The sequence below is a fragment of the Candidimonas humi genome, from assembly GCF_019166065.1.
Classification (GTDB): Bacteria; Pseudomonadota; Gammaproteobacteria; order Burkholderiales; family Burkholderiaceae_B; genus Candidimonas; species Candidimonas humi.
The window spans coordinates 1-55,620 of sequence record NZ_JAHTBN010000002.1 but is presented as its reverse complement, the minus strand read 5'-3'; the positions used below and the strand labels follow the sequence as shown (position 1 = coordinate 55,620).

Annotated in this window: 55 protein-coding genes (1 of these 55 only partly in view); 36 read left to right on the top strand and 19 right to left on the bottom strand. The window is 63.7% G+C overall.

Annotated elements, in window-relative coordinates:
* The 4 genes from KVP10_RS03715 to KVP10_RS03700 form a co-directional block, all read left to right on the top strand.
* Positions 1–111: the final stretch of an NAD(P)/FAD-dependent oxidoreductase gene (locus tag KVP10_RS03715; protein WP_217963136.1), read on the top strand. It extends 1,107 nt beyond the left edge of the window; only the last 111 of its 1,218 coding nucleotides appear in the window; its start codon lies off the left edge, out of view; the stop codon is at positions 109–111.
* Positions 112–282: 171 nt separating this feature from the next.
* Complete coding sequence (locus tag KVP10_RS03710) at positions 283–1,272, top strand: Bug family tripartite tricarboxylate transporter substrate binding protein (RefSeq protein WP_217963135.1); 990 nt, start codon at positions 283–285, stop codon at positions 1,270–1,272.
* Between the two features lie 23 nt (positions 1,273–1,295).
* On the top strand, positions 1,296–2,180 hold the full coding sequence (locus KVP10_RS03705; protein WP_217963134.1) for an HTD2 family dehydratase: 885 nt from the start codon (positions 1,296–1,298) through the stop codon (positions 2,178–2,180).
* Between the two features lie 76 nt (positions 2,181–2,256).
* Positions 2,257–3,486: a CaiB/BaiF CoA transferase family protein gene (locus KVP10_RS03700; RefSeq protein WP_217963133.1), complete on the top strand. Its 1,230-nt coding sequence runs from the start codon at positions 2,257–2,259 to the stop codon at positions 3,484–3,486.
* A gap of 84 nt (positions 3,487–3,570) precedes the next feature.
* On the opposite strand, the gene KVP10_RS03695 is transcribed toward KVP10_RS03700, so the two are convergent.
* The 9 genes from KVP10_RS03695 to KVP10_RS03655 form a co-directional block, all read right to left on the bottom strand.
* Positions 3,571–4,374: an aspartate dehydrogenase gene (locus KVP10_RS03695; protein ID WP_217963132.1), complete on the bottom strand. Its 804-nt coding sequence runs from the start codon at positions 4,372–4,374 to the stop codon at positions 3,571–3,573.
* Between the two features lie 121 nt (positions 4,375–4,495).
* Positions 4,496–5,458: a LysR substrate-binding domain-containing protein gene (locus KVP10_RS03690; protein WP_217963131.1), complete on the bottom strand. Its 963-nt coding sequence runs from the start codon at positions 5,456–5,458 to the stop codon at positions 4,496–4,498.
* A 33-nt stretch (positions 5,459–5,491) separates the two neighbouring features.
* A complete protein-coding gene (locus KVP10_RS03685; protein ID WP_217963130.1) occupies positions 5,492–6,478 on the bottom strand; it encodes a Bug family tripartite tricarboxylate transporter substrate binding protein in 987 nt (328 codons plus the stop codon).
* A 305-nt stretch (positions 6,479–6,783) separates the two neighbouring features.
* Positions 6,784–7,716, bottom strand: a complete 933-nt coding sequence (locus KVP10_RS03680; RefSeq protein WP_217963129.1) for a dihydrodipicolinate synthase family protein — start codon at positions 7,714–7,716, stop codon at positions 6,784–6,786.
* A 190-nt stretch (positions 7,717–7,906) separates the two neighbouring features.
* Positions 7,907–8,824 carry a LysR family transcriptional regulator gene (locus KVP10_RS03675; RefSeq protein WP_217963128.1) on the bottom strand — a complete coding sequence of 306 codons (918 nt, stop codon included), beginning with the start codon at positions 8,822–8,824 and terminating at the stop codon, positions 7,907–7,909.
* A gap of 78 nt (positions 8,825–8,902) precedes the next feature.
* Complete coding sequence (locus KVP10_RS03670) at positions 8,903–9,886, bottom strand: Bug family tripartite tricarboxylate transporter substrate binding protein (protein WP_217963127.1); 984 nt, start codon at positions 9,884–9,886, stop codon at positions 8,903–8,905.
* Positions 9,887–9,999: 113 nt separating this feature from the next.
* Positions 10,000–11,184, bottom strand: a complete 1,185-nt coding sequence (locus tag KVP10_RS03665) for a CaiB/BaiF CoA transferase family protein (RefSeq protein ID WP_217963126.1) — start codon at positions 11,182–11,184, stop codon at positions 10,000–10,002.
* Between the two features lie 133 nt (positions 11,185–11,317).
* Entirely contained in the window at positions 11,318–12,328 is a 1,011-nt protein-coding gene (locus KVP10_RS03660) for a Bug family tripartite tricarboxylate transporter substrate binding protein (RefSeq protein ID WP_217963125.1), read from the bottom strand.
* A gap of 142 nt (positions 12,329–12,470) precedes the next feature.
* Positions 12,471–13,331, bottom strand: a complete 861-nt coding sequence (locus KVP10_RS03655) for an HpcH/HpaI aldolase/citrate lyase family protein (RefSeq protein WP_217963124.1) — start codon at positions 13,329–13,331, stop codon at positions 12,471–12,473.
* A gap of 197 nt (positions 13,332–13,528) precedes the next feature.
* On the opposite strand from KVP10_RS03655, the gene KVP10_RS03650 reads away from it, so the two are divergent.
* Positions 13,529–14,455, top strand: coding sequence for a LysR family transcriptional regulator (locus KVP10_RS03650; RefSeq protein WP_217963123.1), 927 nt, complete (start codon positions 13,529–13,531; stop codon positions 14,453–14,455).
* On the opposite strand, the gene KVP10_RS03645 is transcribed toward KVP10_RS03650, so the two are convergent.
* Together KVP10_RS03645 and KVP10_RS03640 are read right to left on the bottom strand one after the other, a co-directional pair.
* Positions 14,446–15,102 carry a flavin reductase family protein gene (locus KVP10_RS03645; protein ID WP_217963122.1) on the bottom strand — a complete coding sequence of 219 codons (657 nt, stop codon included), beginning with the start codon at positions 15,100–15,102 and terminating at the stop codon, positions 14,446–14,448. The genes KVP10_RS03650 and KVP10_RS03645 overlap by 10 nt on opposite strands.
* 58 nt (positions 15,103–15,160) lie before the next feature.
* Positions 15,161–16,138, bottom strand: a complete 978-nt coding sequence (locus KVP10_RS03640) for a Bug family tripartite tricarboxylate transporter substrate binding protein (RefSeq protein ID WP_246600319.1) — start codon at positions 16,136–16,138, stop codon at positions 15,161–15,163.
* Positions 16,139–16,328: 190 nt separating this feature from the next.
* Between KVP10_RS03640 and KVP10_RS03635 the strand changes: the two genes are divergently transcribed.
* The 8 genes from KVP10_RS03635 (at position 16,329) to KVP10_RS03600 (ending at position 24,928) form a co-directional block, all read left to right on the top strand.
* Positions 16,329–17,204, top strand: coding sequence for a fumarate hydratase (locus tag KVP10_RS03635; RefSeq protein ID WP_246600318.1), 876 nt, complete (start codon positions 16,329–16,331; stop codon positions 17,202–17,204).
* Between the two features lie 34 nt (positions 17,205–17,238).
* Complete coding sequence (locus tag KVP10_RS03630) at positions 17,239–17,922, top strand: fumarate hydratase C-terminal domain-containing protein (RefSeq protein ID WP_246600317.1); 684 nt, start codon at positions 17,239–17,241, stop codon at positions 17,920–17,922.
* Positions 17,923–18,006: 84 nt separating this feature from the next.
* Entirely contained in the window at positions 18,007–18,624 is a 618-nt protein-coding gene (locus tag KVP10_RS03625; RefSeq protein ID WP_217963120.1) for a glutathione S-transferase, read from the top strand.
* A 22-nt stretch (positions 18,625–18,646) separates the two neighbouring features.
* A complete protein-coding gene (locus KVP10_RS03620; protein ID WP_217963119.1) occupies positions 18,647–19,264 on the top strand; it encodes a carboxymuconolactone decarboxylase family protein in 618 nt (205 codons plus the stop codon).
* Positions 19,261–20,184, top strand: coding sequence for an amidohydrolase family protein (locus KVP10_RS03615; RefSeq protein WP_217963118.1), 924 nt, complete (start codon positions 19,261–19,263; stop codon positions 20,182–20,184). Before KVP10_RS03620 ends, KVP10_RS03615 begins: the two co-directional genes overlap by 4 nt.
* Positions 20,174–22,513 carry an acyl-CoA dehydrogenase family protein gene (locus KVP10_RS03610; protein ID WP_217963117.1) on the top strand — a complete coding sequence of 780 codons (2,340 nt, stop codon included), beginning with the start codon at positions 20,174–20,176 and terminating at the stop codon, positions 22,511–22,513. The genes KVP10_RS03615 and KVP10_RS03610 overlap by 11 nt, the downstream gene beginning before the upstream one ends.
* Before the next feature lie 21 nt (positions 22,514–22,534).
* The gene (locus KVP10_RS03605) at positions 22,535–23,755 is read left to right on the top strand and encodes a CaiB/BaiF CoA transferase family protein (RefSeq protein WP_217963116.1); all 1,221 of its coding nucleotides are present in this window, start codon (positions 22,535–22,537) and stop codon (positions 23,753–23,755) included.
* 144 nt (positions 23,756–23,899) lie between these two features.
* Complete coding sequence (locus KVP10_RS03600; RefSeq protein ID WP_246600316.1) at positions 23,900–24,928, top strand: Bug family tripartite tricarboxylate transporter substrate binding protein; 1,029 nt, start codon at positions 23,900–23,902, stop codon at positions 24,926–24,928.
* 9 nt (positions 24,929–24,937) lie between these two features.
* Here KVP10_RS03600 and KVP10_RS21380 read toward each other — a convergent pair whose 3' ends face one another.
* Positions 24,938–25,063: a hypothetical protein gene (locus KVP10_RS21380; protein WP_281421950.1), complete on the bottom strand. Its 126-nt coding sequence runs from the start codon at positions 25,061–25,063 to the stop codon at positions 24,938–24,940.
* On the bottom strand, positions 25,060–26,091 hold the full coding sequence (locus KVP10_RS03595) for a Bug family tripartite tricarboxylate transporter substrate binding protein (protein WP_217963115.1): 1,032 nt from the start codon (positions 26,089–26,091) through the stop codon (positions 25,060–25,062). The genes KVP10_RS21380 and KVP10_RS03595 overlap by 4 nt, the downstream gene beginning before the upstream one ends.
* Positions 26,092–26,320: 229 nt before the next feature.
* Here KVP10_RS03595 and KVP10_RS03590 point away from each other — a divergent pair, with 229 nt between their 5' ends.
* The 3 genes from KVP10_RS03590 (at position 26,321) to KVP10_RS03580 (ending at position 29,232) form a co-directional block, all read left to right on the top strand.
* Positions 26,321–27,550, top strand: a complete 1,230-nt coding sequence (locus tag KVP10_RS03590; RefSeq protein WP_217963114.1) for a CaiB/BaiF CoA transferase family protein — start codon at positions 26,321–26,323, stop codon at positions 27,548–27,550.
* Between the two features lie 17 nt (positions 27,551–27,567).
* Positions 27,568–28,332, top strand: coding sequence for an enoyl-CoA hydratase-related protein (locus KVP10_RS03585; protein WP_217963113.1), 765 nt, complete (start codon positions 27,568–27,570; stop codon positions 28,330–28,332).
* A gap of 147 nt (positions 28,333–28,479) precedes the next feature.
* Positions 28,480–29,232: a GntR family transcriptional regulator gene (locus tag KVP10_RS03580; RefSeq protein WP_217963112.1), complete on the top strand. Its 753-nt coding sequence runs from the start codon at positions 28,480–28,482 to the stop codon at positions 29,230–29,232.
* A 33-nt stretch (positions 29,233–29,265) separates the two neighbouring features.
* Here KVP10_RS03580 and KVP10_RS03575 read toward each other — a convergent pair whose 3' ends face one another.
* Positions 29,266–30,162 carry a LysR substrate-binding domain-containing protein gene (locus tag KVP10_RS03575; RefSeq protein ID WP_217963111.1) on the bottom strand — a complete coding sequence of 299 codons (897 nt, stop codon included), beginning with the start codon at positions 30,160–30,162 and terminating at the stop codon, positions 29,266–29,268.
* Positions 30,163–30,248: 86 nt separating this feature from the next.
* Between KVP10_RS03575 and KVP10_RS03570 the strand changes: the two genes are divergently transcribed.
* Complete coding sequence (locus KVP10_RS03570; RefSeq protein ID WP_217963110.1) at positions 30,249–30,998, top strand: sulfite exporter TauE/SafE family protein; 750 nt, start codon at positions 30,249–30,251, stop codon at positions 30,996–30,998.
* A 156-nt stretch (positions 30,999–31,154) separates the two neighbouring features.
* On the opposite strand, the gene KVP10_RS03565 is transcribed toward KVP10_RS03570, so the two are convergent.
* Positions 31,155–32,153: a bile acid:sodium symporter family protein gene (locus KVP10_RS03565; RefSeq protein WP_217963109.1), complete on the bottom strand. Its 999-nt coding sequence runs from the start codon at positions 32,151–32,153 to the stop codon at positions 31,155–31,157.
* 146 nt (positions 32,154–32,299) lie between these two features.
* Here KVP10_RS03565 and KVP10_RS03560 point away from each other — a divergent pair, with 146 nt between their 5' ends.
* Positions 32,300–33,049 (top strand): AraC family transcriptional regulator, encoded by a 750-nt coding sequence (locus KVP10_RS03560; RefSeq protein WP_246600315.1) that lies wholly within the window; start codon positions 32,300–32,302, stop codon positions 33,047–33,049.
* Between the two features lie 157 nt (positions 33,050–33,206).
* On the opposite strand, the gene KVP10_RS03555 is transcribed toward KVP10_RS03560, so the two are convergent.
* Complete coding sequence (locus KVP10_RS03555; RefSeq protein WP_217963107.1) at positions 33,207–34,076, bottom strand: isocitrate lyase/PEP mutase family protein; 870 nt, start codon at positions 34,074–34,076, stop codon at positions 33,207–33,209.
* 303 nt (positions 34,077–34,379) lie between these two features.
* Here KVP10_RS03555 and KVP10_RS03550 point away from each other — a divergent pair, with 303 nt between their 5' ends.
* From KVP10_RS03550 to KVP10_RS03525, 6 genes are all read left to right on the top strand, one after another.
* Positions 34,380–35,369 (top strand): Bug family tripartite tricarboxylate transporter substrate binding protein, encoded by a 990-nt coding sequence (locus KVP10_RS03550; RefSeq protein WP_217963106.1) that lies wholly within the window; start codon positions 34,380–34,382, stop codon positions 35,367–35,369.
* A 69-nt stretch (positions 35,370–35,438) separates the two neighbouring features.
* Positions 35,439–35,942 (top strand): (2Fe-2S)-binding protein, encoded by a 504-nt coding sequence (locus KVP10_RS03545; RefSeq protein ID WP_217963105.1) that lies wholly within the window; start codon positions 35,439–35,441, stop codon positions 35,940–35,942.
* Entirely contained in the window at positions 35,935–38,175 is a 2,241-nt protein-coding gene (locus KVP10_RS03540) for a xanthine dehydrogenase family protein molybdopterin-binding subunit (protein WP_217963104.1), read from the top strand. The genes KVP10_RS03545 and KVP10_RS03540 overlap by 8 nt, the downstream gene beginning before the upstream one ends.
* Before the next feature lie 70 nt (positions 38,176–38,245).
* Positions 38,246–38,950: a molybdate ABC transporter substrate-binding protein gene (locus KVP10_RS03535; RefSeq protein ID WP_217963103.1), complete on the top strand. Its 705-nt coding sequence runs from the start codon at positions 38,246–38,248 to the stop codon at positions 38,948–38,950.
* A gap of 76 nt (positions 38,951–39,026) precedes the next feature.
* Entirely contained in the window at positions 39,027–39,896 is an 870-nt protein-coding gene (locus KVP10_RS03530; protein ID WP_217963102.1) for a fumarylacetoacetate hydrolase family protein, read from the top strand.
* An 81-nt stretch (positions 39,897–39,977) separates the two neighbouring features.
* Positions 39,978–40,637, top strand: a complete 660-nt coding sequence (locus tag KVP10_RS03525) for a FadR/GntR family transcriptional regulator (RefSeq protein WP_217963101.1) — start codon at positions 39,978–39,980, stop codon at positions 40,635–40,637.
* Positions 40,638–40,908: 271 nt separating this feature from the next.
* On the opposite strand, the gene KVP10_RS03520 is transcribed toward KVP10_RS03525, so the two are convergent.
* Positions 40,909–41,877 carry a Bug family tripartite tricarboxylate transporter substrate binding protein gene (locus KVP10_RS03520; protein WP_217963100.1) on the bottom strand — a complete coding sequence of 323 codons (969 nt, stop codon included), beginning with the start codon at positions 41,875–41,877 and terminating at the stop codon, positions 40,909–40,911.
* A 111-nt stretch (positions 41,878–41,988) separates the two neighbouring features.
* Entirely contained in the window at positions 41,989–42,660 is a 672-nt protein-coding gene (locus KVP10_RS03515) for a TetR/AcrR family transcriptional regulator (RefSeq protein ID WP_217963099.1), read from the bottom strand.
* A 93-nt stretch (positions 42,661–42,753) separates the two neighbouring features.
* On the opposite strand from KVP10_RS03515, the gene KVP10_RS03510 reads away from it, so the two are divergent.
* The gene (locus tag KVP10_RS03510; protein WP_217963098.1) at positions 42,754–44,388 is read left to right on the top strand and encodes a 4-hydroxyphenylacetate 3-hydroxylase family protein; all 1,635 of its coding nucleotides are present in this window, start codon (positions 42,754–42,756) and stop codon (positions 44,386–44,388) included.
* Positions 44,389–44,539: 151 nt separating this feature from the next.
* Here the strand turns inward: KVP10_RS03510 and KVP10_RS03505 are convergent, their stop codons facing one another.
* The gene (locus tag KVP10_RS03505) at positions 44,540–45,292 is read right to left on the bottom strand and encodes a carbonic anhydrase (protein WP_217963097.1); all 753 of its coding nucleotides are present in this window, start codon (positions 45,290–45,292) and stop codon (positions 44,540–44,542) included.
* 323 nt (positions 45,293–45,615) lie between these two features.
* Here KVP10_RS03505 and KVP10_RS03500 point away from each other — a divergent pair, with 323 nt between their 5' ends.
* The 11 genes from KVP10_RS03500 to KVP10_RS03450 are packed head-to-tail and all read left to right on the top strand — an operon-like array spanning position 45,616 to position 55,349.
* Complete coding sequence (locus KVP10_RS03500) at positions 45,616–46,032, top strand: hypothetical protein (protein WP_217963096.1); 417 nt, start codon at positions 45,616–45,618, stop codon at positions 46,030–46,032.
* Positions 46,029–46,898 carry an alpha/beta fold hydrolase gene (locus tag KVP10_RS03495; protein WP_217963095.1) on the top strand — a complete coding sequence of 290 codons (870 nt, stop codon included), beginning with the start codon at positions 46,029–46,031 and terminating at the stop codon, positions 46,896–46,898. Before KVP10_RS03500 ends, KVP10_RS03495 begins: the two co-directional genes overlap by 4 nt.
* On the top strand, positions 46,895–48,064 hold the full coding sequence (locus tag KVP10_RS03490; RefSeq protein ID WP_343218683.1) for an ABC transporter substrate-binding protein: 1,170 nt from the start codon (positions 46,895–46,897) through the stop codon (positions 48,062–48,064). Before KVP10_RS03495 ends, KVP10_RS03490 begins: the two co-directional genes overlap by 4 nt.
* 18 nt (positions 48,065–48,082) lie before the next feature.
* Positions 48,083–48,952: a branched-chain amino acid ABC transporter permease gene (locus KVP10_RS03485; protein WP_217963094.1), complete on the top strand. Its 870-nt coding sequence runs from the start codon at positions 48,083–48,085 to the stop codon at positions 48,950–48,952.
* 55 nt (positions 48,953–49,007) lie between these two features.
* The gene (locus KVP10_RS03480; RefSeq protein WP_246600314.1) at positions 49,008–49,928 is read left to right on the top strand and encodes a branched-chain amino acid ABC transporter permease; all 921 of its coding nucleotides are present in this window, start codon (positions 49,008–49,010) and stop codon (positions 49,926–49,928) included.
* Positions 49,925–50,707, top strand: coding sequence for an ABC transporter ATP-binding protein (locus KVP10_RS03475; RefSeq protein ID WP_217963092.1), 783 nt, complete (start codon positions 49,925–49,927; stop codon positions 50,705–50,707). The genes KVP10_RS03480 and KVP10_RS03475 overlap by 4 nt, the downstream gene beginning before the upstream one ends.
* Positions 50,694–51,407 (top strand): ABC transporter ATP-binding protein, encoded by a 714-nt coding sequence (locus KVP10_RS03470; RefSeq protein ID WP_217963091.1) that lies wholly within the window; start codon positions 50,694–50,696, stop codon positions 51,405–51,407. Before KVP10_RS03475 ends, KVP10_RS03470 begins: the two co-directional genes overlap by 14 nt.
* A 2-nt stretch (positions 51,408–51,409) precedes the next feature.
* A complete protein-coding gene (locus KVP10_RS03465) occupies positions 51,410–52,216 on the top strand; it encodes an N-acyl homoserine lactonase family protein (protein WP_217963090.1) in 807 nt (268 codons plus the stop codon).
* Between the two features lie 21 nt (positions 52,217–52,237).
* Positions 52,238–53,698, top strand: coding sequence for an aldehyde dehydrogenase (locus KVP10_RS03460; RefSeq protein ID WP_217963089.1), 1,461 nt, complete (start codon positions 52,238–52,240; stop codon positions 53,696–53,698).
* A 41-nt stretch (positions 53,699–53,739) separates the two neighbouring features.
* A complete protein-coding gene (locus tag KVP10_RS03455; protein ID WP_246600313.1) occupies positions 53,740–54,627 on the top strand; it encodes an NAD(P)-dependent oxidoreductase in 888 nt (295 codons plus the stop codon).
* An 11-nt stretch (positions 54,628–54,638) separates the two neighbouring features.
* The gene (locus KVP10_RS03450) at positions 54,639–55,349 is read left to right on the top strand and encodes an IclR family transcriptional regulator (RefSeq protein WP_217963771.1); all 711 of its coding nucleotides are present in this window, start codon (positions 54,639–54,641) and stop codon (positions 55,347–55,349) included.
* Positions 55,350–55,620: the final 271 nt, after the last annotated feature.

Genomic DNA, 55,620 nt, shown 5'->3' with positions numbered 1-55,620 from the left:
CGGCCCGGCCTTTGGCTGGCGGTGGGCCATGGCCATCTGGGCCTGACCGACTCGGCCGGCACGGCCCGCAGCATTGCCGAGGGCATGCTTTCGGGCACGCCGCTCAATTAATGCAAAATAATCATTAATCTTCAATTTATTCGCAATTTACAGATGAGCCGTGCCGGGGCATAGTATCCAACTCGGCCCATGCATCCCCGCGCGGCCGCTGCACCGGGCCTATGTCGCCCAATCCGGGCTTCCCGTTACGGGCAAGCCCCGCACATCACAAGGAAGAGACACATGAAATTGCGAGCCTACTTGATCGCGGCGGCGAGCGTGGCCTGCGTGGCCGGCGCGCCGGCTACGGCCCTGGCCAAGTATCCCGACCGGCCCATCACGCTGATCGTGCCCTTCACGCCGGGCGGGTCCACCGACATCCTGGCCCGCGCCGTGGGCGACAAGCTCGGCAAGGCCTGGGGGCAGACCGTCATCATCGAGAACGTGCCCGGCGCGGGCGGGGTGATAGGTACCCAGAAGGCCGCGCAGGCCAAGCCGGACGGCTATACGCTGATGATGGGCCATATCGGTACGCTGGGGGTCAATCCCAGTCTGTACGCCAAGAAGCACATCGAACCCCTGAAGATGTTCGACCCCGTGGCCTGGGTGGCTCGGGTGCCGAACGTGCTGGTCGTCAATCCGAAGAAATTGCCGACAGTGCACAATCTGGCCGATCTCATCGCCTATGCCAAGCAGCATCCCGGGCAGATCGATTTCGGCTCGGGCGGCAACGGCAGCGCCGCGCACACGGCCACCGAATACCTGATGCTCAAGGCCGGCATCAACATGACGCACGTACCGTATCGCGGCACCGGGCCGGCCGTCACCGACCTGATCGCCGGGCAGAACCAGCTGATGTTCACGGGGGTGCCGGCGGTGATCGGCTTCATCAAGAGCGGGCAATTGCTGGCGCTGGGGGTGTCCAGCACGAAACGCGTGGATGCGCTGCCCAATGTGCCCACCGTGGCCGAGAGCGGCCTGCCCGGGCTTGCCGGCTTCCAGGCCGACCAGTGGTATGGCATCGTGGCTCCGGCCGGCACGCCGCGCGCCATCGTCGACCAGTTGAATACCGAGATCAACCGCATCATCAGCGCGCCCGAGCTGAAAAAACGCTTCGAAGGCGAGGGCGCCATTCCCAACCCGACGACGCCGGAAGCCTTCAAGTCCTTGATCCGCAGCGAGATGGCGCGCTGGAAAGAGGTCGTCGAAAAGGCCCACATGGCCATCAACTGAAACCGCAGCAAGCAGGACCGCCCATGAATCCGGAGCAAACCCCGAAAACCCCGATCGACATAGACCATCTGCGCACCTGGATCGGCAGGCAGCAGATGCGCGCGGACTATGTGTGTTCGTCCGGCGCCGCGCGCATTGCCGCGCTGCTGGATCGGGACGAACAGGAATACGCTCCGGGCCAGCGCGTCAGCGCCGCCTGGTATGTGATGCTCTTTACCCCCACTGAGCGCCAGTCGCGGCTCGGGCCGGACGGCCATCCGCCCAAGGGCGATTTCCTGCCGCCGGTGCCGCTGGCCCGCCGCATGTTCGCGGGCCGGCGCAATGAGTTCCACGACGACCTCGAAATCGGCCGGCGCGTCGTGCGCCGTTCCGAGATCCGTGATGTGCAGCTCAAAGAGGGCGCCAGCGGCCTCATGTGCTTCGTGACACTGCGCCACGAGTTCCTTGACGATGAACGCCTGTTGCTGGTCGAGGAGCAGGACGTCGTGTATCGCGGCCCGGCCCAGCCCGGCGGCGCGAAATCGCCCCGCAAGCCGGCGGCGCTGCCGACCGCCACGGCGCACAAGGAATTGGTGTTCGATCCCACCATGTTGCTGCGCTATTCGGCCATCACATTCAATGCGCATCGGATTCACTACGATGCGGAATATGCCCGCGAGGTCGAGCGCTATCCCGCGCTGGTGGTGAACGGCGGCCTCACGACCTTGTTCCTGTGGGATTTCGCGACACAGCAGGCGGGCGGGCGCATACGCGCCTCGCGCTCGCGCAACCTGCGACCTTTGTTTGTCGGCCGGCCGGTCGGCCTGAACCTGGCGCTGGACGCGCAGACCGGCCGCGGCCACGCCTGGGCCGTCAACGACCAAGGGGAAACGGCCGTCCTGATCGAACTTGAAATGGAACGGCCCTGAGCCTGGGCGCGGTTCCGAATCGGAATAGCCGCGAGCGGCCCCGGACCGGGGGAAGCGCGGCACGCGGTGGAAAGCAATGAACGACACGCAGCAACAAAAGACGCAGCAGCACGATAAAAACATACCCCTGAAGGGGATCAAGGTGCTGGACCTGACTTCGGTGGTGGTCGGCCCGGTGGCCACGCAGTTCCTGGCCGACTACGGCGCCGAAGTCATCAAGGTGGAAATGCCGGGCGGCGACCTGTTGCGCAAGCTGGGCGGGGCTTCGGTGAGCGGCTCGATGTCCGCCAAGTTCCTGCACCTGAACCGCAACAAGCGCTCGGTGGTGCTGGACCTGAAGATGGACGCGGCGCGCAAGGCCTTGCGGCATCTGTGCGCGCAGGTCGACATCGTGGTGGTGAACATGCGGCCGCGCGCGCTGGAACGCGCCGGGCTGAGCTACGACGCGCTGCAGGCGGTGAATCCGTGCCTGATCTATTGCAGCTTGCTGGGCTTCGGACGCAAGGGACGCTACGCCAACCGGCCGGCCTACGACAGCATCATCCAGGGCGCCAGCGGCATCGCCTCGGTGGTGGACAAAATGCATGGCCAGCCCGGCTACGTGCCCATGGTCATGGCCGACCACACCGTGGGCCTGATCGCCGTGCAGATGATACTCATGGCGCTGTACCAGCGCGAGCGCACCGGCATGGGCGAATGCATCGAAGTGCCCATGCTCGAGAACATGGCGGCCTACGTCATGGCCGAGCACATGTACCTGCGCACCTTCGATCCGCCGCTGGGCGGCAATTTCGACCCGCGCGTGTCCGACCCGCAGACCCGCCCCATCAAGACCGGCGACGGCTACATATGCCTGTCGGCCAATACCGACCAGCAGGCCTTCGCCTTCTTCGAGGCCATAGGCCGCCCCGAACTCAAGGACGACCCGCGTTTTTGTTCCGTGGCCGCGCGCTTTCGCAATACGCGCGACTACTTCGACCTGCGCTCCAAGTCGCTGCTGCAGAAGACTACGGCGCAGTGGCTGGAAATCTTCGACCGGCTCAACGTGCCGGCCATGCCTTACAACACCCTGGAGCATCTGCCCGATGACCCGCACATCCGCGACGTCGGGCTGTTCCAGAAGGTGTTGCATCCCACCGAGGGCCCCATCTGGAACATAGGCCTGCCCAATACCTTGCGCAACGGCGCGCCCGTCGATTATTCGCCGCCGCCGCCGCTGGGTGCCGACACTGTCGCGGTGCTGCGCGAATACGGGCTGGACGATTCCGCCATAGCCGCCATCACGCAGCCCACGGCGGCGCCATGACTTCGGCGAGTTCTGTCCGCTGCTTGGGAACCACTGCACGAGCAGTTTCGCGCCGAAATGGGCTTTTCGTTCGGGGAGTCGGGCTCAAGTACCGACGCTGACGGGGGCGGCGAACTTGCGCAGCAGCGCGATGACGCTCAGCGCGGTGATGCGCCCGGTCTTGGGGTTTTCGGACGGGATGTTCTGGATTTCCATCGAGAACGAGGCGCTGTCCGATTCGACCTCGACCCTGTGCTTGTTCCTGTCCAGCGCGGGGTCGGCCCAGATTTCGAGCTGGGTCTTGTCCGGGCCTATGCCGGCAAGCCCCAGGCTGACCGACACGTTCAGATTGGCGGGGAAACCGATGGCCGCCTCGCGCGGCGTGCCGCGGAATATCAAGGTGGGCTCGGTTATTTTCGCCAGGTCGATATGGTGCGTTTCGAAGTAGGGCGCGCCCAGGAGCCCGCGCACGGGCTTGCGGGTAACCATCTTGACCGAATGTATGGTGCCCTGCGCGGCGGCGACCAGCGCGTCCAGGCCGAGTATCGCGCCCGAGGGGATCAGTATCTGGCCGCCATGGCGGGCGGCCAGGTCGAAGAGCTCGGGGTGCTGCAGCAGCGCGCCCGAACTGAGCACCACGACCTTTTTCCCAGCGTGCAGCATGGGTTCGGCAATCGCCGGCAGCAGCTTGGCCGGCGCGCATTCGATCGCGATGTCGCAGTGAGGCTCCAGGCCTGCTATGTCGGTGATGAGGGGCGGCTGGGCGAGCGCCGCCAGGTCGGGAGGACGGGACGGATCGCGCACGGCGATGGCCGTCAGGCGCATTCCGTCTATGCCGCGGTCCAGGGCCTGCGCCAAGGCCTTGCCGATTGCCCCGAATCCGGCGATTCCCACCCGGTAAGTCTTCATCTAACTGCGTGCTCCGTTCATGCGATATGTGCGGCACGCCCGCTGGCATGCCCAGGCCGATAGTAGCGGCACCGCTGCGCGGCCCGCAAACCATTTAATCTGGCAGCATGCATGAACGGGATTAATGAATGGCCTGTCTGGCGATATCCAGAATCCACTTCCTGAAAAACGGCACGGCCGGATGCCGGGTTTCCGCTTCTGAGGTCAGCAGGTAATAGGCGCCCGCGCTCTTGACCGGCTCGAGATCGGCCAGCGGCATGGCGAGCTCGTTGCGGCCGGGATACGAATCGAGCAGCACCTTGGGAATGATGGCAATGCCCTTGCCGTCCTGCGCGGCTTGCAGGGATATGTAGAAGTGGCCGTATTCCGCCGCGGTGCATGTGGGCGGCGACGACACGTCGTGCGCGCGCAGCCAGTCGCGCCAGGCGTTGGGGCGGCTCGCGGTGTGTATCAGCGGATGGTCCAGCAGGTCTTGCGCCCGCTTGATCGGGCCGCTTTGTTCCAGCAGCGTCCTGGACATGACGGGCACCAGTATGTCGTCGAACAGGAAGTCGGCGCGGATGCCGTCCCAGTTGGACACCATGATGAGGTCGACCGCGGGCTGTATGGCCCGGTAGTGCTGGCCGGGCAGCCTGCCGACGCGGATCGCGGCATCGATGCAGTCGCGCTGCATGTCTATGGGGCGGATGTCGGACACCACCCTGACGTCGATATTGCTGTGCTCGGTGGTAAACGACGCCAGGCGCGGCATGAGCCACAGCATGCTGATGGTCGGGATGGTGCCGACGGTCAGTGTGCTGTGGGAGTCTTGCTGGGCGATGCGCTGCGTGACCCTTTCGAGGTCTTCGAGCATTTGCCTGCAGGCTTCGTAATACTGGGCCCCCGTCTCGGTGAGAGCCACTTTGCGGGTCATGCGCACGAAGAGCTTCTTGCCGAGATATTCTTCGAGCTTATGCACCTGGACGCTGACCGCGCCTTGCGTCACACATAATTCTTCGGCCGCCAGTGTGAACGATCGGTAGCGGGCCGCCGCCTCAAACGATCGAATGGCGGAAAGCGGCGGCAATTTTCTTCTTGTTGCCATGATTCCGACAGGAGTATGTGATCGGAAATCATTTTATCGCACCTTCAAATGGCCCTGATCGATAACCTTCTTCCACAAGACGTTTTCGCTCGCGACGAATTTCGCGAAGGCCTTGTGGTCCATGGGCATGGGTTCGATCCCGCGCTCCCGCAAGCGGGATTTCAGCGCCGGCCCGTCCAGGGTCTTGATCAGCGCGTTGCCCAGCTTGCGGACCAGGCCGGCGGGCGTATGCACCGGCACGAACACGCCGAACCAGGTGGTGGCGCTGTAGTTCTTGACACCTGCCTGCATGAATGTGGGTATCGTGGGCAAGAGCGGCGATCTCGCTTTCGACGTCACGCCCAGCGCCCTTACGTCTCCCGCCTTGACGTGGGGCACGGCCGTCGGCAAGGGCTCCAGCAATAGCTGGATCTGGCCGCCGATCAGGTCGGTCATGGCCGGCGCGCCGCCTTTGTAGGGCACGTGCGTCATGTGAATGCCGGTGAGCTGCTCGAGCAGCACGGTCTGCATGTGGTGGCTGGTGCCTATGCCCGCCGAGCCGTAGTTCAGGGCATAGGGCTTGGCCTTGGCCGCGGCGATCAGGCCGCCCAGGCTCTTGAAGGGAGACTTGGCCGGCACGCACATGACGCTGGGCACCGAGCCTATGCCGCCTACCGGTATCAGGTCTTTTTCGGTGTGGTAGGTGGCCTTGGAATACATATTGGGGGCCACCACCATGGAACTCGCGGCTCCCAGCAGGATGGTGTAGCCGTCGGGCGGGCTGTCCACCGCGAACTTGCTGCCGATCATGCCGCCTGCCCCGGGCCTGTTGTCGATGATGATCTGGCCGTGCAGGGTTTTCGCCAACTGGTCGAAAACCATGCGCGCCACCAGGTCATTGATGCCGCCGGCGGGAAACGGCACGATGGCGTGTATCGGGCGGTCCGGATAGGCATTGGCCGCCGAAGCCCGGGTCCAAGGCGCCGCTAGCGCGCCCAAGGCCAGCGCAGCTACGCCGGCTACATAAGCAAGCCCCTTCATTTGTCTACTCCTTCAGGCATGTCAAAACTGTTTGACAGGGCTGGACTGCCGGAGCATGTGCGGGGAGTTCCGGGCAGGCTGCCCGCGCCGCCGCAATCCCGTCGGGGGTTGCGGCGCCGTATCGGTGCGCCTGTGCGGGACCGCCTTTCTTTATAGGCTCTCTTGCCGTCCTTCCTTTTTCAGTTTAGGGATGTCCCGATCGAGTAACAATGGATTAAAAATCCGCCATCATATGAATTAGATTAATGCATGGCCGTGCGGCACAGGAACGCCGGTGCTACAAGAACGGCCATGCGACGCAGGCTTCAGGAAACCTGGGCCCGCCGGTCGTGCTTTGCCAGCCGCGACAGCAGGTAGTCCACTTCTTCGCGTGTTTGCGGCGTGAGCGGCGCCGCCGGTTGCCTGAGCGCCGCGCTGCTCAGCAGGCCGCGCCGCATCAGCACGTATTTGCGTACGGCCAGGCCGACTCCAGGCTGCTGCTCGTAGCGTATCAGCGGCAGGTGTGCATCGAACAAGTCGTGCGCCGCGTCGCGCTTGCCTTCGCCGTACAGCCGCACCACATCGCACAACATGTCGGGAAAGCAATAGCCCGTGTTGGCGCCGTCGGCGCCGCGCGACATTTCGAAATCCAGGAACAGCCCGTTGTTGCCGCACAGTATCGAAATGTGCCGCATCGACCCGTCGCGCTCGAAGCCGCGCAGCGTCGATATTTTCTCCAGGCCGGGCCAGTCTTCGTGCTTGAGCATCACGCAGGCGGGGTTGTCGTTGACGATGCGGCGTATCACCCCGGGCGTCATCTGCACGGAGAAGGTCAGCGGATAGTCCTGGATGATGAATGGGGTGTCCTCGCCGATCGCGCGCGAGGCCTGGCGGTAGTAGTTGACGATCTGGTCGTCGGTGCGCAGGGTGTTGGGCGGCGCGATCATCACGCCGGCGGCGCCCAGGTCCATGACCTGCTTGCTCAGCGCCGCCATGGCGGCGAAGCCCGGCGACGATACCCCGACCACTACCGGCAGCCCTTGCGCCTTGCGGATGAAGTGCGCCACCACGCCGGCGGCCTCGTCGAAAGCCAGCTTGGGCGCCTCGCCGAGCTGGCCCAGCACCGTGATGCCCGTGACGCCCGTCTCGACATAGAAATCGGCGAGGCGGTCTATGGACTGTTCGTCTATGGTGCCGTCGTCGAGAAAAGGCGTGGGGGCGATCACTACGACACCCTTTTGTTGGCTTGTGAGTTTCATTGCTGGCTTCCAGGAATTGGCGCGGGCCCGAATCCGGCTCGCAAAAATATGGGCGGAACCTGCACTGTAAGACAGTCCGCCCTTGTGCTTCTATTGCAAATATTGCAGGAATTCATGCGATATGTACATCAATGCGGCGCGGGAGCGGGCTGCAGGGCCGGGCAGTCGTGCGCGGCAAGGGCCCCGTGCTTCATCGCGGGGCCGGCGGCTGGCCGCCCTGCGCGAGATGCTGCAAGGCCAGATCATAGAGCGGGCGCGACAGCGGGGATAGCGGCCGGTCCGTCCGCCTGAAGATCTGGACCGAGCGCACCACCCGCGGCGCATGCAGCGGCAGCACCTTGAGCTCGCCGGCCGTCAGCATGCGCACGGCGGTCAGGGGCAGCACGGCAAGGCCCGCGCCGCCCAGCACCATGCCGGTGATCGTGGCCAGGTGCGAGACCTCGTAGGCAAAGAACAAGTCCAGCTTGTGTTCGTGCACCACCTGTTCGAGCTGCATGCGCAGCCCGCTGAGCGCGCTGGCGCCGACCAGGGGAATGCCTTCCAGTTCCTTCCAGGCCAGCCTGCGGCGCCGGCCCAGCGGATGGCCATTGGGGCACACCGCCACCACGGGGTCGTCGAACAGCGGCTGGTATTCCAGGTCGGAGTGCAGGGCGCCCGGCACGGAAATGCCGAAGTCGGCCTCGCCTTCCAGCACGGCCTCGCGGATCTCATAGGCCGAGCGGTCCAGGATATGGATGCGGTTGCGGGGATAGCGGCGCCCGTATTCGGCCAGCACGGGCGGCAGCAGCGCCGCGGCGATGGTCGGCAGGCAGGCCACCACGAAGCGGCCGTAGCCCTTGGCGGCGTTGTCCTTCATGTCGTCCAGCGCGGCCGCCAGTTCGCGCACGATGCGGCGCGCCCGCGGCAGGAAGTCGCGCCCCGCCTGGCTCAGGCTGACCGAGCGCGTGGTGCGCACGAACAGTTCTACCCCTATGCTTTCTTCCAGCTTGGATATGCGCCGGCTCAGCGCCGTCTGCGACAGGTGCAGGTGCGCCGCGGCGCTGCTGAAGCTGCCCAGTTCGGCAATGAAGACGAAGGCCTGAACGCCGAGTATGTCCAGTCGCAGCATGGGATGAGCAAGTAAAAGGGGGCCGGTATCGATGTCGGGGATTATATGCAGCCGGCCCGCCAGCTTGTGTCGTGGGCGCTATTCCAGCGAAATGTGATTCGCCTGGACCACGTCGCGCCAGCGTGCCGTCTCGGACTTGATGAAGGCAGTGAATTCGGCGGACGTGCTGCCCACTGCGGTCAGGCCGAGTTTATGCAGCTTTTCCTGCACGGCCGGATTTTTCAGCGTGGCCTGGATGGCCTGCTGCAGGCGCGCCACGACTTCCGGCGGCGTGCCGGCCGGTGCGAAGAAGCCGTTCCATTCCAGCACGCTGAAGTTCTTCAGGCCGGATTCGGACATGGTGGGCACATCGGGCAGTTCCTTCATGCGCGTGGCGGAGGTCACCGCCAGCGCCTTGAGCTTGTGGCTGGTGATGTAGCTCAGGCTGGATGCCGCATTGGCGAAATACACATTGACCTGCCCGCTCATGATGTCGACGATGGCGGGGGCGCCGCCCTTGTAGGGCACATGCACGATGTCGATGCCGGTTTCTTTCTTGAGCAGCTCGCCGATCATCTGCGCCAGGCTGCCCGGTCCGTACGAGGCGAAGGTGTATTTGCCGGGCGCTTTGCGAGCCGCGTCCACGAAGGACTGCAGCGAGGTGAAGGGAGAATTCTCGGCGGCCACCATGATGTTGGGCACGCTTACCGCCTGCGACACGGGGATGAAGTCTTTTTGCGCGTCATAGGGCAGCTTGCGCAGCACCGGATTGATGGCGAACGACGATGCATCGTACAGCAGCGTATAGCCATTGGGCGTGGCGCGCGCCACATAGGCCGCGCCGATCGAGCCGCTGGCGCCGCCCTTGTTCTCGATGACCACGCTTTGCTTCAGTTCCTGGCCCAGGCCCTGCGCGATGATGCGCGCCGCATTGTCGGCGCCGCCGCCGGCCGAGTAGGGGACCACCAGCGTGATCGGCTTGTCGGGAAAAGACGCGGCAGCCGCGCTGCCCGGGACAGCCATGCAGGCCAGCGCGCTGGCTAGCAGCGGGATTGCGTACAGCCGATTGAAGGTCGTGATCATATGAGTTTCCTTGGTGTCATTGACATGCTGCGTGGGGGCGCGCAGTCGTTTATTGCATTCGGGTGATGCGCACGGGCGGCACGCGCGGGATTGCCGGGCTGCGCCGCCGTGTTTCAGGCAACCGCCTTTTGCGCGTAGAGCGCATCGATTTCTTCGCTGCCGTAGCCCGCCTGGTCGAGGATTTCGCGGGTATGCTGGCCCAGCACCGGCCCGGAAACCGGGGGTACCGGGTCGCAGCCCTGGAACTTGACGAGATTGGCCACGCCCTTGTAGCGGCCCGCCACGGGATGCTCGAAGTCGGCCAGGAATTGCTGTTCCTGCACCTGCGGGTTGTCGAGGATGTCTTCGGGACGGCGCACGGCTGCGCAGGGCACGGCCGAACCGAAGAGCTGTTCCCATTCCAGCGCCGTGCGCTGCAGCAGCGCTGCGCGCAGCACCGGCACGATTTCGTCGGCATGTTCGGCGCGCTTGCGCACGCTGTCGTAGCGTTCGCCTTCGGCCAGTTGCGGCACGCCCGCCAGCGTGCACAGGGACTTCCAGAAGTGCGGCGTATTGGCCGACAAGTACAGGAAGCCCTGGCGCGTGGGGTGTATGCCGGTGATGCCGCCCGAGCGCATGTCGCGTTCGATGTCGCGCGGCTCGTTCTCGGCAAAGACCATGCGCGCCGCCTGCATCGCCAGGGCGCTGCCCAGCAGCGATACGGATATCTCGCGGCCGTACTTGGTGCGCTCGCGCTGGAACAGCGCCGCCGAGACGGCGTTCGACACCATCGAGGCGGCGTAGAAATCGACTGCCGACCCATAGACGATCTGCGGGTGTTCGGCGCTGCCCTGCGAGGAGCAAATACCGCTCATGGCCTGCAGCACCTGGTCATAGCCCGCCTTGTCGGCCATCGGCCCCGAGGTGCCGTAGCCCGTCATGGAGCAGTAGATCAGCCGCGGATTGAGTTTTTCCAGCGTTTCGTAGTCGATCTTCAGGCGCTTGGGAACCGCGGGGCGGAAATTGTGCACAAGCACGTCGGCGGATTGCGCCAGACGCTGGAACACAGCCAGGCCTGCTGCGCTCTTGAGATCGATGACCATGCCCTTCTTGCCCCGGTTCACCCCCAGGAATGCGCGGCTTTCAGCCTTCAGGGTAGAGGGGTAGCGGCGCAGGTTGTCGCCCTCGGGCGATTCGATCTTGATGACCTCCGCGCCCATGTCGGCGAGCAGCGCGCAGCCGTAAGGGCCGGCGATGTAGGCGCTGAGATCCAGTACCCGCACCCCGCCCAGGGGCGCATTGTCGTGTAGCGTAGCCATGGATGTTTTCCTGTTGCCTTGTGCTTGCTTGGTGGAGCCGGGCCGCGCGCCGCCTTGCCGCCCCTTGCCTGCCACGATCGCGCGGCAGTTGCCGGGGAAGCTCGGTGCAAAGAGCGTGCGCGGCCTCTTTTTCCTACTGTTGTACCGTTATATTGCTTTGCTGTGCGACTTTTTTCCAGAGGACGATGTCGTCCTGCACCCGCTGCTTGTATTGCGCGGGGCTCAGCGTTGCCGATTCGGCGCCTTCGCGCAGGAAGAATTTCTTCATCTCCGGCTCGTCGACGATCTGCTTGATTGCCTGGTTCAGCCGGTCGACGATGGGCTGCGGCGTGTTCGCGGGGGCCAGCACGCCCCACCACAGGCTGAAGCTGTAGCCCGGCACTGTGTCGGCCACGGGCTTGAGGCGCGGGGCGATCGCGCTGGGCTTGGCGCTGGTGATGCCCAGCGACCGGACTTTGCCGCTATTGACGGCGGGCAGCAGCGACGGGCCGCTGGCTACCAGCACGTCCACCTGTCCGGCCATCAGTGCCGTGGTGGCGGGCCCCATGCCGCGGAAAGGCACGTGGGTCATCTTGATGCCTGCTGCGGTGTCCAGCATCTCGGTGGCGAATTGATTGCTGCTGCCGGGGCCGGACGAGGCATAGTTCAGTTCGGTGGGGTGCTGCTTGGCGTACGCCACCAGGTCTGCGATCGAGTGGATCGAAGAGTCTTTCTTCACTGCCACTACGAAGGGCCCTTCGGCCATGATGCCGACTGGCGTGAAATCCTTGACCGCGTCGAACGGCAGATGGGGCTGAATGGCGGCATTGGTGGTGAAGCTGGACGACACCGCCACGAGCGTGTAGCCATCGGGCTTGGCGCGCGCCACATAGCCGGCGCCGATCGACCCGCCCGCGCCCGGCTTGTTCTCGACCACCACCGAGGTGTGCAGCATGGGTCCGAGCTTGGCGCTGACCGCGCGGGCGAACAGATCGTTGGAGCCGCCCGGCGGATAGGGCACGACCATGGTGATGGGCTTGCCCGCGGGGTAGTCGTTGGATGCCGCAGCCTGTGCCGTGGCGCAGGTCATGGACAGGCCTGCCGCCGCAGCGCAGGCGGCCGCGATATTCAGGAGTCGGCCGGGGGAAACAGGAGATGTGTACATGCGTGTGTCTCTGATGTAGGTACGCTGGGGATGGTGGGTATGTTGAATTACTTGCGGGCGCTGCCGCCTCCGCGAGGCGGGAAAATACGCCTTCGCGCCTGGCCGCCGCCGTGTGCCCGGCCTGGCGGCCTGCCGTGCGCCGCTACGGCGCAGGCGCGTATTTGTCGGCCTGGCGCAATACTTCCCGTGCCCTGAGCACGAAAGGCACGTCGATCATCTTGCCCTCGAGCAGGAACGCGCCGTTTTGCTCGTTGGCCTCGGCGGCGTCGGCCACTTTGCGCGCCCACTCGATCTCTTGCTGCGTGGGGCAGAACACTTCATTGGCGATCGCCACCTGGCGCGGATGGATGCAGGTCTTGCCCAGGAAGCCCAGGCCGCGCGCCATCTGCGCTTCGGCGCGGTAGCCGTCGACGTTGGCCGCGTCCGCGTAGGCGGAATCGTAGGCATAGACCCCGCCCGCGGCCGCAGCCATGCGCAGCTCGTACATCACTGCATGCACATTGGCGGCATCGTAGCGGCGAATACCCAACGGCTCGAACAGGTCGCCCAGGCCCAGTTGCAGGCCGCATACGCGTTCGTGGCTCGCGGCGATGGCGGCCGCGTCGTGCAGGCTGCGAGGCGTCTCGATATTGGCCAGCAGCGAAATGGCGCCGGGCAGCGAGCGCGCGTGTTCCAGTTGCTGCAACTGGCCCAGGAAGTCGAGCACATGCTGGGGAGATTCGATCTTCGGCACATTGATCACTTGCACGGCGCCATGGCAGCACGCCTGCAGGTCGGCGGCGAAATGCGGGGTGTCCATGGCATTGATGCGCACGATGAGCGTCTTGCCGGTTGCGGCCGCGGCCGCGCCGTCCAGGAATTTCGCCAGCTCGTCGCGGGCATAGTCCTTGCGGCTTTCCAGCACCGAATCTTCCAGGTCGAAGCTGATGGCATCGGCCTGCGAGGCCAGGGCCTTTTCGAACAGTTCCGGGCGCGACGCCGGAACGAACAGCTTGCTGCGCATGATGGGTTCTCCTTCGCGGAATGCGTGGCGTATCGTCGTGAATGCGTGAAGTCGCGGCCGGCCGGCGGCCTCGCTGCCCGTATTGTGCTTGTGAAAAGATAAAAAAGTAGCTGTAATTCTCTTATCAAAAGATACATTACCTATCTTTGTGCATGGCTTGCCCCGGGCGGGCCATGTCTTTTCACCTGGCGATCCCGATGAACACCAAGTTTCTCAATACATTGCTGCTGGTCCACAAGCATGGCTCCATGGCCGAGGCAGGACGGCGCCTGAACCTGACGCATGGCGCCGTGGCCCAGCAGATCCGCGCACTCGAGAGCGAGCTGAAAGTGGCCCTGGTGAGCCGCGCCGGCCATACCGTGCACCTGACCGAGGCCGGCATGCGCATCCTGGACAAGGCGCGCGATATCCAGTCCAGTATCGACGAGTTGACCGCGCTCGCCAAGTCCGACGAGGTGCGCGGCGAGCTGCGGCTGGGCGCCGGCAACACTTCCTTGCACAGTGTCGTGCCATATGTGCTGGCGCGGCTGATCAACAAGCACCCGCAGGTCAATGTCACGATCAACCCGGGGTATTCGGCCGATTTCTATCCGGCCGTCGAGAACAAGGAGCTGGACGCGGCGATCGCCACCCAGGCGCCCTATGCGCTGCCCAAGAGCTTGAACTGGCGCCTGCTGCGCGAAGAGCCCTTCGTATTGCTCGTCTCGCAACGGCATGCGGGGCGCGCGCCGCTGGACCTGCTGCAGCGCCAGCCTTTCATCCGCTACGAACGCAATAGCTGGACCGGGCAGATGATAGGCCGCTACCTGAAGGGGCTCGGCCTGCAGCCGCGCGAGCGCTTCGAGCTGGACAGCCTGGAATCGATCGCGCTGATGGTGCATCTGGACCTGGGCGTGGCCATCGTGCCGCTGGCCGCCAACTTGATGGGGCCCCAGTTGCGCATCGTCGCCCTGCCTTTGGGCGACTACGGCGAGCCGCGGCGCTTCGGCCTGATATGGTCGAGGTCTTCGCCCAAGGCCGGGCTGATACGGGCGTTCCTGGACGCCGCGCAGGTGGAATACCAGGCCTATGCGGCGGCGCTGGCCGAGCGCGGCCGCGGCCGGCCGGGGCGTATTCAGGATTGATCGATACTGCCTTCCCCGCCAGGCGGGCGCTGCAGCATGGGCTTGCGAATAATTTCGCCCAGCGTCGAATAGAATGGCCCGCCCAGGCGGGCCACGGGCCTGATGCGGCTGCTGTCGACACGATGGCCGTCATAGACTTGGTCGGACAAGTGAAAGGCTATTACTTCGCCGATATACAGGGTATTGACTCCACGGCCCAGTACGACCTTCTGGTCGAGCCGGCATTCCATCTGCACCGGTGTGCCGGCGATGCGCGGGGGCGCGACGGCCCGGCTGGGCAGCAGGGGTATGTCCAGCGCCGTGGCTTCGCTCGTGCCGCGCGGATAGTTGGCTGCCGACTTGTGCATGGCCTCCATCGAGGCTTCGTCGACTACATTGACCACGAACTCCCCATTGGCCGAGATGTTGATGGCCGTGTCTTTGTTCTCGCCTTCTCGTGTAGCGATATTGACGGCCAGCATCGGCGGGCTGGTGGCCACATAGTTGTAAGAGCTGAACGGCGCCAGGTTGACCGAGCCGTCGGGGTTCAAGGTGCTGATCCAGGCGATGGGGCGTGGCACAACGCAGCCGACCAGCAGGCGATAACTGGTTTCCGTGTCGAGGCTTTCCCGGCCCAAATATGTATAGCTGTGTTCGGATGAGGACATGGTGGCGATCCTTGCGGGAGTCCGAAGCCCTGTGCTGCGCCTGGCTCCGGGGCTCGGTTTACTTGGCCAAGCCGATCGAGCGCAGCAGTTTGGCCATGCTGTCACGGTCATGCTCGACGAATTCCGTGGTCTGGGCCGGAGATAGCGAGAGCAGGTCGGCATCCAGGCTCTCCATGAATGCCGCGTATTCGCGCCGGGCGTTCAGCGCCTGCAGGGCTGCATTGAGCCGGTCGAGGATCTGTGAGGGCGTTCCTTTCGGAGCCGCCAGACTGTACCACGTGGGCACGTCCGCGCCGTGGATGCCGGATTCCTCCAGGGTGGGGACCTGCGGCAGCAGCCTGGAGCGATGTGCGGACGCATAGGCCAGCGCTTTGATCCTGCCGTCCTTGATGTGCGGCAGGCAGGCCGAAAGGTTCAGGAATGCCATCTGCACCTGCCCGCCGATCAAGTCCGTCAGCGCCAGGGCGGCGCCGTTATATGGGATATGCACAATATTGATGCCGGCTTTTTGCATGAAAAGCTCTCCTCCCAGATGCGTGGCGCCGCCGGTGCCGGCCGACCCGAAGTTCAGTTGGCCGGGATGCTGCCTGGCATAGGCAATGAGTTCGGCCACATTGTTCACTTTGAATTGCGGGTTGATCACCAGCATGTTCGATTGGCTGGCCACGATGCCTATGAACGAGAAGTCGCCGACGCCGTCATATGTCACAGAATGCAGCAGCGGAGTAACGACATGGCCGGCCGAGGTGCCGATCAGCAACGTATAGCCGTCGGGTTTGGCCCGGGCCACATAGGCGGTGCCCAGCGCTGCCGCGGCGCCCGGCTTGTTCTCGACGATGACCGGCTGCCCGAGTTCGGCCCCGAGCTCCTTGGCGAGCCTGCGGGCCAGCACGTCGGCCGGGCCACCCGCAGCATAGGGATTGACCAGGGTGATGGGCCGCTGCGGATAGGCGGGAGTTGGCGCTGCGCAAGAAAAGGGCCCCGCAATCAATGCGAGCAATAGCGCATACATTGTGCGCCGAAGTATTCCGGACATGTTTGTCTCCATCCAATTGCGAATGTCATGGCGCTTGGCCGAATGATTGGGATTGCGGTCCTCGACGTCCTGGACGTTGTATTGATGAGCCGCAACTTTCCCTGTACTATATCAAAAAGGTCATAAGTACGACATTAAAGTTTATTGGCCCGAGAATATGGGCGGCCAGGCGGTTCATTTGCAGGGGAGCATGAGCGTGGGTATCAGTTACGAGACGATCAAGACGGTTACCGCGCAGATGTACGAGCGAGCCCTAAAGGGCATCCCGGGGGACGCGCGCGATGCCCTGGCGCGCGCCGCCGCCGACGAGGGCGATACCACGGCGCGCCACACTCTGCACATGATGATCCGCAGCGCCGATACGGCAAGGGCGACGGGAAGGTTTGTCTGCTCGGATGCGGGCGTGCCGGTATATTTCGTGCGCGTCGGCTCGCAGGCCAGGTTCGAAGGCAGCGTGCGCAAGGCTATCAGCGATGGCTTCGACGAACTGGTTGCGTCCATAGATCCACCGCTGCTGCCCCATGTCACCAACCCCCTTACCCTGGAGCGAGGCTACAAGGGCAGGCACATGCCACTGGTGACCTTCGATATGGTCGACGATGTGGATTATGTCGACATCACATGTTCGCCCAAGGCCTTGGGTTCGGGGCGCTGGGCCGCGCTGGAAATCTTCAGCTTTCCGGATCTGGAGACGATAGAGAAGTTTGTCCTGGACACGGTAATCCGTGCGGGTTCCCAGCCCTGTCCTCCCGTGGTCATAGGCGTGGGCATAGGCGGGTCGTTCGACTATGCGGCGAAAATGGCCAAGGAAGCTACCTTGCGTCCGATAGGTACGGCCAGCGACGAGCCCTTGCTTGCCGCAATGGAAGCCCGGCTTGTGGCAGCGATCAACAAGACCGGGTTCGGTCCGATGGGAACGGGAGGAGACAGCACCGCTCTAGCTGTCCATGTCGAATATGCCGCTGGCCACGGGTTTACTCCGGTGGCGGTGTGTTTCAACTGTTGGATCAATCGCCGCACTCGGGTTCGCCTGCACAATTCGGGCGCGATCGAGGTAATGGAGTAAGGCTGTCATGGCCGGAGCGATACGGACTCATAGAATGCGCTTTCCTCTGTCGGCCGAAGATGCCCGCGAACTGCGGGCTGGCGACCAGGTGCTCATGGACGGCGAGATCGTCGTCACAGCCGGGCTGCCCACGCATGCGCGCCTTCTCGCCTGCCTGGACGGCAAAGAGGCGCTACCTATGGACTTGCGCGGCGCGTCGCTGTTTCACCTGGGCAGCTTCAGCCGCGAGGCCAACGCAGGATTCGAAGTGTTGTATTTGAACCCCACCACGAGCACGCGCTTCAATCCGTACATGCCGAGGCTGGTGCGCGGGCTGGAACTGCATGCGGTCGGCGGCAAGGGCGGGCTCGATGAGACGTGTCTCGAGGCCATGCATGAAACGGGCTGCGTCTATCTTTCGTTCCTGGGAGGCGGTTGCGCCTTGTTGTCGCAGGCTATCGAAGAAGTGCTCGAGGTGGGCTGGAGCGATATGCTCACGCACTATCGGCTGGTGCGCCTGAAAGTACGCGGGCTGGGTCCCGTAACTGTAGGCATGGATGCGCACGGCGCCAGTCTATATGCCCAGGCGCGAGCCCGCGCGCATGAGCGCCATGATGCCATCATGGGAGACCTGAATGCGTCGCGCCAGTCGGCCGGCTCCGCGACCGGGACAGGCCGTGCGCCATTTTCCCCAGGCCGGCGCGGCGGCGGAAATGGACGCGGCGACACGCGCTCCTAGACTTGGCCGTCGCCGGCCGCGGGAATGAATGATATGATTAAAAGGTCATAGATACGTATTTTTAGTCTAAAGACGGATCGAAGCATGAAACTACATTGGTCGCCGCGTTCGCCGTTCGTGCGCAAAGTCATGATCGTATTGCATGAGACTGGCCAGCTCGAAGATGTGCACCTGGTGCGTACGCCCGTCGCCATGTCCGAGCCCAATCTCGACCTGCTGCCCGACAATCCGCTCATCAAGCTGCCCACGCTGGTGCTGGACGATGGTTATGCCTTGTACGACTCGCGCGTGATTTGCGAGTACCTGGCGCAACGGGCGGCCAGCTTGGTCTTCCCCACCGACCCGGATCGACGCATCAGGGCCCTGCGGCAGCAGGCGCTGGGCGACGGCCTGTTGGACGTATTGCTGCTGTTCCGCCAGGAGCGCAACAAGCCTCGCGAAAAACAGACACAGGCATGGCTGGACGCCTTTGCCTTGAAAGTCGATGCCGCATTGGCCAGCCTGGAAAAGTCCTTTTCCGCGCAGCTTCCCCAGGAGTTCGACATCGGCGCGATCTCCACAGGCTGCGCGCTGTCGTACATCGACTATCGGTTCCCCGATCTGGATTGGCGCGGCCGAGCCCCGGCGGTGGCAGGCTGGCACGAGCAGACATTCATGCGGCGGCCTTCTGTCGTCAATACGGAACCGACCCAAGAGCCCTAGGATTTATTGGAACAGAACAGACATGAGCCGTATACCTTTGCCGACATTAGAATCCATGAATCCGCAGCAGCGCGCGGTTTACGACAATATCGTCAACGGGCCGCGCGGCAGGCTGGTGGGGCCGCTGCGCGCCGTGCTGCACAACCCCGATCTCGCGGAACGCTGGCAGCGTCTGGGGGAAATATTACGCTTCGACACGGTGCTTCCGCCGAAACTCAACGAGCTGGCTATCCTGGTGACGGCGCGCCGCTGGAACAGCCAGATCGAGTGGCATATCCACAGCGAGGCGGCGCTCAAGGCGGGCCTGGGGGCCGAGATCATCGAGTCCTTGAAAAAATCGTCTCCCCCCGTTTTCTCGGACGAGTCCGAGGCGCTGGTGTATGAATATGCACGCCAGTTGCACACCCGTGGAACGGTCGATGCGGCCTTGTATCAAAAGGCGGTGCAGGCCTGGGGGCCGGTGGGCGTCGTCGAGCTCACGGCGGTGATCGGCTACTACACCATGGTGTCCATGACACTGAATGTACATGAGATACCCATGCCCGACGATGCGCCACCGCCGCTGGACGTGCCCGAGGCGGCGGATGCCCCCGTGCTGACGACCTTGCCGGCCGCGCTCTTGCGGGAGCCGGCGGCATGACCGTCCAGGGCATTATTCCGCAAGAGCTGGAGCTCCCCCGTATGCCTGGGGTGCCGCGCGAACTCTTGCCCGCCTTCAGTTGCGACACCCATTGCCATGTCTTCGGCCCATATGAGCGCTATCCACTGCGCTACCAGCCCAGTTACGCGGCACCCGACGCTCCAGTCGAGCGTTACCTGGGAATGCTCGACACCGTCGGCATGGATCGTGGCGTGCTGGTGCAACCGGCTCCCTATGGCACGGATCCTTCGGCATTGCTGGCGGCAATTGCGCGCAGGCCGGAGGCCTTGCGTGGTGTTGCCGTGGCCGAGCCCGGGACGAGCTCGAAGGCGTTGCAGGACCTGCATGCCGGCGGCGTTCGCGGCTTGCGTTTCGTAGAAGCCCGGGATCCTTCCGGGCGGCTGTTGCAGGGCAGCGTTGGCTTCGACAGCCTCGACGCTCTGGTCCCCGCCATGGCGCAAGCCGGCCTGCATGCGCAGGTGTGGGGGCCGCGCGAAGCCCATCTGGCACATCTGGAGCGTATGGCCGGCCTCGGAATCCCGATAGTCGTGGACCACATGGCCTGCCTGTCGCCCCAGCGGGGCCTGGATGACGCGTTGATGCGCTTGCTGCAAAAGCTGCTGCGCGCCGACCGTATCTGGGTGAAGCTGTCGGTCTGCCGGGTGTCCGGGGATGCCCCCAACTATGCGGATGTGCGGCCGTTTCATGATGCATTGTTCGAAGCTAATCCCGACAAGGTGCTGTGGGGGTCGGACTGGCCCTACGTGCGCATGGGGGCCGGCGCGCCGGACGTAGCCGCACTGATCGATCTGGCCTGGCGCTGGCTCGGCGATGATCAGGCGCGGCGCAAGGTCTGGGTGGAAAACCCAGCCAAACTCTACGGCTACGCCGGCCGGAAAGGGAAGGCCGATGGCGTTTGACCAGAGCGATCTCGAGCTTTTGCGCGACAGTGTGCGCGACTTCCTTGGCCGGGACGACCAGGGCCGGCGCATACGCGCCCAGGCGGCGGCTGGCGGCAGGTTGGATCGCGATATCTGGCTCAGCATGGCACAGGCGGGATGGCTTGCCGTGTGCGTCCCGCCGGATTGCGACGGCCTGGGCCTCGGGTTGCGCGAGACGGCAGCCATCGCCGAGGAAATGGGGCGATCGTTCGTGCCCGAACCCTTCGTCGCCGTAGCGGTCCAGGCGGCAACTTTGTTGGGCAGCCTGCCTGAGACAGAACTGCGCAGCGAATTGCTGCGCGGCCTGGCCGAAGGTTCTCTCGTGCCTGCCCTCGCATGGCAGACTCGATTGGGCCAAACGGAGCCCGAGCTGCCTGCTGCAGAGCCGATGCAGGGAGCGGCCTCGATCATAGGCCGGAACTACGTTGCGGTCGCGCCATTGGCGGGTGCCGACGGCTGGCTGGCTCTGGCAGGTTCGCAAGACGCGCCTCTGCTTGCCTGGGTGCCGGCGCGGGCGCCGGGATTGGCCTGCCAGGCTGCTCGGCGGATAGATGGGGCGGATGCCGGCAAGCTGCGCATCGGCGGCTATCGCGTGCCGGCGCGACAGGTGCTGGCGCGAGGAGCCGCCGTGCCTGATCTGCTGTGCGCGGCATTGGACCGTGGGCGCGTTGCACAAGCGGCGCAACTGCTGGGCCTTGCCCGCCGCGTCTTCGAGATGACCCTGGACTACATGAAGGTAAGAGTCCAGTTCGGCAAGCCGATAGGTAGTTTCCAAAGCCTGCAGCATCGCATGGTCGACGGCTACATGCAGATCCAGTTGCTCGATTATGCCTTGCGACAGGCGCTGGACGCGATTGAGGCGGACGAGCGGCAGCTATCCATGCAGGCCAGTCGCCTGAAGGTGCGTGCCGAGACGGCGGCAGGGCTGGTCACCCGGTTGGCCGTGCAGATGCATGGCGGTATGGGATATTCGGACGAAGCGGATGTGGGGCTTGGGCTAAAGAGGGCGCTTTGCCTGTTTGCCGAATTGGGCAATGCACGGGCGCACAAGTGGCGTTATTTTTCGTGCCTGCGGGCCGTAGCGGCGCAAATGGATGTAGCGTCGACGGATGCCGAGGCGTGGCCCGAATTTCCGCAGGACGCCGATTGGGAGTCCATGCCGGAGGCGGACTTCCGCGGTATGCTGCGCGCCTTTTTCCACAGGCATTATCCCGAACATTTACGCCACAAGACCGCGCGCCTGCATTGGCACGAGATCAAAGACTGGTATACGACCCTGTCGCGGCAGAAGTGGATTGCACCGGCCTGGCCTAAGGAGCATGGCGGCATGGCATTATCGCCCGCCAAGATGATCGCCTATATCGAAGAGCAGGAACGATATGGGGTGGGACGCCCGCCGGACCAGGGGTTGGTCATGTTGGGGCCGATCCTGCTGCGCTTCGGCACGCCCGAGCAGCAGGCCCGGTACTTGCCGCGCATCCTGTCCGGCGAGCATGTCTGGGCGCAGGGGTATTCCGAGCCGGGGGCGGGCTCCGACCTCGCGGCCTTGCGTTGCGTAGCGGTGCCAGAAGGCGAGCATTTCATCGTCAATGGCCAGAAGACATGGTCCACGCTGGCGCAAGACGCCACACACATGTTCATGCTCGTGCGCACCGACAAGACGGTCAAGAAGCAGGCCGGCATCAGCTTCCTGCTGGTGGACCTGGCTTCGCCGGGAGTCCAGGTGCGGCCGATCCGCACGATAGCCGGCGACGAGGAATACTGCGAAGTGTTTTTCGAGAACGTACGTGTGCCGCGTGAGAACCTGGTCGGCGCCCTGAACCAGGGCTGGACCATTTCCAAGGCGCTGCTGGGCTTGGAGCGCCTGTTCAGCGGCAGCCCCAAGCATTCCCGCAATACCCTGGGCATGGTTGAAAAAGTTGCCGAGGACGCAGGGCTCTTCCAGGATGCAGCGTTTGTTTCAGATTATGCGCAGTTGCATATCGATCTGGCGGACCTGTCTGCTGCCTATGCCGCGTTCGCGGATGTAGCGCGGCGCGGCGAGCCGCTGCCTCCGGATGTTTCCTTGCTGAAGATCTGGGCCACCGAGACGCACGAGCGGATATCCCTGCTGCTGCTGGACGCCGCGCGCGAGCACGCCGGGACGATAGGCAACGCTTACTTTGCTCCGGATACGCAAGGCGAGGCTCCGGCCATCGAAAACGTGCAGATGCCTCTGTTCAATGCCGCGGCGGCGAAAATCTTCAGTGGCACCAACGAGATCCAGCGCAACATCCTGGCCAAGGCCGTGCTTGGGTTGCCTGTCTGATTTTTCAAGCGGAGTATGGACATGCAGTGTCTTTCGCATATACGTGTACTCGATCTGAGCCGAGTGTTCTCTGGCCCGTGGGCGGGCCAGATATTGGCCGACCTGGGGGCGGACGTGATCAAGGTCGAACGCCCGGGGCGCGGCGACGATATACGCCAGCAAGGCTACCGCGCCCATGGCGCCGATGGCAGAGAGACCGCCGAGACTTCGTCTTTTCTGGCAATGAACCGGGGCAAGCGCTCCGTCACTGTCGATATGTCGATGCCGGAAGGCCAGGACCTGGTACGTAGTCTGGCACGCGATTGCGACGTGCTCATCGAGAATTTCAAGAGCGGCGACCTGGCGCGCTATGGGCTGGATTATGACTCATTGAAGACACTGAACCCGCGCCTGGTGTATTGCTCTATCACTGGCTTCGGCCAGAGCGGCCCATACAGTCATCGCCCTGGCTACGACCCGATCTTCCAGTCCATGAGCGGTTTGATGAGCCTTACCGGCAACGCGGCGGACGAACCGGGCGGCGGCCCGCAGAAAGTAGGCTATGCCGTGTCCGACCTGACTGCGGGCTTCTATGCCGTGATAGGTATTCTGGCGGCCCTGAATCATCGGGATCATGAGTCGGGAGAGGGACAGTACGTAGATATCGCGCTGTTCGACGCCCAGTTCGCTGCCATTTCGCACATCGCCATGAACTATCTGATTTCGGGCCGGGTGCCGCAGCGCATGGGCACCGCTTCGCCCATCACCTGCCCATACCAGGCATTCGAATGCAGCGACGGGTATCTGATGATTGCCGTGGGCAACGACAGTCAATTCCGGCAGTTTGTGCAGTTGCTGGGCATGGCGGAACTGGCCGACGACCCGCGCTTCTGCCTCAATCGCCTGCGCGCGCGCAATCAGAAGGAGCTTGTGCCGATGCTGGCGTCGGCCATCAAGGCCCAGCCGGTCCGATATTGGCAGCAGCGGCTCGACGCCATGAATGTGCCCTGCGGGCCGATCAACGACATGAGCCAGGTCTTCGATGATCCCCAGTTGCAGCATAGGCAGATGCTGGTACACATGCAGCATCCGACCGTGGGAAACATCCCGCAGATCGCCAACCCCTTGAAGTTATCGCAGACGCCGGTTGCCTACAGGCGGCCGCCTCCGATCCTCGGCGAGCACACTGACGAGATACTGGGAGAGATGCTGGGCATGGAACGCCAGGCCATAGAAGGCCTGCGCGCCAGGAAGGTCATATGACGTGCGGCCTGCAGGCTCGACGCCAGGCCGCGCGCAGCCGATGGAAATCAATCTGTAGTCAACCATAGTCGACTTCTACCTCGAAGACAGCAATTTCAACTACAGCCCATGACAGGGCACATCGAAGATCCAAGGAGACATATCATGCAACGGAATACTCTGCCTGCCCGGCAGCCAAATGCCGGCGCCAATCTTATGCGCCAGAGCCTAAGGGGCCTGGCTGTGTGCATCGGTTTCGCCACCGTGCTGGGAACCGCCTCGGCGGCCGGGAAATATCCCGCCGAGCCCATCAAGCTCGTCGTACCCTATCCGGCCGGCGGTGCCACTGATCTCATGGCGCGCAGTCTTGCGCAGAAATTGTCCGAGAAAATAGGCCAGAGTGTAGTGGTCGAGAACCGTTCTGGCGCGGCGGGCTCGATTGGCGCCGATTTCGTGGCTCGTTCCAAGCCCGATGGCTACACACTGCTGTATTCCACCATGGGTGTGCTCACCATCAATCCGAGCCTGTACAAACACCTGAACTACGACCCGGTCAAGAGCTTTGCGCCCATAGCATTGACGCATGTCACTGCCAATATGCTGGTCGTCAATCCGGCGGTGCCGGCGCATTCGGTGGCCGAGCTGGCACAGTTGGCAAAGAAAGAGCCCGGAAAACTTACGTTCAGTTCTTCGGGAATCGGCAGCAGCAGCCATTTGTCTGGGGAATTGTTCAAATCCATTGCGCATGTCGATATCTTGCACGTGCCTTACAAAGGCACGGCGCCGGCGATCAGCGATTTCCTCGCCGGACGCATTACGATGATGTTCGACACGGTCTCTAACTTCGTGACCTATGTGAAAAACGGCAAGGCCCGGGCGCTGGGCGTGACCTCCAGCAAGCGCTTGCCCACGCTGCCCGATATTCCGGCCATTGCGGAAACCCCGGGCTTCGAGAATTTCGATGTGACTTTATGGTCGGGCGTGTTGGCCCCTGCGGGTACCCCCAAGCCCATTGTCGATTATCTGAACAAGGAAATCGTCGCCGTCATGACGGTGCCGGCAATGAAGACTTATCTGGAGCAATACGGCATTGAACCCCTGCACAGTACCCCCGAGGCTTTTTCCGAGGCCATAAAAAAGGACGGAAAGAAATGGGGCGACCTGATCCGGCAGGCGCACATCACTGCACAATAGCCGCAAGCCTCAGCCATAGATCAACAGCAGCATCTCGGCCAGCAGGGCAACGCGTTCCAGACCTTCGACTTCGAACCTGTCGTCGAAGGTGAAAAGAATGCCGCCCTTGGCCGGCTCGGCGCGCGGCGGCGTCATGCGCCTACATGCACGCCGGTGGTCTTGACTATGGTTTCCCAGCGAGCCCGGTCGCGGGCTACGAAGTCCCTGGCCTGGGTCGGCGACATGAGCGCCGGAGGCAGGTAGCCTTGCGCCCGCAGCGCCGCCTGGGTGTCACTCCGCTTGAGCACGGTATTCATGGCCGAATTGAGCGTAGCCAGGATGGCTTCCGGTGTGCCTGGAGGGGCGATGAGAAGGTTCCAGATCTCGATGCTGAAATCGTGATAGCCCGATTCAATGAGCGTCGGTATATCGGCCAATTGCGGGTAACGGGCCTGACTGGTGACTGCCAGGTATTTCAACTTGCCGCCTTTGGCTTGGGCGACTGCAGCCGGCCCGGTAAGAATCCCGATTTCGAGCTGCCCGCCGAGCAGATCCGTGGTCAAGGGGGCATCGCCTTTGTACGGAACGTGCGCAACCCGTATGCCCGCCAGCTTCTTGAAATACTCGAATACCAGGTGGCCCGGTGTGCCCGCCCCCGACGTGCCATAGGAAAGCTTGCCCGGCTTTGCCTTGGCCAGCGCGACCAGGTCGGCCAGGGAGTGTACCGGCAGGGCTGCCTTGACGGCGAATACCAGAGGCAACGAGCCCATGTTGGAGATGGGGATGATGTCCTTGACGGGATCGTAAGGCACCGGCAGGCCTATCAGCTTGGCGATGATGGTGGCGCCCACCGGGCCCTCGCCCAGCGTATAGCCGTCATGCGCGGACCTGATTACGCTTGCCACGCCTATGGTGCCGGCGGCGCCGGCCCGGTTCTCGACCACGAAGGACTGGCCCAGCGTTTGCGTCAGGCCTTTTGCGACGATGCGGGCCGCGGTATCGGAGGACCCCCCGGCGGGGAAGGGCACCACTAACCTGACCGCCTTGCGCGGATAACTTTCCGCCTGCGCGCCGATAGGCAATGCCAGGGCAGTGACGGCGGCGCCGCAGGTATATCTCAGCAGGCGTCGCCTGTCGAGATCGACATGGGCGCGGTCTTCGATTGGTGTAGTCACGGACGTCATGGAGGGCCTTTCGGATTGGAAAATAATGGAACTGTGTGCGCTCGAAAACCCGCCCGTCGCTGCCGTGCGAGGCGGTGGAATTTGTGTTTATGCTAGGGCAGCCTGTTTTTTATGTCAATAGGTCGTGTTATTGACCTATATAGACTATACTGATGATTCATAAGTATGATGGCGCGGCATGTTTTACATATGCCCGGCTTATGCGCCGGACCGCCTGGCGGAGGAATCAATGAACGAAAAAAAAGGGCCCTTGTCGCATTTGCGGATTCTCGACTTGAGCCGCATCATGGCGGCGCCCTGGGCGACGCAGTTGCTTGCAGACATGGGCGCCACGGTGATAAAGGTAGAACGCCCGGGCACGGGCGACGATACCCGTGCCTGGGGGCCGCCGTTCCTGAAGGGGCCTGACGGCGGCAACACCACAGAGGCCGGCTATTACTTGTCGGTCAACCGCGGCAAGCAGTCCATCACTGTCGCGCTGGATAAGCCAGAGGGGCAGCAGATCGTGCGCGAGCTGGCAGCCGACTGCGACATCGTGCTGGAAAATTTCAAGGTGGGCGCGCTTGCCCGCTACGGGCTGGATTATGAAAGTCTCAGCAAGATCAATCCGCGCCTGATTTATTGTTCGGTGACCGGCTTCGGGCAAACCGGGCCTCGCAAGGATCAGGCCGCCTATGATTTCCTGATACAGGCAATGGGCGGCCTCATGAGCATCACGGGCGAGCGCGACGACAAGCCGGGTGGCGGCCCCCAGAAGGTAGGCGTTCCCATCGTCGATTTGATGACGGGCATGTACACCGCCGTGGCCTTGCTTGCGGCTGTGGCGCGTCGCGAGCACAGCGGCGAGGGCGAATACATAGACATAGGCATGCTGGATGTACAGGCGGCGATGTTGTCGAACCAGGCCATGAATTACCTGGTGTCGGGCAATACCCCCAGGCGCCGCGGCAATGCCCACCCCAACATACAGCCGCAGGATGTCTATGCCTGCGCCGATGGCGATGTGATTCTGGCGGTGGGCAATGACGGCCAGTTCGGCAAGCTGTGCAAGGTGCTGGGCCGCCCCGAGCTGGCTGCCGACGAGCGTTATGCCTTGAACGTCAACCGGGCGCGCAACGTCGAAGAGCTGGCAGGGCAGTTGCGCGTGGAATTCAAACAGCGTAGGCGCGACGAATTGGTTGCCGAGCTGGACCGGGCAGGAGTGCCTTGCGGTCCAATCAATAACATCCCCGAGGTATTCCGGGAGCCGCAGTTGCTGCATCGTGGAATGCTGCTGAACCTGCCGCATCCGCTGGGGGGCGAGGTTCCGCAAGTAGCTTGTCCGATCAAGTTTCGCAACAACCCCGTTGCCTATGATGCGCCGCCTCCTTTGCTGGGGCAGCAATCGGAGGCCATATTGCAAAGCCTGGGCTATGCCCGGGAAAAAATCGACGCTTTGAAGGCAAGCGGCGTCATCTGAGGACAAAGGACTGTGTAATGAGTGAAATTCTGCTGGACAAAAGCGAACGGATCGCCGTTGTCACCATCGATGCGCCACCGGTCAATGCCTTGACACTGGCGCGTTACCAGGCCATTACCGATATGTTCGAGGCCATAAGCGGCATGGACGATGTCAATGTGGTCGTCTTTACCGCCAAGGGTACGCGGGCATTCTGTGCAGGCCTGGAGCTCAAGGAATTCCTGGCCGCGACTCCGGAAGAGGATCCAGCGCGCGCCCGTGTTGTGCGAGCGACCTTCAAGGCGATACGCCATTGCGCGGTGCCCGTCATCGCCGCGGTCAATGGCCCGGCGCTTGGGGCGGGCTGCGTGCTGGCGGGGGTCAGCGATATACGTATTGCGTCCGAGAAAGCCACTTTTTCCATGCCGGAGATCAATGTCGGACGTTGTGGAGGAGGAGCGCATACCGGTCGTATCGTGCCCCAGGGAATGCTGCGGCTCATGGCGTTTACCGGAGAGCAGATCAGCGCCTGGGAGGCCTACCGTATCGGCTACGTCGAACGCGTCGTGACTCCGCGCCTGTTGATGCCCACTGCCATGGATATCGCTCAGGTCATTGCATCCAAGAGCCGCATCGGGCTGACGCACATGAAAGAGGCGCTAAACCGCGTGGAAGACATGCCGGTAGACGAGGGCTACGAGCTGGAACAGCAATACAGCACGCGACTCATGCATACCGAAGACGCACGCGAGGCGACCCGGGCCGCGGTGGAAAAGCGAGCCCCGGTGTTCAAGGGGCGCTGACGGGGCGTCGATCGGGCCTTCTCGGCGCCGGGTCTGGGGCTTGCAGCCCGGGTCCCTGGATATAATCCGGAGATATACAGCCTGCGGGGGAGGCCCCGGCGCCGCGGGCGCCAGGATCGACGAATCTTTCGGGCCGAATCGCGAGCCATGCCGAATAAGCAGAACCAATCCAATATTGCCATTGACTTCAGCCGCAGCGCCGCTGCCCGCTATGTACAGCTGGCTAGTCTGTTCCGGCGCAGAGTCGAATCGGGCGTCTGGCCGGTCGGCGCCCAGATTCCGACCGTCGACGAGCTCGCGCAGGAATGCAACGTGGCCCGGGCGACGGTGCGCCAGGCGCTCAACCTGCTGGAGGCGGAGCACCTGATCGCTCGTTACCGAGCCAAAGGCACCTTCGTGACGGCCAAGCCGCAGGAACAGTTCTGGTGCGAAGTGGCGACGAATTGGGACGGGCAGTTGATCGCGCCGGAAGGCATCACTATCGAAATTCTGGCGGCCAGGGACCGCCGCGTGCCGCCATCCATCGATCCCGATCTGGGCAAGCCGGCCACGGGATACCGCTATTGGCGCCGCCGACATTGGCGCGATGGCAAGCCCTATTACCTGGGCGAAGTCTATATCGATGAAAAGGTATGCAAGCGCATCCCCGCCAAGGCATTCGAGACCAAGACTTCCATGCGCATCCTGCGCGATCTGCCCGGCCTGGAGATCGCCGAGGCGCACCAGACGCTGACCTTGGGTTCGGCTGACCCCGAAATCGCCGAGTTGTTGCAATTGCCCCTGAACGCCCCCGTGGCTCACGTGCACCGTTGCGCGGTGGATCAGAACGGGGTCATTGTGTTCATCGGCGACGGCATATACCGCGGCGACGTGGTGCGTCTGGACATACGCCTGAAGTAAGCCGTGGCTCCGGTTGGCTCGGAGGCTGCTGGTTCAATTCGGTTCTACCCCGCTATCCTGCAACCCCTGCGCCAGCAGGGCCGCGGGCACGCTCAGCACGCCGAAGTCGCGGGCGCACAGGTGCAGTGTCCTGCGGGCCCAGGGCTCGTCCAGCGGCAGGAAGGCCAGGCCGGGGCGGCCGGACATCCGCGCCTTGGCCGCGCTGGAGACGATGGCGATGCCCACCCCCGCTTCCACCAATTGGGCCACGTCCTGCATTTCTTTCAGGCGTATCCGGTAATGCAGCCGGCGCCCCAGGCGCGCGGCGCGCATGTCCAGGTGGGACTGCAGCGCGGCGTCGGCAACTCCCACGAACGCCTCGCCGGCTATGGCGGCGAATGTGACGCTGGCCTGGCCGGCAAGCCGGTGTCCCGGCCCCGCCGCGACGAGCAAATGGTCGTGGGCGAGGACATGCGTCTGCAATAAGGAGAAGTCGGCGATATCGGCGACTACGCCCAGTTCGGCCTTGTCCTGTGCCAGGTCCAGGACGATGTCGGCGCTGGATTTTTCTTCCATGTCTATGGACAGGTCGGGATGGCGCGCCAGGAAGCGGCACAGGCGCGGCGGCAGGGTCTGCGCCATGGCGGCGGTATTCGTGAGCAGCCGAACGCTGCCCTTGAGGCCGCGCGCATAGCCGAGCAGTTCGCCGCGCATTTGTTCCATTTGCCCGAGGATCAGGCGGGCGTGGCGCGCCAGCGCCTCGCCCGCCGCGGTCGGCTCCACGCCCCGGCGGTGGCGCCGCAGCAGCGCGGCCCCCAGCGCGGATTCCATGCCGGCGATGCGCTCGCTGGCCGAGGCCGGCGCCAGGTGCACGTCGCCGGCGCCGCGGCCCAGGCTGCCGTGTTCCAGTACCGCCAGAAACAGGCGCAGGTCGACCGGATCGAAGCGCAATTCGCCTCCTTAATTTCGTATTTTCCGAAGTCTAGCACCGGAAATGCCAGATTGCGGAGTGTGGCCGCGCTGCTTACGATGCCGCTATGAACGATTTCCTGATTCTTGCTGGCGCCGGCTTGCTTGCTGGCGGCATGAACGCCTTGGCCGGCGGCGGCTCTTTCGTCAGCCTGCCGGCCTTGATTGCCGCGGGTGTGCCATCGGTACAGGCGAATGCTTCGAGCACTGTCGCCCTGTTTCCGGGCGGGGCTGCCAGCGCCTGGGCCTATCGCGCGGGCCTGGGGCCGGTCGGGCCCTTGCCGCTGCGGGCCTTGATGCTGGCCACGCTCGCCGGGGGCGCCGCCGGCGCGGCGCTGCTGCTGTGGACGCCCACCCGCGTTTTCGACGCGGTGCTGCCCTGGCTGTTGCTGGTGGCCACTGTGACCCTGGCGTTGGGCCGCAGGGCCGGAGAGCTCCTGCGGCGCCGCTGGCGCATCCACCCGGCGGCGGCCTTGCTGGTGCAGTTCGGGCTCGGGGTCTATGGCGGCTATTTCGGCGGGGCGGTGGGCATTATGATGATGGCGGTCTGGGGGCTGATGGACGACCGCGACTTGAAAAGCCTCAATGCGCCGCGCACGCTGCTGGTCAGCGCCGCCAATGCGGTGGCCGTGCTGGCCTTCGTCGCCGCCGGGGTAGTGCGCTGGCCCCAGACGATGGTGCTGCTGCTGGCGGGCCTGGCCGGAGGCTACGGCGGCGCGCTGCTCGGGCGCCGCGCCTCGGCCCGGGCCGTGCGCACGGCCACGCTGCTGTTGTCCACCGGCATCACGCTGGCGTTCTTCTGGCGGGCCTACGGCTAGCGCATTTTCGGCGCAGATGTTTATCGCTTTCCTGCGGCATCCGCCATACGCAGTGCCTCGAAGGCCATAAACATCTGCGCCGAAAATACGCTAGCCGGCCGAAACGCCAACGCGGCAGGCGCTGGCTGGTTCCGGTATTTCAGCAGGCGGGCAGGTTCACAGCGCCTGGCGGGCGCGCGAATGCGCCGCCTCTTCGCTGCGCATCCGGTATTTCTGGGCCAGCACCGCGCACACCATCAACTGGATCTGGTGGAAGATCATCAGCGGCAGCAGCATCGGGCCTACCGCGCTGGCCGAGAACAGCACCTGCGCCATGGGCACGCCGGTCGCCAGGCTTTTCTTGGACCCGCAGAAAACAATGGTGATTTCGTCTTCCTTGTTGAAGCCCAGCAGGCGAGACACCGAGGTCGTGATGATGAGTACGATGGCGAGCAGCACGCCGCAGGCCACGATCAGCGTCAGCAGGTCCAGGACGGGGACTTGCTGCCACAGGCCGCCTATCACCGAGGCGCTGAAGGCGGTATAGACCACCAGCAGGATGGAGCTCTGGTCCACGGTCTTGAGCCATTTGCGGTTGCGGTCCATCCACGAGCCGATCCAGGGGCGCATCAGATGGCCCACGAGGAACGGCAGCAGCAGTTCTTCGCTGATGTGGACGATGGCGTGCAGCATGGATACGGAACCCGAGCCTGTGGGCATGAACAGGCTGACCAGCAGCGGGGTCAGCACGATGCCGATGATGCTCGAAGCCGATGCGCTGCACACCGCGGCCGGCACATTGCCGCGGGCGATCGATGTGAAGGCGATCGCCGACTGCACCGTGCCCGGCAGGGCGCACAGGTAGAGCATGCCGGCATACAGCGAAGCGCCCAGCACCGGCTGCAGCACCGGCCGCAGCGCCCAGCCCAGAATGGGGAACAAGATGAAGGTGAAGGTGAACACCAGCAGGTGCAGGCGCCAGTGCGTGGCGCCTGCGACGATGGCCTCGCGCGACAGCTTGGCGCCGTGCATGAAGAACAGCAGCGTGATCGCGAAGGTGGTGAGGCCGCTGAAGAAGGTGGCGCCCAGGCCATGGGCGGGCAGCACGCTGGCCGTGATCACCACGGCGACGAGCATTAGCGTGAAATTGTCTAGCAGCAGACGCAGACGTTGCATGAAAAGAATCCGGATCGGGGGGTTGCAAGGAAGTTACCCATACATTAACGTGTTCCTGGGATTCCGGCTAACTACAATCGGATATGAAATATCGCTCAACGGACACGCACCCGCCCCGCCAGGGTGAGGCAGAGGCGCTCGGAACCTTGCCGCGTCCAGTGTACGGCCACATCGAGAGCCTGGCCAACCGGGTCATCGCGCACCGCCACCGGCATCTGTGGATCCAGCTCTCCTATGCGACGCAGGGCGTGATAGAGGTGCAGACTCCCACGGGCCTGTTCTACGCCACGCCCCGCCAGGCGGTATGGATTGCGGCCGGCACACCGCACAAGGCGCGCTGCGCGCCGGGCACCGAGATCCGCAGCCTGTACATCGAGCCCGCGGGCGTGGCCCGCGAGGCGGTGCGCGGCGCGTGCTGCGTGCTGGAGGTGGGGCCTTTGTTGCGGGAATTGATCCGCGCCTTCGGCCTGCTGCCGGCCGAATACCGCGAGGACGGCGCCGGCGGGCGCCTGGCCGCGGTGCTGCTGGACCAGTTGGCGGCGGCCCCGCAGGCCGCATTGGTGCTGCCCCTGCCCGCCGATCCGGGGCTGCGCCGGGTCTGCCTGGCCATGCAGGCGCATCCGGGGCGCCCGGCCGACCTCGATCATTGGGCTTCCGAACTGGGCGTATCGGGCAAGACGCTGAGCCGCATGTTCATGCGTCAGACGGGGCTGAGCTTCCGCCTTTGGCGCCAGCGGCTGCGGCTGCTGGCTGCGCTGCCGGCGCTGGAGCGCGGCCAGCGCGTCACCGACGTGTCCCTGGACTGCGGCTATGAAAGCGTATCGGCCTTCATTGCCGCTTTCCGCGGGCAGTTCGGCAGCACGCCGGGCGACTACTTCGGCGCGGCCGCTACATAAAAGACGGGCGCGTCAGGCTGTTGGGCGGCCGCAACTGTGCGTCGACCAGCCATGGTGTGCTGCAGGCCGGCCGAGCGCTTGCCGCACGATGGTCGCAGCCGGCATGCGCCGAGCTTGCGCCATCATCGACTAGCGTCACGGCCGGCCCGCCGCGGCGTCACGACGCGTAACGCTTTTCCAGGTCGTCGTACACGGCTTTGCTGACCAGCCGCTGGCGTTCGCGGAACGGGGCGACCAGTTCCGGATCCTCGTCCAGCTTGCCGTCGCGCTTGAGCACGCCGAGCGCGCGCTGCATGCCGGTCACCGCGCTTTGCAGGGCTGCATTGGCGTACAGCACCAGGCCGTAGCCCAGCCCGCCCAGTTCGTCGGCGGTGAGCGCAGGGGTCTTGCCGCCCACGACGATGTTGATGAGCTGCGGCTGTTCCAGCAGCTTGGGCACTTGGCGCACTTCTTCCAGGCTTTCGGTGGCTTCGACGAACAGGATGTCGGCGCCGGCTTCGGCGAATTGCCGGGCGCGGTCGATGGCGGCCTCGAAGCCCAGCACCGCGCGCGAATCGGTACGCGCGATGATCAGGAAGTTCTCGTCGACGCGGGCGTCGGCGGCGGCGCGGATCTTGCCCAGCATTTCGGGCAGCGGGGCCACTTCCTTGCCCGAGAAATGGCCGCAGCGCTTGGGAAAGGTCTGGTCCTCGATCTGGATGGCGTCGGCGCCGGCGCGTTCCAGGGTCTTGACGGTGTGAAAGACATTCACCGCGTTGCCGAAGCCGGTGTCGCCGTCGACGATCAGCGGGATGTCCACGGCGTCGCGGATGCGCGCTGTGTGCTCGGCCACGTCGCGCAGGCCGATGAAGGCCAGGTCGGGTATGCCGTAGTACATATTGGTCAGGCCGGCGCCGGTCAGGTAGACCGCCTCGAAGCCCTGGTCGGCGACGACCTTGGCGCTCAGGGCGTTGAATGCGCCCGGCACTATCAGGCCGTTGCGCTGGTTGACCCTGTCGCGCAGGGTCTGCTTGCTTGTCTTGCTCATGGGTAGGAAAACCTCCGGTCGGATCCCGATACTAAGGCTGGAATACTAGTGCATGCCAATAAGCCAAGTAGTGTAGTGGCCTCGACCATGAGCGGCAAGCCGGGGCCTGTGGCATGTACAGCATGCCTTGTAATGTACATATTGGTTCTTTAAAATAATATAAAGGTACATTTTTGTGCTAGACTTGTACCGCGAAATCGGAATGGCACGGCAGCGGCGCAAGCGTGTGGCGCGGGGTGGCCCGTGCTATGTCGTTGGCGAGTCCGCCGGCGTAAAAAAAAATCATTAACGGAGACAAAACTCATGCCTGCAAGGAAAATCAAGGCTGCGGCCCTGTATGCGAGCATCGCGGGCTTGCTCGCGGCAACGGCGCCTTTGGGTGCCCAGGCCGCCGGCAAGTACCCGGATCATCCCGTGACCATAGTTGTACCGTTTGGTGCAGGTGGTTCTGCCGATGTCTATGCGCGCCAGCTCGCCCAGAGGCTGCAGCAGAAGTTCGGCCAGAACTTCATCGTCGAAGACAAGCCGGGGGCGGGCGCGGTGATCGGCACTGCCTTCGTGGCCAATTCCCCGCCGGACGGCTACACCTTATTGATCAATTCCAACACCCAGACCGTCAACGAAACCCTGCTGAAGAAAAAGCCCTACAAGCTGCTGCGCGATTTCGCGCCGGTAGCCCCCATCAACCAGTCCAGCCTGGTGCTGGTGGCCAACGACAAGCTGCCGGCCCACACGCTGAAAGAGCTGATCGCGCTGGCCAAGTCCGAGCCCGGCAAGCTGAACTACGCCAGCTCGGGCACGGGCACGCCCTATCACATCGCGGGCGAGCTGTTCAAATCGATGGCCGGCATCAATGTCGTGCACGTCCCCTACAAAAGCAGCGGCCAGGCGCGCACCGGCGTGGTCGCGGGCGAGGTGAACTACATGTTCGACGCCACGGCCACCATGATCGGCCTGATCAAGGGGGGCAAGGTGCACGCCATTGCCACCACGGGAGACAAGCGTTCTTCCATCCTGCCCGATGTGCCCACCATGGAACAGGCGGGCCTGCCGGGCTATCGCGCCAATATCTGGCTGGGCGTGCTGGCGCCCAAGAAGACGCCCGCGGCGGTCGTGGAAAAGCTCAACAAGGCGATCAGCGAGATCGTTTCCAGCCCGGACATCAAGGCGGCCTGGGCCAAGGACGGGGTCGAGCCCATGGTCATGAACACCAGTCAGTTCAAGGAATATATCGAGGCCGATATACGCAAGCTGGGCAAGGTCGTGAAGGACGCCCATATCTCGGTGCAATAGGCGTGGTGCGGCGCGGCCCGGGCCGCCCGCCGGGGCTGCGCCGCTTTTTTTCGTCGATGGATGGCAGGCATGTCGCAGAGCAATGGCAATCCGCCGCTGGCGCTGGAATTCGTGGTCAATGGCGAGCCGCGCCGGCTCGACGTGGACGCGGACCGCAGCCTGCTCGACCTGCTGCGCGAAGAGCTGGGCCTGCGCGGCAGCCATTTCGGCTGCGGGCTGGGCCTGTGTGGGGCCTGCACCGTGCTGGTCGACGACAGGGCTGTGCCGGCCTGCGACACGCCGGCCTGGTCGGTGTCGGGCAAGCGCGTCACTACCATAGAAGGCGCGAAGTCCCTGGCGCTGGCGCGCTGCGTCCAGCAGGAATTCATACGCCACAACGCCGCGCAGTGCGGCTATTGCACTTCCGGCATGGTGATGGCTTGCGTCGGCCTGCTGCTTGCGGACCCGGCGCCTTCGGAGGCCCAGGTCCGCACGGCCCTGGATCGCAATCTGTGCCGTTGCGGATCGCACTTGCGCATCCTGCGGGCCGTGCGCGGCGCTGCTGCGCGCTGGGCGGAGCACGGCCGTGAGTAGCGCGTTCGCCGTCGCGCACGAGCCCGTGGCCGGCGAGCTGCCGGTCAGTCTCAAGGCCAACCGCTACCTGGATAGCTGGCTCGGTTTTGCCGCGGACGGGCAAGTGGATGTCTATACGGGCAAGGTCGAACTGGGGCAGGGCATCGTCACCGCGTTGGCGCAGATCGCCGCCGACGAGTTGCAGGTAAGCCTGGCCGCCATACGCATGCATGCAGCCACGACGGGGCGCGGCCCGAACGAGTCCATGACTTCGGGCAGCCTGTCGGTGCAGCATTCGGGGCTGGCGTTGCGCGCCGCCTGCGCCCATGCCCGGGTCCTGTTCATGCGGGCCGTGGCGCGCGATTGCGGCCGCGACCCGGCCTCGGTTTCGCTGCGTGACGGGCGCTTTGTCTGCGCCGGCCAGGACAGGGGCGGCTATGGGCAGCTTGCCGGCCGCGTCGACTTGCACGTTCCCGTCGAGCTCATGGCGCCGAAATGGATGTCCACGCGCCGCGACTATGTGGGCTCTAGCGCCAGGCCCATGGGCCTGGAACAAAAGGTCGAGGGCTCTTATTCCTACATACACGACATGGTGCTCGAGGGGATGGCGTACGGCCGGGTGTTGCGCCCGCCTTCGCCCGGCGCCGTCCTGGGCCGGCTAGACCTGGCCGCCTGGCGCGCGCAGCCGGGGGTGTTGGCGGTGGCGCGCGACGGTTCTCTGTTGGGCGTCGTGGCCGAACAGGAATACATTGCCGAGCGCGTCCTGCGCCAGATCGCGGCCGCGGCCGACTGGAGCCGGGCGCCCCTGCTGCCGCCGCAAGCGGGGCTCGAACAGTGGCTGCGCGCACAGCCTTGCAAGACGGTGCGCTGGTCGAGGGCGGCGGGGTCGTCGACCGTGGTGGAGCAGGATTCCCCCCATGCCCGCGCCTTGCACGATGGGCCCGCCAGCGGCGGCCCAAGGCCTGTGCGCAAGCCCGGCGCGACGCTGTACTCGGGCGACTTCTTCAAGCCCTATATCAAGCACGCGTCGATTGGGCCTTCCTGCGCCTGGGCCTGGACTCGCGACGACGGCAGCATGCAGGTCTGGAGCCACACCCAGGGCATCCATAACTTGAAGGCCGATCTTTGCCTGGCGCTGGGCGTCGATGCGGCGCGGCTCGAAGTCATGCATGTGCCCGGCTCGGGCTGCTACGGGCACAACGGCGCCGACGATGCCGCATACGATGCGGTATGGCTGTCGCGGCAGATGCCGGGCCGCCCGGTGAAGCTGCAATGGTCGCGCGCCGACGAGTTGAACTGGTCGCCGATGGGGCCGCCCATGGCCATGCGCATCGAGGCGGAAGTCGGCGCCGATGCCAGGGTGCTGGACTGGCGGCATACCGTATGGGGGCCGGGACACAGCCTGCGGCCCGGCCGGGCCGATACGCCGACACTGCTGGGCAGTTGGTACACGGAGCAGCCCTTCCCTGCGCGAGCGGCCGTGAATGCGCCGCCGGCCTCGGGCGGCGGGGCCGACCGCAATCTCGTGCCCTTGTACGATTTTCCCTGCAGCGAGCTGGCGTGCCATCGCGTCGACGGCCTGCCCTTGCGAGCTTCGGCGCAGCGGGCGCTGGGCGCCTTCGGCAATGTGTTTGCGATCGAGGCCATGATCGACGACATCGCGCTGGCCTGCGGGCGCGACCCCTTGCAGTTCCGCCTCGACAACGTGAACGACCCGCGCGCCGCCGCGGTGCTGAGCAAAGCCTGCGAGATGGCGGGCTGGCATGCCCGGGGCGATGCCGCGCCCGACACGGGGCTGGGCCTGGGCTTTGCCCGCTACAAGACGCATGGCGCCTACTGCGCAGTAGTGGCGCGGGTCGAGGTCACGCATGAAGTGTGCGTGCGGCATTTGTACATTGCGGTAGACGTGGGCGAGGTCATCAACCCCGAGGGCGTGATCCAGCAGATCGAAGGGGGCGCCATCCAGGCCACGTCCTGGGCCCTGTTCGAGGAAGCGCATTTCGACGCATACGGGCTGGTCGACGGCGATTGGGAAACCTATCCGATCCTGCGTTTTTCTCAGGTGCCCGGGGTCAGCGTGGAAATCCTGCCCGGCGCGGGCCATCCGCCGGTGGGCGCGGGCGAGCCTTCGCTGGGCCCGACCGCCGCGGCCATCGGCAATGCGCTGCGCGTGGCGCTGGGGGTAAGGGTGCGCAGCCTGCCCTTGACTCCCGAGGCGATCACGCGGGCGATCCAGGGCGAGGCGGATTCTTGATCGATGACGAGGCGAGCAGTTATGCAAATTTTCAGGCAACAGGAAAAACCAGAGGCGATGAGGTGATGCAATGACCCTGATGGATCTTCGATTGTTCAGCGGCGGCGCCGCGCACGGCCTGGTCGACCACGTGCAGGCGCGGTTCGAGCAGGAATACGGCTGCCGCTTGCTCGGCGAATTCGGGGCCGTGGGCCTGATGAAGCAGCGCGTGCTGGCCGGCGAGCCTTGCGATGCATTGATCTTGTCGCGCGTGCTGATGGACGGGCTGGACAGCGAGGGCAGCCTGGTCGAAGGCAGCCTGCGCGATGTGGGCGTGGTCAGCACCGGGCTGGCGGTGCTCGATGGCGCGCAGCCGCCGGACATCGCGCAGGCCGAGGGGCTGGCCGCCACGCTGCGCCAGGCTAGCGGCATATACGTGCCCGACATGACGCAATCGACCGCGGGCGGGCACATGAAGCGGGTGTTCGAGCGGCTCGGCATCCTGGAGGCCATCCGCGGCAAGATCCACGAATTTCCCAACGGCGCCACCGCCATGAGGACCATGGCGGAGCAGGGGCTGCGCGGTTCGGTGGGCTGCACCCAGGTCACCGAGATCCTGTACACCCCCGGCGTGACGCTGGTGGCGCGGCTGCCGCAGGCCTGCGCGCTGGACACCATCTATACCTACGGGATTCCGGTGGGATGCCGGCTGCCCGACCTGGCCAGGGCGCTGGCCGACGCGCTGTGCGACCCCAGGCTCGACGAGTTCAAGCGCCGCAACGGCCTGGCCTCGTGACCATCCAGGTATTCGGGGCGAGCGGCTCGCCCGCCGTCCCCTCGATCGACAAATCTGCAAAAGCAAAGGAAGTGCAATGAAATTGGCGACATATATGTATCAAGGGCAGCGCGGCGTGGGCCTGGTCTCGGACGATTTGCAAAGCCTGCGCGCCTTGCGCCTGGACGGGGCGCAGGCCGAGCAGGGCGTGGCCGCGCTGGTGGGCCGCGACGGCCTTGCGGACTATGTGCGCGAGCGCCTGGGCCAGACGCTGCGCCTGGCCGACGTCAGGCTCGAGGCGCCCATTCCGCGGCCCCGCCGCAATATATTCTGCGTGGGGCGCAATTACCACGCCCACGCCCGCGAACTGTCCGCTTCGGTGTTCAAGGAAAACGACAAGAATGTCGCGTCGTGGCCTATCGTGTTTTCCAAGGTGCCGGAGTGCGTGACCGGCCCCTACGACGATGTGTCGCTGCCCGTGGGCATTTCCGAGCAGATCGATTACGAGGCCGAGCTTGCCGTGGTGATCGGCGCGCAGTGCAAGAACGTGGCCCGCGACCAGGCCCTGCAACAGGTATTCGGCTACACCATAGTCAATGACGTCACGGCGCGCGACGTGCAGATGCGCCACCAGCAATGGGACCTCGGCAAGTCCTTCGATACCTTCTGCCCGATGGGGCCGTGGCTGGTGACCGCCGACGAGATCGATTCCGCCGATGTGCAGGTGTCGTGCCAGGTCAACGGCCAGGTGCGCCAGAATGCCAGCACGCGCGATTTCATATTCGACATTCCCACCCTGATCGAGACTTGCTCGCGCGGCATCACGCTCTATCCGGGCGATATCATCGCCACGGGTACTCCGGCCGGCGTGGGCATGGGCATGACGCCGCCCACTTATCTCAAGAGCAGCGACCGCGTGCGCGTGGAAATACAGGGCATCGGTGTCATAGAAAACAAATTTGTCTAGAATTGGTCCCAGTACATATCCGGGGCGGCCGCCGTGTGCACGCGGCGCCGATCCCGGGCCAATTCCAGTCAGCGAGTGTTTATGTCTTCAGGGGTCAAGGCTTTCGAGCAGTATTTATCCGATGCGCTGGGCAGCGGCCGCCTGGCGCCGGGTGACCGATTGCCCCCCGAACGTTCCTGGTGCGAGCAATTCGGGATTTCGCGGGGCACTGTGCGCCGGGTCCTGGGCCGCTTGCGCGAGCGCGGGCTGATTACCCAGGTCAAGGGCAGCGGTACCTTCGTGACGGCCGCCGGCCAAGAGCGCGTCGATGACGGCAAGCTCTATACCAGCCCGGCCGAACTCATGGAGGCGCGGCTGCTGATCGAGCCCCTGATGCCGGCGCTGATCGTGAAGAACGCCAATGCGCATGATTTCCGCAGCATGGAGGAATGCCTGCTGCGTTCCGAGCAGGCCGAGTCGGTGCAGGAATTCGAACGCTGGGACGGCGAACTGCACAGGTCTTTCGCCGTGGCCACACATAATTCCCTGTTCCTGCACATACTGGAATTGACCAACCGCGTGCGCGAAGAGGCCGAGTGGGGCCGCCTCAAGCGCCAGTCGCTCACGCCCGAGCGGCTGCGGCAGTACAAGGACCAGCACCGCGCCATCTACGAGGCGCTGCTCAACCGCGACCTGAACGAGGCCCGGGCGCAGATGCAGCGCCACCTGGAACAGATACAGAGCAATCTGTTCGACAATTGAACGCTGTCTGGCGGTTGGGCCCAGCCTGGCGCAAAGGCTTACGGCCTTTTTGCCGCGCCCGCCGCATGTCGTGCTGCGAAGACAAGCCCTTAAACGTCTGGACCGAATGCACGCTAAAAGCTGGAGAGTGATGTTCACTGGCCGGCGGCATGGCATGGCATGGCGTGACGTGACGTGGCCCGGCTCGGCCCAGCCTAGCCATGCTCGCGGCCGAGGCGCCCGTGTGCGTCGCCGTTGCGGCGACGCCCCCGCCCGCGGACCGCAGCGCGGCTCAGTCCACCGATGCCCCGGACTGTTTCACGGCCTTGCCCCACTTGCCGATTTCGGTACTGATGAATTGCCGCGCCGCGGGCAGCGCCTGCGGCATGGGCTGGGCGCCTTGCTTGTGGAACATCTCTTTCATGTCGGGCGAGTTCAGGATGTCGACGATTTTCTTGTTCAGGAATTCCACGACTTCAGGCGGCGTGTTGTGCGGCGCGAACAGGGCGGCCCAGCCTATGGCCTCGAAACCGGGGTAGCCGCATTCGGCCACCGTCGGCACATCGGGCAACTGGTCGATGCGCTGGCTGGTCGTGACTGCGAGGGCGGTCGCGCGCCCGCCCTTTATATGGGGCAGCGCGGCCGTGACGGAGTCGACCATCAGCGGCACCTGGTTGCCCAGGAAATCGGCCTGGGCGGGGCCGCTGCCCTTATAGGGAATGTGGCGTATCTTGATGCCCGCCGCGTCTTTCAGCATTTCCGCCGACAGGTGCTGCGTGCCGCCTATGCCTGCGCTGGCGTAGGCCAATTGGTCGGGCTGGGCCTTGGCGGTGGCGACCAGTTGCTGCAGGGTTTTGATGCCGCTTTTCGGATTGGCCAGGAAAACCAGAGGCACCGAGAAAATGCCGCTGACCGGTATGAAGTCGTGTTCCAGGCTGTAGCCGGGGTTCTTGTACAGGGTCTGGTTGACCGCCGCGGCGCTGCCCCCTACCGCCAGGGTATAGCCGTCGGGCTTGGCGCGGGCTACGTACTGCATGCCGATATTGCTGCCGGCTCCCGCTTTGTTCTCGACCACCACGGACTGCTTGACGGCCTCGCCCAGCTTGCGGGCGACGGCGCGGGCGAAGATGTCGGTGGCCTGGCCGGGAGGGAAGGGCACGACCAGGGTGATCGGCCTGTCGGGATATGCAGCCAGCGTAAGGCTGGATGCGCCGAGCAATGCCGCGAGCAGCAGGGATTTGCCGATGGAATGCTTCTTCATGTGGGAATTCCCCTTATTGGATGATTTTTGGTGTGTCGGACGAAACCGTAAGCATAGCCGGTCGCGGGGCGGGCTCGCGCCCAGGCCGGATGCCGCGCGCGATGAGCCGGCCTATGCCGCGCCCGCCTCGGCGCGTTCGACAGCCCGTTCTATATAGGCATCGCAAAGCTTGCCGGGATCTTCCTGGAACATCCTGATGCGCCGGGTATTTTCCAGCAGCAACAGGCCGACGCAGTGGGCGAAGAAGGCGGCTTCCTCGGAGCGCGCCGCGGGTTCGGGCATGCCGAGCTCGCGCAGCGCGCCGCCGAAGCGTGCCAGGGCGTCCCGCAGCCGGGCGTTCAGCGCTGCGTTCAGGTCCGGCGTCAGCCCTTGCGGCTTCATGCCGCCGAACAGATAGAAGCCCAGGTCGAGGTCGCGCGGATTGGTGGCATAGAAATCATAAAAAGCCCGCGCGGCGCCGCGCGCCCGCTCGCGTGCGGACCGGCTTTCGGGCGCGCCTGCGGCGACGGCCGCGTTCAGGCGTTCCAGCGACTCGGCCAGCAGCGCCCCGTAGATGGCTTCCTTGGAATCGAAGTAGGAATAGATGGAACCCGCCACATACCCGGCGCGGCGGGCAATTTCGCGCAGGTTGGCGCCTTCCAGCCCGCGCTCCTGGAACACGGCGCGCGCGGCGGCCAGAATATGCGTGCGCTTGGCCTCGTTGACGGCCGCGCGCCGCGCGTGCCGCTGCTTGTCGCGCGGCGCCGCGCTGCTCGGTATGGCTTGCGGATCTGCTTGGGTCATGCGCCATCTTGCCATATGAATGAACAATTGACAATTAATTGAACGTTGTACAAAATTAGCCTGTACGCCATGAATCAGAGCCAGGAGCCCGCCATGCAAATGACATCCCACGACTATGCAGAGTCGTTGCGTCTATATCGTCCCCGGGTTTTCGTCGATGGCCGGCTCATTGACTCGGTGGCCGACGAGCCGGCCCTGCGTCCCGGCATCAATGCCGTGGGCCTGACCTACGACTACGCACTGCGCCCCGAATATGCCGCCATCATGACGGCCGTGCAGGCCGGCAGCGGCAAGACGGTCAACCGCTTGCTGCATATCAATACCAGCAGCGGCGACCTGCTCAACAAGCTCGAGGCGGTGCGCCTGGTGTGCCAGGAAACCGGCTGCGCCCAGCGCTACCTGACGCACGATGCGCTCAACGCCATACACCAGGTGGCGGCCCGCATCGACGATGCCAGGGGCTCGACCGAGCATCGCGCGCGCTTCGCCCATTACCTGCAGCAGGTGCAGGACCGCGACCTGACGCTGGGCGTGGCCATGACCGACGCCAAGGGCGATCGCAGCAAGCGCCCGCACGAGCAGGGCAATGCAGATACCTACGTGCACATCACGCGGCGCGACGGCAAGGGCATACACATCTCGGGCACCAAGGCCATCGTCACCGGCGCGCCCTATATGCACGAATTCCTGGTGATGCCCTGTCGCAACATGGGCGTACAGGATGCCGATTTCGCGGTGTGCTGCGCCGTGCCGGCCGACGCCCCGGGGGTGACCATCGTCGCCCGTCCCGCGGGCCGTCCGGGCGAGAAGGCCGCGCTGTTCTCGGGCAAATACGGGCAGTCCACCGGCGTGGTGATCTTCGACCAGGTGTTCGTGCCCTGGGAGCGCGTCTTCTATGCCGGCGAATGGGAACACAGCGGCCAGCTCACCTACAACTATGCCACGCACCATCGCCATAGCTGCATCGGCGCGCGCGCCGGCTTCGGCGACCTGCTCATAGGCGCCGGGGCCCTGATGTGCGAGGCCAACGGCTTCGACCCCGGCGAGCAGCCGCATTTGCGCGACCAGATGGTCGATCTCATAAAAATGGTCGAGGGCTTCTATGCCTGCGGCGTGGCGGCTTCGGTCTATGCGCGCCGCGACGAGACGGCGGACAGCTTCATGCCCGATCCGGTGTTCGCCAACATCGGCAAGCTGCTGCTGGCCACCCAGATCTACGACATGCACCGGATCGCGCACTACGTGTCGGGCGGCCTGGTGGTGGCGCTGCCGGGCCCTGACGAAGACCACAACCCGCAGACCGCGGCGGCCCTGCAGGACGTATTGCGCGCCAACCCCGACGTGCCCTACGACAAGCGCATCGAGACGGCCCGCTTCATCGAAGACCTGACCGCCTCGTACCAGGGCGGCTGGTACTCCGTCATCAGCCTGCACGGCGGCGGCTCCCCCGAGGCCATGAAGCGCGAGATCTACCGGAACTACCCCGTGGGCTCGAAAGTGCAACTGGTCGAGCGGCTGCTGCAGCGCGGCCTGTCGCCCGACCCCGAGCGCGCGATCACGCGCAATGTCCAGCCGGGCCGGTGCTGCGCCCAGGGCTGCACCGTGCCGGGCACGCCGATCATGGTGGATCTGCCGGGGGCGCCTGCGCAGGCCCGGGAAAGTAACGGTTCTGCAGCCGCCGAAGCGACGGCCGCTGGAAGATCGGCCACCCGTGTGCCGACGACCTGAGCGCCGCTTATCGGAACGCCTGTCATAGGAACGCCTGTTGTCGAGCGTCTGTTACCGGGCGCCTATTACCGGGCGCCTATTGCCGGCGCCAGTTGCTGGGGCGCCGCTGTTCGAACCCCAGTCATCGCTACCGGGGCCTCCGGCGGGTTTCTCAGCCCAGAAGATCAACCTTGCCGGTAGCCAGGCGGTAGACGCCGCCGACGATTTTCAGCTTGCCGGCCTTTACGGCGTCCTGGATGATGGCCGAGCGTGCATGCAGGGCCGCCATGCTGTCGCGCACGTTCTGCGCGGTCGCGGCCTCCAGCAGATCCCCCTTCCCCTTGCCGGCCTTGGCCTTCTCGATCGAAGGCTGCATGGCTGTCACGAGCGACTGGATCATGCCGGGATAGGTCGCGCCGGCCGCGGCCTTCACGGCCGCGCTTACCGCACCGCACTTTTCGTGGCCCAGCACCAGTATCGCAGGCGCCTTGAGCACCGCGACCGCATACTCGAGGCTGCCCAGCACGTCGTCGTTGACGAAGTTGCCCGCCACGCGTGCCACGAAGAGATCGCCGCGCGCGCTGTCGAAAGCGTATTCGGGAGCGATGCGCGAATCGGCGCAGCCCAGTATCGCGGCGTAGGGATTCTGCCCGCCGCTGAGTGCCTCGCGCTCGTGCGTGAAATCGTGGCAAGTGCTCGCCCCGGATACGTATCGGGCGTTGCCGTCCATCAGGCGCTGCACGGCTGCATCCGGCGAGATCGCATTTTGCGGCTTGGGCGGCGCCGCATCCTGCGCCGCCTTCGCGACATTCGCTGGCAGCAGGCCCGCGCCGGCGGCAGCGATTGCCGAAGCTCCGGCCGTGCGCAGGAATAGCCGGCGAGTGGGCTCGGCCGCTCCGGGCGCACGGGTATGGGAATCGCACATGCAACGCTCCTCAAAAAACTCCGTTTCTTCGCACCCGTATCGCACGCGAATTCAATGGCGAAATCATAAGGCCGAAACGGTTCTTCAACTACATCATTTTGCAGCACTTGCGCACGCGTGCGCATTCGTCAGCGGATGCGGAGCGGAGGGGATATTCCGACGGGGGATGGTGGGATTCAGCTCCCGGCTAGCGGTGGCAGGTCGAGCGCCCCGTCTCTAGTGAGTTTCCCTAATGCCGTCTCTTTGCTATTGACAGCGGAACTGCGTCACTCCTATATTTGTTCTCTACAAAAGAACGATTATTCTGTCAGAGAGAACAAAAGATGACGGACACATTCGACGAGGGCGCACGCCAATCCGACGAAACCAAGATCGAGGAAGCGCTAACGCAACGCTTTCTAGAGCTTGTGCCGTCTTTTTCCAGGCCAAAGGCGGCTTGTTTCATCATGCTGGTGGGGTTTGGCTCGCTTGAGCTCATCACGCACGTCCGGGACGGACGGGTGGTCGCCACTAAGCGCAAAGCAGATCTCCCGCCGCTGCAACGCTTCGATTTCTCGGTGCGCGCGGCGGCCGGTGCCTGGCAACGGTTCTGGCAAGAGATCCCTCTTCCCGGAAGCCACGATCTGTTCGCACTAGCACGCAACGGCGAAATGACGATAGAGGGCAGCCTGAAGCCCCTGATGGCCAACCTGCAATTCGTCAAAGACCTGCTGTCCATCGGAAGAGGCTCACAGAAATGAAGGCACTGCTGGAACCCATAGTCGGGCGCTATCTCAACTGCACGATCGACGGACACGACTGCCGTATCTACTTCGAGGAAGCGGGCACCGGAATTCCGTTGGTGTGCCTGCATACGGCGGGCGCGGACAACCGCCAATACCGGCACATGCTGAATGACCCGGCCATCACGTCGCGCTTCCGCGTGCTGGCCTTCGACATGCCCTGGCATGGAAAGTCATATCCGCCAGCAGGATGGGAAGCTGCGGAATACGAACTAACCACCGAGCTCTACGTCACAACGATTCTGTCTTTCTGCGAAGCCATGGAGCTGGACCGTCCAGCCTTGATGGGCTGCTCGATTGGCGGGCGCATCGTTCTGCAGCTCGCGCACGCGCACGGTCACCGCTTTCGGGCGCTCATCGGCGTCGAATCCGCCGATTACCAGCAGCCGTGGTATGACACGGCCTGGCTCAATCAAAACGACATACACGGCGGCGAAGTGTGTGCTGCTCTGGTTTCGGGACTCGTTGCGCCACAGTCGCCTGCCCGCTATCGGCACGAAACGCTCTGGCAGTACATGCAAAGCGGCCCCGGGGTCTTCAAGGGCGATCTCTATTTCTACCGGGTGGACAGTGACCTGCGCGGGCGGCTGGGCGGAATCGACACCGCGGCCTGCCCTCTGTATCTGTTGACCGGGGAATACGACTTCTCGTGTTCGCCGGCCGATACCCTCCGTACCGCGTCTGCCATTCCGGGCGCATCCGTGACCATCATGAAGGAACTCGGGCATTTTCCGATGAGCGAGAATCCCGGCCAGTTTCGAAAATACATTCTGCCCGTACTGGATGAAATCGGTAATCACAACACCCATAGGAGACCCGCATGAACATCAAACCCATCGTATTGGTGATGGCTGGATTCGCACTTCCGCTTTCTACGTATGCACAAGATACGAATGTCCTGAAAATCGGCTCGCTAACCGCTCTTTCGGGGCCCGGTGCCTCATGGGGCCAGGGCATGAAGAACGGAGCCGAATTGGCGGCCGCCCAAGTCAACAAGAAAGGCGGCCTGGAGGTCGCGGGCAAGAAATATAAAGTCGTTATCGTCCCTTACGACGGCAAATACCAGGCTAGTGAGTCCGTAACGGTTGCCAACCGCCTGGTATTCGACGACAAAGTGAAGTACATCATCGGGCCGACCGGCTCTGCGCCGGTGCTCGCCATTCAGCCCATCACCGAAAAAAACCATGTCATCGTGATGACGCTGGGCTTTACCACTAAAGCGCTGGGCAAGGACAAGCCATACACGTTCCGTCCCAACGTGACCACAGTCGAGGTCGCGCAGCCGCAGATCAACTGGCTGGTCAAGCACGAGGGCATCAAGAAAGTGGGCGCGCTGTTCCCCAACGATGAGACGGGGCAGCAGATCTCCAAAGACCTAACGGCCGCATACAAGAAGGCGGGCGCTGATCTGGCCGCCACCGAGTTCTTTGAACGGGACCGGGTGGACTTCGTGCCGCTACTCACTCGCATGGTCGCGCGCGGCATCGACGCAATTGAACTGGACGGCAATTCCCCCACAACGGCCGGCCTGATCACCAAGCAGGCCCGCGAGATGGGCTTCACGGGAAAGATCGTGCGCACCGGCGGCCCTGCGACGCAGGAGATCGTCAAGGTTGCAGGAAAAGAAGCCACTCAGGGAATGTTCGTCCACACGCCGATCAATCCCGGCTTGCCCTCCACCAAGGCCTATGCGGATCTATATGCGGCGACCTACAAGCACGCGATGAACGGCTTCAGTCCTGCCTTCTACGATGGAACCAGGATGTTGTTTGAAGCGATGCAGAAGGCCGGCACTGTGACCGATACGGACGCGGTGCGCAAAGCGCTGGAAAGCATCAAAGACTTTTCCGGTGCCATGGGCACGCTGAACTGGACCGGCGAGAAGGTCTACGGCATCAACCACCAACTGAACGCCCCCTTCTATGTCGCAGAAGTGCAGGATGGAAAGGAAATCATTCGCGCCACCTGCACTGTGGAAGGCTGCAAATAAAGGCAAGGAAACACGGTCATGGACTGGAGCATCCTGATTGCTCAGGCCGCGGTCAACGGTTTGATCGTCGGCTTGCTGTACCTGCTGATGTCGGTGGGCTTCACCCTGGTCTTCGGCGTCATGCGCATGGTGAACTTCGCGCATGGCGAGTTCTATATGCTGGGGGCTTTTAGTGCCTACTTTATGACCGCCTCGCTGGGCCTGCCGTTCCTGCCGGCGCTGGCGGCGACCTTCGTGGGCGCCGTCGTCCTGGGAGCGCTGCTGGAGTGGTTGATACTCAAGCCATTCCGCAACGACGAACTCAACGGGATGATCGCCACCATCGGCCTCGCGATGATCTTGCAGAATCTCGCGTTGATGCTGTTCGGCCCCGACCCATACTCCATGCCATCCATCGTGAAGGGCGTCACCCGATTCGGGAAAATCGCGGTCCCCACGTCCAGGGTCTACGTCGTCATCTTCGCGCTCGGCGTACTGGTGCTGCTGTATCTATTTCTGAAAAAATCCGGGCCGGGCAGGGCCCTGCGCGCCGTCGTGGAAAATTTCGAAGTCGCCTCGATCCAGGGTATCCGCTCGCAGGTCTACTACCCCTTGGGGTTCGGCATCGGGATAGGCCTGGCTGCCGTCGCGGGGGCGTTGATGGCGCCATTGTTCTCGATTTCTCCATTCATCGGCGCCTCGCCGCTCATCAAGGCTTTCATCGTCGTCATCCTGGGCGGGCTGGGTAGCATCCCAGGCGCCGCCGTTGCCAGCCTCGCACTCGGCCTCGCCGAAAGTTATGGAAGCTTGTTGTTCACGGGGAGTGCGGTGGACATGCTCGTGTTCCTCATCGTCATCGCCATGCTGGTCGTCAGGCCGAAGGGCATTCTGGGCCAAGGGGAAGCATGAGATGAATTCCTCGTCCACATATTCGGACCGCGTCATGAGGCCAGGCGGAACCGCCATGGGCGTTGTCATTTTTACGATCATTGCCGTCATTCCGTGGTTTTCGGGTCCCTACATCCTGCATCTGGCGATATTGAGCACCCTCAACATTCTGGTCGTGAACGGCTTGGCCATGATCAGCCGTTCGGGCCAGATATCGTTGGGCCATGCCGCCTTCATGGCAATCGGCGCCTACGTCGCCGTGCTCGCAGGGACGCAACTGGGTATTCCGCTCCTGTTGTCCGTGCTCATCGGCGTTGCCGCGACAATGCTGGTGGCGCTGATACTCGGCTGGATCATCCTGCGGCTGCAGGGTGTGTACTTCGTGCTGGTGACCTTCGCCTTCGGCGAGTTGATCCGCCTGGTTCTGCTGGATTTCTCCAACGTGACCGGAGGCGCCAACGGCATCACGAACATCGCGCCGCCCGAGCTGTTCGGATTCGTATTCGATTCTCGAACCCGCATTTACAGCCTGACCCTCGTCATAGCGATCGTCTCGACCTTATTGATCCGGCGGCTCTTCCGTCAACCGCTGGGCCAAGCCATAGACTCCGTGGCCAGCAACCCGTCGCTCGCGGAATCCACAGGCCTGAGCGTCCATCGCTTGCAAGTCCTGGCGTTCGTGATCGGCTGCGGGCTCGCGGCGCTCGGCGGAATCCTGCTGGCTCACTACATAGGCTATATCTCGCCCGAATCCTTCAACGTCGGGATTTCCATCGACTTGTTGATCATGCTGGTGATCGGCGGCCGCGCATCCTACTGGGGCCCCCTAGCGGGGGCCATCATCCTGACCCCGCTACCCGAGCTGTTTCGCGGTGCGGTCCAGACCCAGCATATCTTCTACGGAGCCGCTCTCATCCTGATTCTGCGCTTTCTCCCGGAAGGCCTCGCCGCCTTTCCGCAGGCCATTCGCAAACTCGGCACGAGGCTTAAGGCATGACGACGACCATTCTCGAGGTCCGGCGAATATCGCGCCGATTCGGTGGCCTGGTGGCGCTGCACGACCTTTCGTTCAATGTATCCCGGGGTGAGATTGTCGGTCTCATCGGCCCTAACGGTGCCGGCAAGACGACGGCATTCAACGTCATTACGGGTACCCAGCCGCCCACAGCCGGCAAGGTGATTTTCCAGGGGAAAGATATCTCCGGCGGGCCGCCCAGCCGAGTGGTGGTCGATGGCCTGGCGCGGACTTTCCAATCCACCTCGACCTATCCGGACTTGACGGTTGCCGGCAACATCTACCGAGGGATGCTGTCTCACATCTCGGGATCGCTGGTCGGCCTTCTGGTCGGTCGCTGCGACCGTGGTATTTCCATGGAGCGAGTCTCCGATGAAATAGACAGAATCCTCAGGATGACGGGCCTGCAGCCATGGCGCGATGCGCTGGCCGGCAACCTGCCTTATGGCGTGCAGAAGATCCTGGGTATCGCCGTTGCCCTCGCTGCCAGCCCGAAGATGCTGTTGCTGGATGAGCCGGCAGCGGGCCTGAACCACGAAGAATGCAAGGGCCTCACGACGCTCCTCAGGCGCCTGCGGGACGAGCACGGCCTGACCCTGCTGCTCGTGGAGCACCACATGGCGCTCGTCATGGAGCTGTGCCACCGGATCGTCGTTCTGGTTCAAGGCGAGAAGATCGCGGAAGGGACGCCGGAAGAAATCCGGCAAAACGAAGCCGTTATTGAAGCCTACCTGGGGGCCCCGGAATATGCCCATGCTTGAAGCTAAGGACCTGACCGTCTCGTACGGACGACTGGAAGCAGTCCGGAAAATCAGTTTCAGCGTGGAAAAAGGCCAGATCGTCGCTCTTGTGGGATCCAATGGCGCCGGCAAAAGCTCGACGCTCAAAGCCATCGTCGGCCTCACCTTCCCCTCCGGCGGAACCCTGCGCTACGAGGGCGAGGACATTACCTCGGCTTCTCCTGCCAATCGAGTCCGCGCGGGTATTGCACTGTCGCCGGAAGGGCGGCGCCTATTCGGGCGCATGACCGTACTGGACAATTTGCTGACGGGCGCCTACGGCGTTCGGGACAAAACTATCGTCAGCCGCGTGTTGGACGAAATCTACGCGCTTTTCCCGCGCGTGCTCGAGCGGCGCAAACAGCTTGCCGGCTCTTTATCGGGGGGCGAGCAGCAGATGGTGGCCATCGGGCGCGCGCTCATGGCCAACCCCCGTTTGCTGATGCTGGACGAACCCTCTCTCGGTATCGCGCCAAAAATCGTCGCGGAAATCGCAGCGGCCATCGAACAGATCAACCGCGACAAAAAAATATCCATCATCCTCGTGGAACAAAACGCTCGCCTTGCCTTGCGTCTGTCGCACCAGGCCTACGCCCTCGAGCACGGTGAGATCATCAGGGCAGGCAAGGGGTCCGAACTGCTCGCCGATCCCTTCGTCCAGAAGGCCTACCTGGGAGTCTGATCATGAACGCGACCTTGACCGAAGCCGTACCGACCTACGAGGTCTACGCCATCCGGTACGCGCACATGCCAAGAATGCGGCGCGACAATTTCATCGGGGGAGATCCGCACGACAGCGCCATGCCTATGGACTTCTTCGTATGGCTGCTCAAGTCGGACACGCGGACCATTCTTGTGGATACGGGTTTCAACGCCGCAACCGCCAAGATCCGCGATCGAGCGATGATTCAGGATCCGATCGACGCGCTGGCGACGGTGGGCGTAAGCCCGGAAGAGGTGGAAGACGTCATCATCACGCACCTGCACTACGACCACGCGGGGAATCTCGACAGACTGCCCAATGCGCGCTTTCACATACAGGATGCGGAGGTCGAATACGCCACGGGGCGCTGCATGTGCTTCGCGCCCATGAGGCATGCATTCGCGGTCGAAGACATCGTTGAGCTGGTACGCCACGTCTATGCCGATCGCGTAGTCTTTCATGAGGGCGACGGCGACGTCGCGCCCGGCGTACGCGCACTGAAAATCGGCGGCCACACGAAAGGGTTGCAATCTGTCTGTGTCTCGACGCAGCGAGGCCAGGTAGTACTTGCCTCCGACGCATCGCATTACTACGAGAACATGGATGCGGAGAGGCCTTTTCCAATTGTCTACAACGTGGCGGACATGCTCGCCGGCTATGGCCAGCTGAAAGCCGTGGCCTCCAGTCCTGATCACATCGTCCCTGGGCATGACCCGGACGTTCTCAAGAAATATCCAGCGCATCAGGCGGACATCAATACCTGCCTGCTGCATCTGTCTCCCCGCTGAACTCGTAACGGAATCTCCCACATGCCAGTTGCCACTTCCACTCCCAAACCCCTGCTCATCAACGGGGAATGGGTTACCGACGCCACTGAGACCTTCGAATCGATCAACCCGGCCAATGGCGCACTGAACTACCAATTGTCGCTGGCGGGGACTGGCCAAGTCGACGCTGCCGTCGCGTCGGCCAAAGAAGCGGCGGCCCGGCCTGCGTGGCGCGACATGCTGCCTCATGTGCGCGCCCAGCTGCTGCAGCGCATCGCGGCACTGGTCGTCGAGCACGGCGACGAGTTTGCGCGCATCCAGATGGCCGAGAACGGAAAAGTCTGGGTCGAATGCAAGAAACAGGCCGCCAGCGCCGCCGCAACCTTTCGCTATTTCGCTGCCGTTTGTGAAACCCAGGGATCGGACGTTACCCCCGCGCGCGGCAACTATCTGTCGATGACGGTGTACGAGCCCTATGGCGTAGTGGCCGCCATCACCCCTTGGAATTCGCCGCTTACCATGGAGGCGCAGAAGGTAGCGCCAGCGCTGGCGGCCGGCAACGCGGTGATACTGAAACCATCGGAGGTCACGCCGTCGGCGGCGCTGCTACTGGGCAGGCTCGCGCTCGAAGCGGGATTGCCGCCGGGGATCCTGAACGTCCTCACCGGCAATGGGCAGGTGACGGGCAAAGCGCTCGTCGAACACGACGGCGTGCGCATGGTGTCCTTCACAGGAGGCACGGCAAGCGGGCGCCTGATAGGCGCAACCGCTGCCCAGCGCCTCATCCCGGCTGCGCTCGAGCTGGGCGGCAAGTCGCCCCACATCGTTTTCGATGACGCAGACCTCGAGGCCGCTGTCGAAAGTATCGTCGACGGAATCTTCGAGGGCAGCGGCCAATCCTGCGTGGCTGGCTCACGGCTGTTCGTGCAACGTAGCATCTACGGCAAGCTCATGGACATGCTGGTCAAGCGAGCCGGCGCAATCAGGGTCGGCCAGCCGGCGGCCGAGGACTCGCAAATGGGGCCCATCGCGAGCTTCGGACACCGCGAGCGCATCGAGAAATTCGTGAAAACCGCGCTCGATGAAGGCGGACGCGCCTTGTTGGGCGGAAAACGTCCTGATGGGCAAGAATTCGAGCACGGTGCTTTTTATCTGCCCACCATCATTGATGGCTTGGATAATTCGGCGACCGCCGTGCGCGAGGAAATATTCGGGCCGGTACTGTGCGCGCTGCCCTTTGACGACGAAGAGGATCTCATCGCACAAGCCAACGATACGGTCTATGGGCTTGCTTCCGGGCTGTGGACCAGTAATTACCCCCGTGCCTGGCGCGTTGCCCGCGCCCTGGAGGCAGGTGTGGTCTGGATCAATACCTACAAGCAACTTTCTATTGCCACGCCGTTCGGCGGCTTCAAGAACAGCGGTATCGGCCGCGAAAAGGGTATAGGCGGCATGCGACTGTACCAGCAGACGAAAGGTATTTATTGGAGCATGGGGGTGTAACGCACGCTGCTCGACCCACCGGAATCAAAAGAGGTACAGAAATGGCTATGAACTACATCCAGACCATAGGTTTCATCGGCACGGGCGTCATGGGTGAACCCATGTGTCGTCACTTGGCCACCAAAAGTGGAGTCACCGTACTCGCATACGACAGCAATGCCGCCCCTATCGAGCGTTTGGCGGCGCACGGCGTCGTCGCAAGCACGGTTCACGACATGGCCCAAAAGGCCGACATCATCTTCTTGTCGCTGCCGTCCGGCGACGTCGTGCGCAAGGTCATCGAAGGCGAGGGCGGCTTGTTGTCGGAATGCCACGCCGAGCAAATCATCGTCGATCTGAGTACGTCGCCCCTCGACTTGACCCGGGAATTGGGCGCCAAGCTCGAAGAACGCGGCATTCTGTTTGCCGACGCGCCTATCATGCGCACGCGCGCGGCTGCGGAGGCCGGAACGCTCGCAGTGCAGGTGGGCGCCTCGGATGCGGTTTTCCACGCAATAGAGCCGTTCATCCGAACTTTTGCATCCGACGTCAATCATATGGGCGGAATCGGAGCGGGCCAGGTCGTGAAGCTACTGAACAACATGGTGCTGTACGAGACGGTACTGGCCTTGAGCGAAGCACGGGCGATCGGCGCGCGGGCGGGCGTCGACCCCGAAAAGCTCTTCGTGGCGTTGTCCAAAGGATCCGCAGACAGCTTTGCGCTGCGCAATCATGGCTTCAAGTCCATCGTGCCGCAGGACTTCCCCGAACAAGCCTTCCCCGTGGCCTATGCGCTCAAGGATCTGAAGTACGCCCAGGCCTTGGCGCAGCATGTGGGGGTGGATGCCACGGGTGCGCAGAACCTGATAGACTGCTTCGAGAAGGCGATTGCGGCGGGGCACGGCAGCTTATATGCCCCGGCCATCAGTCTGGTATTCGAAGGAAAGTAAACTTAGTGGACATGGCGTCAGGCACATCTCAGGATCAAGGCGGCGGGGTTGCCGCTGTGGATCGCGCATTGGCCATCGTAGCGGCAGTCTCAGAGGTCAAAGAACCGATCTCGTTGGCCGATCTCTCGCGGCGCACGGGGTTTTACAAAAGCACGTTGCTGCGTCTGATCGCCTCGCTTGAAAAAGCTGCGCTGATCGTCCGCCTGTCAGGCGGGCGATATGCGCTGGGACCCTACGCCCGAGAGCTCGGCCGCCGCTACGAATCCTCTTACCGCATGAACCAGGTGCTGGTGCCGCTCTTCGAAGAGTTGATCGCCATTGGCACGGAAAGTGCTTCTTTCCATGTATACCACGACAGCCAGCACCGCATGTGCGTCATACGTATCGATTCGCGCCATTCGACGCTCGACCACATCTCGGAGGGTGATCTGTTGCCGTTGGACTATGGCGCAGCCGGAAAACTCATTCGGGCCTTCCGCGGTACCGGTCTGGTGCCGTCACACGATAACGTCGTCGCCATTTCACTCGGAGAGCGCGACCCCAATTGTGCGGCTGTGGCCTGCGCGGTCTTTGCGGCTGGCAACGAGTTCTGTGGCGCCATCTCGCTTTCGGGGCCCAAAGAACGGTTCGGGCCGAAAGCCATCGAGGAAATGTCTGCCATTATCCGCAAGACGGCCTCCACCGCCACCAAGGCGCTGGGCGGTCACTGGCCGTTGGAATAGGCGGCTATTGGCGGGTGTGGACAAACACGGATATGCCGTCGACCGCGATTCTGGGAAAGTACCCCCCTCAGCCATATCGCCTCTATCCGTGCGGGTCGACCAGCGCTGACGGAAAGTGCTTACAAAGAAAGCGCTTACGAATTTCGGCTCTTCCTCATGAACGGGGGACAAGCGGTATTCATTAAACTTGTTTTTGCGAAGAACGAGCTTAATGGAGCGAATACCGATGTCCCCAGTAGATTCTATCTTAGGAATCCGAGATGTATTCATA

What these genes read in the sequence shown, in the direction of transcription:
- KVP10_RS03545 (WP_217963105.1), top strand. Translation starts at nt 35,439, where the DNA reads ATGTCGCAGAGCAATGGCAATCCGCCGCTGGCGCTGGAATTCGTGGTC.
- KVP10_RS03615 (WP_217963118.1), top strand. Translation starts at nt 19,261, where the DNA reads ATGACCGTCCAGGGCATTATTCCGCAAGAGCTGGAGCTCCCCCGTATG.
- KVP10_RS03455 (WP_246600313.1), top strand. Translation starts at nt 53,740, where the DNA reads ATGGCTATGAACTACATCCAGACCATAGGTTTCATCGGCACGGGCGTC.
- KVP10_RS03665 (WP_217963126.1), bottom strand. Translation starts at nt 11,184, where the DNA reads ATGGCTACGCTACACGACAATGCGCCCCTGGGCGGGGTGCGGGTACTG.
- KVP10_RS03535 (WP_217963103.1), top strand. Translation starts at nt 38,246, where the DNA reads ATGACCCTGATGGATCTTCGATTGTTCAGCGGCGGCGCCGCGCACGGC.
- KVP10_RS03570 (WP_217963110.1), top strand. Translation starts at nt 30,249, where the DNA reads ATGAACGATTTCCTGATTCTTGCTGGCGCCGGCTTGCTTGCTGGCGGC.
- KVP10_RS03555 (WP_217963107.1), bottom strand. Translation starts at nt 34,076, where the DNA reads ATGAGCAAGACAAGCAAGCAGACCCTGCGCGACAGGGTCAACCAGCGC.
- KVP10_RS03630 (WP_246600317.1), top strand. Translation starts at nt 17,239, where the DNA reads ATGCGCTTTCCTCTGTCGGCCGAAGATGCCCGCGAACTGCGGGCTGGC.
- KVP10_RS03640 (WP_246600319.1), bottom strand. Translation starts at nt 16,138, where the DNA reads ATGTCCGGAATACTTCGGCGCACAATGTATGCGCTATTGCTCGCATTG.
- KVP10_RS03565 (WP_217963109.1), bottom strand. Translation starts at nt 32,153, where the DNA reads ATGCAACGTCTGCGTCTGCTGCTAGACAATTTCACGCTAATGCTCGTC.
- KVP10_RS03530 (WP_217963102.1), top strand. Translation starts at nt 39,027, where the DNA reads ATGAAATTGGCGACATATATGTATCAAGGGCAGCGCGGCGTGGGCCTG.
- KVP10_RS03645 (WP_217963122.1), bottom strand. Translation starts at nt 15,102, where the DNA reads ATGTCCTCATCCGAACACAGCTATACATATTTGGGCCGGGAAAGCCTC.
- KVP10_RS03480 (WP_246600314.1), top strand. Translation starts at nt 49,008, where the DNA reads ATGGGCGTTGTCATTTTTACGATCATTGCCGTCATTCCGTGGTTTTCG.
- KVP10_RS03495 (WP_217963095.1), top strand. Translation starts at nt 46,029, where the DNA reads ATGAAGGCACTGCTGGAACCCATAGTCGGGCGCTATCTCAACTGCACG.
- KVP10_RS03655 (WP_217963124.1), bottom strand. Translation starts at nt 13,331, where the DNA reads ATGCGCAGCAAGCTGTTCGTTCCGGCGTCGCGCCCGGAACTGTTCGAA.
- KVP10_RS03490 (WP_343218683.1), top strand. Translation starts at nt 46,895, where the DNA reads ATGAACATCAAACCCATCGTATTGGTGATGGCTGGATTCGCACTTCCG.
- KVP10_RS03695 (WP_217963132.1), bottom strand. Translation starts at nt 4,374, where the DNA reads ATGAAGACTTACCGGGTGGGAATCGCCGGATTCGGGGCAATCGGCAAG.
- KVP10_RS03550 (WP_217963106.1), top strand. Translation starts at nt 34,380, where the DNA reads ATGCCTGCAAGGAAAATCAAGGCTGCGGCCCTGTATGCGAGCATCGCG.
- KVP10_RS03605 (WP_217963116.1), top strand. Translation starts at nt 22,535, where the DNA reads ATGCAGTGTCTTTCGCATATACGTGTACTCGATCTGAGCCGAGTGTTC.
- KVP10_RS03500 (WP_217963096.1), top strand. Translation starts at nt 45,616, where the DNA reads ATGACGGACACATTCGACGAGGGCGCACGCCAATCCGACGAAACCAAG.
- KVP10_RS03460 (WP_217963089.1), top strand. Translation starts at nt 52,238, where the DNA reads ATGCCAGTTGCCACTTCCACTCCCAAACCCCTGCTCATCAACGGGGAA.
- KVP10_RS03610 (WP_217963117.1), top strand. Translation starts at nt 20,174, where the DNA reads ATGGCGTTTGACCAGAGCGATCTCGAGCTTTTGCGCGACAGTGTGCGC.
- KVP10_RS21380 (WP_281421950.1), bottom strand. Translation starts at nt 25,063, where the DNA reads ATGACGCCGCCGCGCGCCGAGCCGGCCAAGGGCGGCATTCTTTTCACC.
- KVP10_RS03595 (WP_217963115.1), bottom strand. Translation starts at nt 26,091, where the DNA reads ATGACGTCCGTGACTACACCAATCGAAGACCGCGCCCATGTCGATCTC.
- KVP10_RS03660 (WP_217963125.1), bottom strand. Translation starts at nt 12,328, where the DNA reads ATGTACACATCTCCTGTTTCCCCCGGCCGACTCCTGAATATCGCGGCC.
- KVP10_RS03635 (WP_246600318.1), top strand. Translation starts at nt 16,329, where the DNA reads ATGAGCGTGGGTATCAGTTACGAGACGATCAAGACGGTTACCGCGCAG.
- KVP10_RS03675 (WP_217963128.1), bottom strand. Translation starts at nt 8,824, where the DNA reads ATGCTGCGACTGGACATACTCGGCGTTCAGGCCTTCGTCTTCATTGCC.
- KVP10_RS03465 (WP_217963090.1), top strand. Translation starts at nt 51,410, where the DNA reads ATGAACGCGACCTTGACCGAAGCCGTACCGACCTACGAGGTCTACGCC.
- KVP10_RS03670 (WP_217963127.1), bottom strand. Translation starts at nt 9,886, where the DNA reads ATGATCACGACCTTCAATCGGCTGTACGCAATCCCGCTGCTAGCCAGC.
- KVP10_RS03510 (WP_217963098.1), top strand. Translation starts at nt 42,754, where the DNA reads ATGCAAATGACATCCCACGACTATGCAGAGTCGTTGCGTCTATATCGT.
- KVP10_RS03580 (WP_217963112.1), top strand. Translation starts at nt 28,480, where the DNA reads ATGCCGAATAAGCAGAACCAATCCAATATTGCCATTGACTTCAGCCGC.
- KVP10_RS03505 (WP_217963097.1), bottom strand. Translation starts at nt 45,292, where the DNA reads ATGTGCGATTCCCATACCCGTGCGCCCGGAGCGGCCGAGCCCACTCGC.
- KVP10_RS03450 (WP_217963771.1), top strand. Translation starts at nt 54,639, where the DNA reads ATGGCGTCAGGCACATCTCAGGATCAAGGCGGCGGGGTTGCCGCTGTG.
- KVP10_RS03690 (WP_217963131.1), bottom strand. Translation starts at nt 5,458, where the DNA reads ATGGCAACAAGAAGAAAATTGCCGCCGCTTTCCGCCATTCGATCGTTT.
- KVP10_RS03475 (WP_217963092.1), top strand. Translation starts at nt 49,925, where the DNA reads ATGACGACGACCATTCTCGAGGTCCGGCGAATATCGCGCCGATTCGGT.
- KVP10_RS03625 (WP_217963120.1), top strand. Translation starts at nt 18,007, where the DNA reads ATGAAACTACATTGGTCGCCGCGTTCGCCGTTCGTGCGCAAAGTCATG.
- KVP10_RS03650 (WP_217963123.1), top strand. Translation starts at nt 13,529, where the DNA reads ATGAACACCAAGTTTCTCAATACATTGCTGCTGGTCCACAAGCATGGC.
- KVP10_RS03585 (WP_217963113.1), top strand. Translation starts at nt 27,568, where the DNA reads ATGAGTGAAATTCTGCTGGACAAAAGCGAACGGATCGCCGTTGTCACC.
- KVP10_RS03620 (WP_217963119.1), top strand. Translation starts at nt 18,647, where the DNA reads ATGAGCCGTATACCTTTGCCGACATTAGAATCCATGAATCCGCAGCAG.
- KVP10_RS03680 (WP_217963129.1), bottom strand. Translation starts at nt 7,716, where the DNA reads ATGAAACTCACAAGCCAACAAAAGGGTGTCGTAGTGATCGCCCCCACG.
- KVP10_RS03685 (WP_217963130.1), bottom strand. Translation starts at nt 6,478, where the DNA reads ATGAAGGGGCTTGCTTATGTAGCCGGCGTAGCTGCGCTGGCCTTGGGC.
- KVP10_RS03485 (WP_217963094.1), top strand. Translation starts at nt 48,083, where the DNA reads ATGGACTGGAGCATCCTGATTGCTCAGGCCGCGGTCAACGGTTTGATC.
- KVP10_RS03520 (WP_217963100.1), bottom strand. Translation starts at nt 41,877, where the DNA reads ATGAAGAAGCATTCCATCGGCAAATCCCTGCTGCTCGCGGCATTGCTC.
- KVP10_RS03710 (WP_217963135.1), top strand. Translation starts at nt 283, where the DNA reads ATGAAATTGCGAGCCTACTTGATCGCGGCGGCGAGCGTGGCCTGCGTG.
- KVP10_RS03470 (WP_217963091.1), top strand. Translation starts at nt 50,694, where the DNA reads ATGCCCATGCTTGAAGCTAAGGACCTGACCGTCTCGTACGGACGACTG.
- KVP10_RS03700 (WP_217963133.1), top strand. Translation starts at nt 2,257, where the DNA reads ATGAACGACACGCAGCAACAAAAGACGCAGCAGCACGATAAAAACATA.
- KVP10_RS03600 (WP_246600316.1), top strand. Translation starts at nt 23,900, where the DNA reads ATGCAACGGAATACTCTGCCTGCCCGGCAGCCAAATGCCGGCGCCAAT.
- KVP10_RS03525 (WP_217963101.1), top strand. Translation starts at nt 39,978, where the DNA reads ATGTCTTCAGGGGTCAAGGCTTTCGAGCAGTATTTATCCGATGCGCTG.
- KVP10_RS03590 (WP_217963114.1), top strand. Translation starts at nt 26,321, where the DNA reads ATGAACGAAAAAAAAGGGCCCTTGTCGCATTTGCGGATTCTCGACTTG.
- KVP10_RS03515 (WP_217963099.1), bottom strand. Translation starts at nt 42,660, where the DNA reads ATGACCCAAGCAGATCCGCAAGCCATACCGAGCAGCGCGGCGCCGCGC.
- KVP10_RS03705 (WP_217963134.1), top strand. Translation starts at nt 1,296, where the DNA reads ATGAATCCGGAGCAAACCCCGAAAACCCCGATCGACATAGACCATCTG.